This window comes from Salipiger mangrovisoli (genome assembly GCF_015223355.1).
GTDB lineage: Bacteria > Pseudomonadota > Alphaproteobacteria > Rhodobacterales > Rhodobacteraceae > Salipiger > Salipiger mangrovisoli.
The window spans coordinates 1-57671 of the sequence record NZ_JADFFK010000027.1 but is presented as its reverse complement, the minus strand read 5'-3'; the positions used below and the strand labels follow the sequence as shown (position 1 = coordinate 57671).

Annotated in this window: 50 protein-coding genes (1 of these 50 running past the window's edge); 18 read left to right on the top strand and 32 right to left on the bottom strand. The window is 66.2% G+C overall.

From position 1 onward, the window contains the following. Window positions 1–626, top strand: partial view of a LysR family transcriptional regulator gene (locus tag IQ782_RS25390; RefSeq protein WP_194137468.1) — the 3' portion only. 268 nt of this gene lie to the left of the window's left edge; the window shows 626 of its 894 coding nt (coding positions 269–894); the start codon falls outside the window, past its left edge; its stop codon occupies window positions 624–626. 417 nt (window positions 627–1043) lie between these two features. Here the strand turns inward: IQ782_RS25390 and IQ782_RS25385 are convergent, their stop codons facing one another. The 12 genes from IQ782_RS25385 to IQ782_RS25330 form a co-directional block, all read right to left on the bottom strand. Further along, window positions 1044–2516 carry an NAD-dependent succinate-semialdehyde dehydrogenase gene (locus IQ782_RS25385; protein ID WP_194137467.1) on the bottom strand — a complete coding sequence of 491 codons (1473 nt, stop codon included), beginning with the start codon at window positions 2514–2516 and terminating at the stop codon, window positions 1044–1046. Further along, complete coding sequence (locus IQ782_RS25380) at window positions 2513–3286, bottom strand: shikimate dehydrogenase family protein (protein ID WP_338092649.1); 774 nt, start codon at window positions 3284–3286, stop codon at window positions 2513–2515. Before IQ782_RS25380 ends, IQ782_RS25385 begins: the two co-directional genes overlap by 4 nt. 35 nt (window positions 3287–3321) lie before the next feature. After that, window positions 3322–4551 carry a dihydrolipoamide acetyltransferase family protein gene (locus IQ782_RS25375; RefSeq protein ID WP_194137466.1) on the bottom strand — a complete coding sequence of 410 codons (1230 nt, stop codon included), beginning with the start codon at window positions 4549–4551 and terminating at the stop codon, window positions 3322–3324. Between the two features lie 11 nt (window positions 4552–4562). Further along, window positions 4563–6755, bottom strand: coding sequence for an alpha-ketoacid dehydrogenase subunit alpha/beta (locus tag IQ782_RS25370; RefSeq protein WP_194137465.1), 2193 nt, complete (start codon window positions 6753–6755; stop codon window positions 4563–4565). Between the two features lie 12 nt (window positions 6756–6767). Beyond that, on the bottom strand, window positions 6768–7544 hold the full coding sequence (locus IQ782_RS25365; RefSeq protein ID WP_194137464.1) for an SDR family NAD(P)-dependent oxidoreductase: 777 nt from the start codon (window positions 7542–7544) through the stop codon (window positions 6768–6770). A gap of 77 nt (window positions 7545–7621) precedes the next feature. After that, window positions 7622–8365 (bottom strand): SDR family NAD(P)-dependent oxidoreductase, encoded by a 744-nt coding sequence (locus IQ782_RS25360; RefSeq protein WP_194137463.1) that lies wholly within the window; start codon window positions 8363–8365, stop codon window positions 7622–7624. Continuing rightward, window positions 8362–8844, bottom strand: coding sequence for a VOC family protein (locus tag IQ782_RS25355; protein ID WP_240989571.1), 483 nt, complete (start codon window positions 8842–8844; stop codon window positions 8362–8364). Before IQ782_RS25355 ends, IQ782_RS25360 begins: the two co-directional genes overlap by 4 nt. A gap of 22 nt (window positions 8845–8866) precedes the next feature. After that, entirely contained in the window at window positions 8867–9580 is a 714-nt protein-coding gene (locus IQ782_RS25350; protein ID WP_194137462.1) for an ABC transporter ATP-binding protein, read from the bottom strand. Next, a complete protein-coding gene (locus IQ782_RS25345) occupies window positions 9577–10329 on the bottom strand; it encodes an ABC transporter ATP-binding protein (protein WP_194137461.1) in 753 nt (250 codons plus the stop codon). Before IQ782_RS25345 ends, IQ782_RS25350 begins: the two co-directional genes overlap by 4 nt. Then, window positions 10326–11513 carry a branched-chain amino acid ABC transporter permease gene (locus tag IQ782_RS25340; RefSeq protein ID WP_240989570.1) on the bottom strand — a complete coding sequence of 396 codons (1188 nt, stop codon included), beginning with the start codon at window positions 11511–11513 and terminating at the stop codon, window positions 10326–10328. The genes IQ782_RS25345 and IQ782_RS25340 overlap by 4 nt, the downstream gene beginning before the upstream one ends. Window positions 11514–11556: 43 nt before the next feature. Then, window positions 11557–12498: a branched-chain amino acid ABC transporter permease gene (locus tag IQ782_RS25335; protein ID WP_194137459.1), complete on the bottom strand. Its 942-nt coding sequence runs from the start codon at window positions 12496–12498 to the stop codon at window positions 11557–11559. A 98-nt stretch (window positions 12499–12596) separates the two neighbouring features. After that, on the bottom strand, window positions 12597–13841 hold the full coding sequence (locus IQ782_RS25330) for a branched-chain amino acid ABC transporter substrate-binding protein (RefSeq protein WP_194137458.1): 1245 nt from the start codon (window positions 13839–13841) through the stop codon (window positions 12597–12599). Window positions 13842–14062: 221 nt separating this feature from the next. On the opposite strand from IQ782_RS25330, the gene IQ782_RS25325 reads away from it, so the two are divergent. After that, window positions 14063–14821: a FadR/GntR family transcriptional regulator gene (locus IQ782_RS25325; RefSeq protein WP_240989569.1), complete on the top strand. Its 759-nt coding sequence runs from the start codon at window positions 14063–14065 to the stop codon at window positions 14819–14821. A gap of 824 nt (window positions 14822–15645) precedes the next feature. On the opposite strand, the gene IQ782_RS25320 is transcribed toward IQ782_RS25325, so the two are convergent. Both IQ782_RS25320 and IQ782_RS25315 read right to left on the bottom strand, forming a co-directional pair. Then, the gene (locus IQ782_RS25320; protein WP_194137457.1) at window positions 15646–16881 is read right to left on the bottom strand and encodes a M20 family metallo-hydrolase; all 1236 of its coding nucleotides are present in this window, start codon (window positions 16879–16881) and stop codon (window positions 15646–15648) included. After that, complete coding sequence (locus IQ782_RS25315) at window positions 16881–18071, bottom strand: hypothetical protein (RefSeq protein ID WP_194137456.1); 1191 nt, start codon at window positions 18069–18071, stop codon at window positions 16881–16883. The genes IQ782_RS25320 and IQ782_RS25315 overlap by 1 nt, the downstream gene beginning before the upstream one ends. Window positions 18072–18239: 168 nt before the next feature. Here IQ782_RS25315 and IQ782_RS25310 point away from each other — a divergent pair, with 168 nt between their 5' ends. Further along, on the top strand, window positions 18240–18737 hold the full coding sequence (locus IQ782_RS25310; RefSeq protein ID WP_338092648.1) for a MarR family winged helix-turn-helix transcriptional regulator: 498 nt from the start codon (window positions 18240–18242) through the stop codon (window positions 18735–18737). Window positions 18738–18847: 110 nt separating this feature from the next. Here the strand turns inward: IQ782_RS25310 and IQ782_RS25305 are convergent, their stop codons facing one another. From IQ782_RS25305 to IQ782_RS25290, 4 genes are read right to left on the bottom strand one after another with little or no spacing between them, the layout of a single operon-like run. Then, a complete protein-coding gene (locus tag IQ782_RS25305; protein ID WP_194137455.1) occupies window positions 18848–20431 on the bottom strand; it encodes a tripartite tricarboxylate transporter permease in 1584 nt (527 codons plus the stop codon). A gap of 12 nt (window positions 20432–20443) precedes the next feature. Further along, window positions 20444–21067, bottom strand: coding sequence for a hypothetical protein (locus tag IQ782_RS25300; RefSeq protein WP_194137454.1), 624 nt, complete (start codon window positions 21065–21067; stop codon window positions 20444–20446). Next, window positions 21064–22002 (bottom strand): tripartite tricarboxylate transporter substrate binding protein, encoded by a 939-nt coding sequence (locus IQ782_RS25295; RefSeq protein WP_194137453.1) that lies wholly within the window; start codon window positions 22000–22002, stop codon window positions 21064–21066. Before IQ782_RS25295 ends, IQ782_RS25300 begins: the two co-directional genes overlap by 4 nt. Window positions 22003–22040: 38 nt before the next feature. Further along, window positions 22041–22829 carry a GntR family transcriptional regulator gene (locus IQ782_RS25290; RefSeq protein WP_194137452.1) on the bottom strand — a complete coding sequence of 263 codons (789 nt, stop codon included), beginning with the start codon at window positions 22827–22829 and terminating at the stop codon, window positions 22041–22043. 94 nt (window positions 22830–22923) lie between these two features. On the opposite strand from IQ782_RS25290, the gene IQ782_RS25285 reads away from it, so the two are divergent. Next, window positions 22924–25041, top strand: a complete 2118-nt coding sequence (locus IQ782_RS25285) for a gamma-glutamyltransferase family protein (protein ID WP_194137451.1) — start codon at window positions 22924–22926, stop codon at window positions 25039–25041. A gap of 604 nt (window positions 25042–25645) precedes the next feature. Then, the gene (locus tag IQ782_RS25280; RefSeq protein WP_194137450.1) at window positions 25646–26518 is read left to right on the top strand and encodes a VOC family protein; all 873 of its coding nucleotides are present in this window, start codon (window positions 25646–25648) and stop codon (window positions 26516–26518) included. A 60-nt stretch (window positions 26519–26578) separates the two neighbouring features. Here the strand turns inward: IQ782_RS25280 and IQ782_RS25275 are convergent, their stop codons facing one another. Continuing rightward, window positions 26579–27271, bottom strand: coding sequence for a GntR family transcriptional regulator (locus IQ782_RS25275; RefSeq protein ID WP_240989568.1), 693 nt, complete (start codon window positions 27269–27271; stop codon window positions 26579–26581). A gap of 150 nt (window positions 27272–27421) precedes the next feature. On the opposite strand from IQ782_RS25275, the gene IQ782_RS25270 reads away from it, so the two are divergent. From IQ782_RS25270 to IQ782_RS25255, 4 genes are all read left to right on the top strand, one after another. Next, window positions 27422–29131, top strand: coding sequence for a thiamine pyrophosphate-binding protein (locus tag IQ782_RS25270; RefSeq protein ID WP_194137449.1), 1710 nt, complete (start codon window positions 27422–27424; stop codon window positions 29129–29131). 60 nt (window positions 29132–29191) lie between these two features. Continuing rightward, window positions 29192–30178, top strand: coding sequence for a tripartite tricarboxylate transporter substrate binding protein (locus IQ782_RS25265; protein WP_194137448.1), 987 nt, complete (start codon window positions 29192–29194; stop codon window positions 30176–30178). 123 nt (window positions 30179–30301) lie between these two features. Continuing rightward, window positions 30302–30799: a tripartite tricarboxylate transporter TctB family protein gene (locus IQ782_RS25260; protein WP_194137447.1), complete on the top strand. Its 498-nt coding sequence runs from the start codon at window positions 30302–30304 to the stop codon at window positions 30797–30799. Between the two features lies 1 nt (window position 30800). After that, window positions 30801–32309 (top strand): tripartite tricarboxylate transporter permease, encoded by a 1509-nt coding sequence (locus tag IQ782_RS25255; RefSeq protein WP_194137446.1) that lies wholly within the window; start codon window positions 30801–30803, stop codon window positions 32307–32309. 187 nt (window positions 32310–32496) lie between these two features. On the opposite strand, the gene IQ782_RS25250 is transcribed toward IQ782_RS25255, so the two are convergent. From IQ782_RS25250 to IQ782_RS25235, 4 genes are all read right to left on the bottom strand, one after another. Then, entirely contained in the window at window positions 32497–33534 is a 1038-nt protein-coding gene (locus IQ782_RS25250; protein ID WP_240989567.1) for a LacI family DNA-binding transcriptional regulator, read from the bottom strand. A 39-nt stretch (window positions 33535–33573) separates the two neighbouring features. Further along, entirely contained in the window at window positions 33574–35070 is a 1497-nt protein-coding gene (locus tag IQ782_RS25245) for a tripartite tricarboxylate transporter permease (RefSeq protein WP_194137445.1), read from the bottom strand. A gap of 10 nt (window positions 35071–35080) precedes the next feature. Continuing rightward, entirely contained in the window at window positions 35081–35500 is a 420-nt protein-coding gene (locus tag IQ782_RS25240) for a tripartite tricarboxylate transporter TctB family protein (RefSeq protein WP_194137444.1), read from the bottom strand. A gap of 78 nt (window positions 35501–35578) precedes the next feature. Further along, complete coding sequence (locus IQ782_RS25235) at window positions 35579–36625, bottom strand: type 2 periplasmic-binding domain-containing protein (RefSeq protein ID WP_194137443.1); 1047 nt, start codon at window positions 36623–36625, stop codon at window positions 35579–35581. Window positions 36626–36855: 230 nt separating this feature from the next. Between IQ782_RS25235 and araD (IQ782_RS25230) the strand changes: the two genes are divergently transcribed. The 4 genes from araD (IQ782_RS25230) (at window position 36856) to IQ782_RS25215 (ending at window position 41884) form a co-directional block, all read left to right on the top strand. Further along, on the top strand, window positions 36856–38598 hold the full coding sequence (gene araD, locus IQ782_RS25230) for an L-arabinonate dehydratase (protein ID WP_194137442.1): 1743 nt from the start codon (window positions 36856–36858) through the stop codon (window positions 38596–38598). Window positions 38599–38608: 10 nt separating this feature from the next. Beyond that, entirely contained in the window at window positions 38609–39505 is an 897-nt protein-coding gene (locus IQ782_RS25225) for a dihydrodipicolinate synthase family protein (RefSeq protein ID WP_194137441.1), read from the top strand. Window positions 39506–39570: 65 nt separating this feature from the next. Beyond that, window positions 39571–41100 (top strand): aldehyde dehydrogenase (NADP(+)), encoded by a 1530-nt coding sequence (locus IQ782_RS25220; protein WP_194137440.1) that lies wholly within the window; start codon window positions 39571–39573, stop codon window positions 41098–41100. Between the two features lie 70 nt (window positions 41101–41170). Beyond that, window positions 41171–41884, top strand: coding sequence for a ribonuclease activity regulator RraA (locus IQ782_RS25215; protein ID WP_194137439.1), 714 nt, complete (start codon window positions 41171–41173; stop codon window positions 41882–41884). A gap of 75 nt (window positions 41885–41959) precedes the next feature. On the opposite strand, the gene IQ782_RS25210 is transcribed toward IQ782_RS25215, so the two are convergent. The 6 genes from IQ782_RS25210 to IQ782_RS25185 all read right to left on the bottom strand — a co-directional run bounded on the left by IQ782_RS25210 (window position 41960) and on the right by IQ782_RS25185 (window position 49912). Then, window positions 41960–42868, bottom strand: coding sequence for a 2-hydroxyacid dehydrogenase (locus IQ782_RS25210; protein WP_194137438.1), 909 nt, complete (start codon window positions 42866–42868; stop codon window positions 41960–41962). Between the two features lie 7 nt (window positions 42869–42875). After that, window positions 42876–44615 (bottom strand): L-arabinonate dehydratase, encoded by a 1740-nt coding sequence (araD, locus tag IQ782_RS25205; RefSeq protein WP_194137437.1) that lies wholly within the window; start codon window positions 44613–44615, stop codon window positions 42876–42878. A gap of 11 nt (window positions 44616–44626) precedes the next feature. After that, window positions 44627–46285 carry a thiamine pyrophosphate-dependent enzyme gene (locus tag IQ782_RS25200; protein WP_194137436.1) on the bottom strand — a complete coding sequence of 553 codons (1659 nt, stop codon included), beginning with the start codon at window positions 46283–46285 and terminating at the stop codon, window positions 44627–44629. Between the two features lie 178 nt (window positions 46286–46463). Then, on the bottom strand, window positions 46464–47420 hold the full coding sequence (locus IQ782_RS25195) for a 2-hydroxyacid dehydrogenase (RefSeq protein ID WP_194137435.1): 957 nt from the start codon (window positions 47418–47420) through the stop codon (window positions 46464–46466). Continuing rightward, the gene (locus tag IQ782_RS25190; protein WP_420832692.1) at window positions 47420–48322 is read right to left on the bottom strand and encodes a 5-dehydro-4-deoxyglucarate dehydratase; all 903 of its coding nucleotides are present in this window, start codon (window positions 48320–48322) and stop codon (window positions 47420–47422) included. Before IQ782_RS25190 ends, IQ782_RS25195 begins: the two co-directional genes overlap by 1 nt. Before the next feature lie 63 nt (window positions 48323–48385). Next, complete coding sequence (locus tag IQ782_RS25185; RefSeq protein ID WP_194137433.1) at window positions 48386–49912, bottom strand: aldehyde dehydrogenase (NADP(+)); 1527 nt, start codon at window positions 49910–49912, stop codon at window positions 48386–48388. Between the two features lie 234 nt (window positions 49913–50146). Here IQ782_RS25185 and IQ782_RS25180 point away from each other — a divergent pair, with 234 nt between their 5' ends. Beyond that, complete coding sequence (locus IQ782_RS25180; protein ID WP_194137432.1) at window positions 50147–50863, top strand: GntR family transcriptional regulator; 717 nt, start codon at window positions 50147–50149, stop codon at window positions 50861–50863. Window positions 50864–50940: 77 nt separating this feature from the next. Then, on the top strand, window positions 50941–51846 hold the full coding sequence (locus IQ782_RS25175; RefSeq protein ID WP_194137431.1) for a dihydrodipicolinate synthase family protein: 906 nt from the start codon (window positions 50941–50943) through the stop codon (window positions 51844–51846). Between the two features lie 61 nt (window positions 51847–51907). On the opposite strand, the gene IQ782_RS25170 is transcribed toward IQ782_RS25175, so the two are convergent. Then, a complete protein-coding gene (locus tag IQ782_RS25170; RefSeq protein ID WP_194137430.1) occupies window positions 51908–52234 on the bottom strand; it encodes an NIPSNAP family protein in 327 nt (108 codons plus the stop codon). A gap of 254 nt (window positions 52235–52488) precedes the next feature. Between IQ782_RS25170 and IQ782_RS25165 the strand changes: the two genes are divergently transcribed. The 3 genes from IQ782_RS25165 (at window position 52489) to IQ782_RS25155 (ending at window position 55535) form a co-directional block, all read left to right on the top strand. Next, window positions 52489–53460: a Bug family tripartite tricarboxylate transporter substrate binding protein gene (locus IQ782_RS25165; protein WP_194137429.1), complete on the top strand. Its 972-nt coding sequence runs from the start codon at window positions 52489–52491 to the stop codon at window positions 53458–53460. Between the two features lie 69 nt (window positions 53461–53529). After that, on the top strand, window positions 53530–54003 hold the full coding sequence (locus IQ782_RS25160; RefSeq protein ID WP_194137428.1) for a tripartite tricarboxylate transporter TctB family protein: 474 nt from the start codon (window positions 53530–53532) through the stop codon (window positions 54001–54003). After that, window positions 54003–55535 (top strand): tripartite tricarboxylate transporter permease, encoded by a 1533-nt coding sequence (locus IQ782_RS25155; protein WP_194137427.1) that lies wholly within the window; start codon window positions 54003–54005, stop codon window positions 55533–55535. Before IQ782_RS25160 ends, IQ782_RS25155 begins: the two co-directional genes overlap by 1 nt. 380 nt (window positions 55536–55915) lie before the next feature. On the opposite strand, the gene kdgD is transcribed toward IQ782_RS25155, so the two are convergent. Both kdgD and IQ782_RS25145 read right to left on the bottom strand, forming a co-directional pair. Beyond that, a complete protein-coding gene (kdgD, locus tag IQ782_RS25150; protein ID WP_194137426.1) occupies window positions 55916–56821 on the bottom strand; it encodes a 5-dehydro-4-deoxyglucarate dehydratase in 906 nt (301 codons plus the stop codon). A gap of 79 nt (window positions 56822–56900) precedes the next feature. After that, a partial coding sequence (locus IQ782_RS25145; protein ID WP_476707526.1) for an aldehyde dehydrogenase family protein occupies window positions 56901–57671 on the bottom strand: 771 nt, incomplete at its 5' end.

The following is a 57671-nucleotide window of genomic DNA, read 5'->3' as shown; positions in this document are numbered from 1 at the left end:
GGCGCGGGCATGTCCGGATCGCCTGCTCGCAGGCGCTGCTGCCCTATTTCCTGCCCGAGCAGATCGCCAAATACCGGGCGGAGCATCCGGGCGTCACCTTCACCGTCAAGGTGCGCGACCGGGCGCAGGCCGAGCAGGAACTGGCAAGCTATGCCTCCGACATTGCCCTGGTGTTCGAGCCGGTATACCTCGTCGATTTCGAAGTGCTGGAACTGGTGCCGCAGCAGGTTCATGCCATCCTAAGGAGCGACGACCCCTTGGCGGCACGCAAGGAGTTGCGTCTCTGGGAATGCCTCGACGCGCCGAGCGTGGCGCCTGACGCCAAATACGGGGTGCGGCACCTCCTGGAATTCGCCGCGCGCCGGCTCGGCAGGAGCTTGAGCCCGATCCTCGAGACCGAGAGTTTCGAGCTCATCCGGCACTACGTCCTGCACGAGCGCGCCATCGGCTTCCAGATCCCAATCGGACTTCAGGCGCCGCTGGACGGGCGTCTTGCCTTCCGGCCGATCTCGAAAAAGGATGTCTCCCCCGGCAGCCTCATCCTGGGCCAACTGCGCGGCCGGACGCTGCCGGTCGCCTCGGCCCGCTTTGCGATGCAGCTCGCCGCCGCGCTGCACAGGGAATGACTCAGGTGTCCCGTCGACCGGCCGGCGCATGCGCAGCATGCTGCCGGGAGGGGGCCGTTCTTGATCCGCTCGATGACCTGATCTCGAAGCTGCGGATGCCGGATCAGCTTGCGCTGGCGGGCGCGCTGACTACTGGCATTTCCGATGCACGGCCGCGCCATTAGATAACGATTTTTTCTAATGGGAGTCGCACTTGAGGGTAGCGCGCACCCGCTACATACATTGTTTCGCATAAGGATAATTATGTTATTTATTGCGGTTGCTTATTGCAGTAAGCAGCCCGAGTCCGGGCAAATGCTACCGAGGTGCTCGCGCTCCACGACGCGACGCGTCTAGCAAACTTTACCACACGGATTGCCGTGACCTATCTACCGGGGCTCGCGTCAACCACGATCTCGCCATAGTTTGCCCCGGTCATCACTGGATACCTCCGAGGCAGACGTACTTGAGCTCGAGAAAGTCATCGAGCCCGTGATGCGAGCCCTCACGACCGAGACCGGACATCTTGACCCCGCCGAAAGGTGCCTCCGCAGTCGAGATCAGGCCGGTATTCACCCCTACCATTCCGTATTCCAAGGCCTCAGAGACACGGAATATCCGGGCGACGTCGCGCGCGTAGAAATAGGAGGCGAGCCCGAAGTCGGTGGCATTTGCCGCCGCAATGGCCTCGGCTTCCTCTTTGAAACGGAACAGCGGCGCCAGGGGACCGAAGGTCTCTTCCCGCGCTACCGCCATGTCGGCGGTCGCATTGGCTATGACGGTCGGCTCGTAGAAGGTGCCCCCAAGGGGGTGGCGCGCCCCGCCGGTGAGAACGCGCGCGCCGTGCGCTTTCGCATCGGCTACATGCTGCTCGACCTTCGCCACAGCGGCCGCATCGATCAGCGGGCCAAGCTCGACCCCGGCCTCGAAACCATTGCCGGTGCGAAGACCGGCCACCGCCTTGGCAAGCTTCTTCGCGAAGTCCTCGTAGACCGCCTCCTGAACGTAAATCCGGTTGGCGCACACGCAGGTCTGGCCGTTGTTGCGGAACTTCGCGATCAGCGCGCCCTCAACAGCGGCGTCTAGATCGGCGTCATCGAAAACGATGAAAGGCGCATTGCCGCCAAGTTCGAGGCCCAGTTTCTTGATCGACGGGGCGGATTGCGCGTAAAGCTGCGCGCCAACCTCGGTGGAACCGGTGAAGGTGATCTTGCGCACGAACGGGTTGGAGGTGAGTTCGACGCCGATCTGCGAAGCGGATCCGGTAATGACGCTAAACAGGCCCGATGGCAGCCCCGCCCGCTCCGCTAGGACCGCAAGCGCAATGGCGGAGTAAGGCGTCTGTGACGCCGGCTTGAGGACCATGGCGCAGCCTGCGGCAAAAGCCGGCCCGGCCTTACGGGTGATCATCGCGTTCGGGAAGTTCCACGGGGTAATCGCGCCGACCACGCCGATGGGCTGCTTCATGACCATCAGGCGCTTGTCTGGCTGGTGCCCCGGAATGGTCTCGCCGTAGATGCGGCGCGCCTCCTCGGCGAACCATTCGATGAAGCTCGCGCCGTATGTGATCTCTCCCGCCGCCTCGGGCAGCGGCTTGCCCTGTTCAAGCGTCAGGATGTTGGCGAGCGTCTCGCGATGCTCCAGCATCAGCTCGAACCACACCCGGAGCAGGGTCGAACGGTCCTTAGCGGTGCGCCGGGCCCAGTCCTTCTGCGCCGCCTCCGCGGCAGAGATTGCCCGCTGCGTGTCGGTCCGCCCAAGGTTGGGAACATAGCCGATCAGCGCACCGTCGGCGGGATCGTGAACGGCAATGCCGTTCGCAGGATCGGTCTCGATCCACTCCCCGGCCACGAGGTTGGCGTCGCGAAGGAGTCCGGAGGCGCGCAGGCTCGCAAGGCAAATCCGTTTCATATCTGGGGGTCTCCGGAGGTCAGAAGAAAGTCCATCATCTCGGCGAGCTGGCCGTCGAGCATATGTCGTCCGGCGTGCGTCCCGAGGCCGAGTTCCTGCGCGCGGTCAAGCAGCGCAGTCGTTTCGGGCTGCATGATCACCTCGGCAACGGTCGCCCCTGCGAGCAGCTCTGCGGGCTCGAACGGCAACGGGTCCTCGGGCTTCAGCCCAAGCGACGTGCCGTTAATCGCCAAGTCGTGGCCGGTCGGTCCGTCGCCGACAGCAGCCTCGAGGCCGGGGAAGGCGCGCGTGAGGCGGGTCACCAGGTCCTGCGCCTTGGCGCGGGAACGGTTGGCGACGGTGAGACAGGCCGGTCCGCGCGCCGCGAGCGAAAAGGCGATGGCGCTTGCCGCCCCACCGGCGCCGGCAAGAAAGATCCGCTTTCCAGAAATCTCGGTCCCTGTTGAGGAGAGCCCGCGCATGAAGCCTTCGCCGTCCAGCAGGTCCCCGTGCAATCGCCCGTCAGCACCGCGCCGCACGACATTCACGCTCGACGCAATTTCTGCCCTCTGGGACAGGCTGTCGCAGAGGGCAGGCATCGCCGTCTTGTGCGGCACGGTGACCACCAGTCCGGCCAGATTGCGGATCGAGCGGAGTCCCTCCACGGTCGCCGCAAGGTCGCCGGGCGCGACCTCTGCCGGCACCATCACGGCGTCAATGCCCGCCTCCGACATGCGCGCGTTCAGCGCCTCCGGCGTGCGGACATGAGCCACCGGATCAGCAAGGATCACCAAGGTTTTTGTATGTCCTGAAATCATTCCCGACCTCACACCAGCAGCGACATCGGCGCTTCGATCGCCGACTTGAAAGCGGCGAGCCATTCGGCCCCGAGCGCGCCGTCCACGCTTCGGTGATCCACCGAAAGTGTTACGCTCATCACCGGCGCCAACACGATCTGATCGCCGCGACCGACTGGACGCCGTTCCGCCGCACCGACAGCGAGAATGCAGCTTTGCGGAGGGTTGATGATCGCCGAGAACTTCTTGACGCCGAACATTCCAAGGTTGGAAATCGAGAAGCCACCGCCCTGATACTCTTCTGGCTTCAGCTTGCCATCTCGCGCTTTTGCGACAAGGGCCTTCATCTCCGACGACACGGAGCCAAGGCTCAGCCGGTCCGCCCCGCGCACCACCGGGGTGATCAACCCGCCCTCCGTCGCGACGGCAACCGAAATGTCGATGGAATTGAGCTTCAGTACTGCCTCTTCCGTCCAGATGGCGTTGACGCCCGGCACCTTCGCCATCGCATGGGCAACCGCCTTGATGATGAAGTCGTTAACCGAGATCCTGTCTTCCCGCGCTCGATCGGCGTTCACTTGTTCCCTGAGAGTCAGCAACGCCTCGAGATCGCAATCCGCCTCTAGATAGAAGTGCGGGACGGTGGTCTTCGATTCCACGAGCCGTCTTGCGATTGTGCGCCGCATGCCGCTGTGCGGTATTTCCTCGTAGGTGCCGATACCCGGGGGGATGGCCGGTGCCGGGGATTCAAGCACACCCGGAACAGCCGCCGCAGCCGGCACCGGCTGCTCCGCCGCTCGCAGCACATCGACCCGGACGATCCGACCCTGCGGACCCGAGCCAGCAAGGCCTTCCAGCGGGATGCCCTTCATGTCCGCCAGACGGCGGGCGAGCGGTGAGGCCTTGATCTTGCTGCCGTTCTTCGCAGGCGGCGCCGGGTCCACCGCAGCGGGCACATCAGGGGCCGGTTGTGCGGACGCCTCTACGGTCGTCTGGGTCACAATCGACGCGGCATCCTCACCCTCACCGAGAAGCACTAGGATCACCTGGTTCACATCAGCCCGGTCACCCTCTCCGACGAGGATCTTGCCGACCCTGCCTTCGCCATCGGCTTCGAGTTCCATCGTCGCCTTGTCGGTCTCGATCTCGGCGAGCAGGTCGCCCTTCGCGACCACGTCCCCTTCGTTGACCAGCCAGCGGGCGATCAGCCCGTCTTCCATGCCGGCCGACAAGGACGGCAGCGTGATATCCTTGGGCATTTCTATCCTCCTTATTCGGCCGCCAGCGGCAGGCCCTGATCGGCCATCAGTTCGCGCAGCGCGGCTTCGATATCTTGCGGCCGGGCACAGGCCGCTGCTTCGAGAACTTTGGAGATGCTGGGCGAGGCCTCTGCGCCGTGGACCCGCTTCACCGGTTGATCGAGCGCGTCGAAGCACCGGCGCTGGATTTCATCGGCCAGCCAGCCGCCATAGGATGTGCCTGACGCCCCCTGCTCGACGATGAGCGCGTTCCCGGTTTTCTCGATGGATGCCTCGATCATCTCCCAGTCGATGCCCGCGCGGTCGAGGCTGCGCAGGTCGATCACCTCGGCGTCGATTTCCAACCGTTCGACTGCCTCGCGGGTCTTTTCGACCATGGCCAGATAGGTCAAGATAGTCGCCCGTTGGCCCTCCCGCACCAGCCGCGCCTTCCCCAGCGGGATGCAGTAATCGAGATCCTCTGCCGGGGCCGTGCCCTTGGAGGCATAGAGGTCGACATGTTCGATCACCAGAACCGGGTCGTCGCACAACAGGGCCGAGTTCATCAAGCCGATGTAGTCGAAGGGGGTCGAGGGCGCGACGATGCGCCATCCCGGGGCCGTCGCGAAAAGACCCGCGGGATCCATCGAGTGCTGCGAGCCGTAGCCCGTTCCCATAGCGATCTTGGTACGCAGGACGACCGGCATCGAGCTGTCGCCGCCGAACATGTGGCGGGCCTTGCCGATCTGGTTGAACACCTGGTCCGCGGCAACCCACATGAAATCGGGATACATGAACTCGATGACCGGGCGCACGCGGCCATCGGCGGCCATACCCCCGGCGATCCCGGTGAAGGCATTCTCGGAGATCGGCGTACCGAGGCAGCGGTCGGGGAACTGGCTCGACAGCCCGCGGGTCGCGCCGTTGGTGCCGCCCTTCAGGCGGTGTACGTCTTCCCCCATGACCACGACACGTTCATCTTCCGACATCCTGCGGGCCATGACGTCGGCCACGACATCGATGAATTTCACATTGTCCTTTAGCACCCCGTCGAAGCTTTGCTCTTCCTCGAAACGCACGCCCTCGAACTCGGAAAGATCGCCGCGCAGCCCGAAGTCCCGGAAATCCTCCTCGGGCCAGAGAGCGGGAATGATGCGCCGCTTGCCATCGACTTCCTCGATGAGTTCGCCGGCGATGCTCTCCATCATCTCGACCGAACGCGCCCGCAGTTCCTCGACCGCCTGCGACCCGATCACCTGCCGTTCTTCGAGACCCTGCGCAAGCGCGTCGAGCGGATCTCGCCCGCGCCATTCCTGCTCCTCCTCCTTGGAACGGTACCCAAAGGCCGATCCCGGCATCGCGCCGTTCTGGTGGAAGTAGCGGTAGACATCCGCCTCGATGATCACCGGCCCGTCGCCGCGGCGCATGATTTCGTTCGCCTCCTGCGCCGCAAGATAGACCGACACCGTATCCATGCCATCGACCTTGAGAGAGGGTATTCCGAACGCCAGTCCACGCGCAGACAGGCGCACCTCGGCGGTCACCTCCTCGATGTTCGTAGACACCGCATACCGGTTGTTCTCGACAAAGAAGCACAGCGGGAGTTTCCATGCCGCCGCGATGTTCATCGTCTCGAGGACAGAACCTATGTTGATCGCCCCGTCTCCGAAGTAGGTGTAGACCACGTCGCCTGTTCCGGCCTTCTTGTGCGCCCATGCCGCTCCTGCAGCCATGGGGACGCCGCCGCCGACAATGGCGTTAGTTCCAAGGTTGCCCGACTCCGCCCAGCGAAGGTGCATCGAGCCGCCCCTCCCTTTGCAGAAGCCATCTGACAGTCCGAGGATCTCCGAGAGCGTGCGCTTCGAGAGGCGTCGAATCTGGTCACCGAAGGCCGCTTCGGGATTGATCCCGTCGGGCGCCACGTAGGACAGGGTCTTGGCGAGGAACTGGTGATGGGCCCGGTGCGAGCCGTTGACCTGGTCCGAGCCCCTCATCGCCAGCACAGAGCCGACGGCGCCACCCTCCTGCCCGATCGCGGAATGCGCCGGCCCGTGCACCAGCCCCTGCCCCGCCAAATCGAGGACCTTCTCCTCGAAAGCGCGCACAAGGTGGAGCTGCGCGAGCATGGTTCGGCCGAGCGTCGGATCAAGCGCGGAACGCTCATCTGGGGTCGCCGCGATCTCTTTCCAGAACGCTTTCGGCGTAAGATCGGAGTAATTCGGCATGAAAGACGTCCTTTACAGATAGGTGTAGGAAGACCAGCCGCCATCGGCGACGAGCGTCTGGCCGGTGACGTAGCCGGAGGCCGGCGAGGCAAGGAAAAGGGCCGCGCTGGCGATCTCCTCGGGTCGGCCCAACCGGCCGGAGGGCACGCGATTGAGAATTGCATCGAGATCGAGGCGGCCTTCCGCCGCCAGGCTTTCGGTCAGCGCTGTCCGCACATAGCCAGGCCCGATCGCATTGACGCGGATGCCCAGAGAGGCCCATTCGATAGCGAGCACCTTGGTCAGCGCTACGACTCCCGCCTTGGAGGCGCAGTAGGCGGCCCGTGCCGGGGCCGCCACGACACCGTACATGGAAGCGGTGTTCACGATGCTGCCGCCGCCCGTTTCGGCCATGACCCGCCCGGCGGCCTGTGCCACCAGGAAAGCACCGGTGAGGTTGATGTCGAGCGTACGGCGCCACTTGTCCTCGGTCAGATCAAGGCTTGGCGAGTTTCCCGACACGCCAGCGTTGTTCATGACCACGTCGAGCCGGCCGGTAAGGCCGCAGGCGAGCTCACAGACCTCGGCTACAGCGTCAGCATCGGTGATCGACCCCTGCACCGGCACAGCACTTTCCGCGTGCAGGACATTCAGTCGCGCGGTCGCGGTGTCGAGCCCCGACCGGTCGAGGTCGAACAGCACGACCCGCGCCCCGGCCGCGGCAAGCGCCTCGGCCATCGCAAGGCCGAGCCCGGCGGCGGCGCCGGTGACCAGGGCCGTCTGGCCGGTGAAATCGAAGTGAGGTTGCATTCTGGGCTCCTCGAAAGGTCCCGCTACGTTGCCGCGCGGGTCGGAAATAGGGGGGTGTGAATTAAGGCGGCGGGCCGTCAGGCCATGTGGACCCCGCCATTCACCTGGATCGTTTCGCCAGTCACGAAACTGGCCGCAGGGCTACAGAGAAAACCGATGACCGATGCGATCTCCGAGGCTTTCCCAAGCCGCGCCAGCGGTGTCTGGCGCAGGGTCTCGTCGCCGCGCGTTGCAATTAGTTGCTGGGTCATCGGAGTATCGATGACGCCGGGCGCCACCGTGTTCACGCGGGTGTCCGGGGCCAACTCCTTCGCAAGCGACCGGCCCATCGAGATCATCGCCCCCTTTGTTGCGGCATAATGCGCGTTGGCCACCGCCCCGCGCATAGCCGCAAGCGACCCGAGAAAGACGACCGAGGAGTCCGGCCTGAAGAAGGGCACGGCCCGGCGGGTAAGGTAGAAGACACCATCGAGGTTGATCGAAAGTGTGCGCCGCCACTGCGCATCGCTCATCTCGGCGAAGGGCTCGGCTAGGTAAATTCCGGCGGACGGCACGAGGAAATCGATGCCACCGATATCTGCTGCGGTCTGAACGATGCGGTCGGCGTCCTCGGGATTTGCCGTGTCCACCGCGAGGCTGGCGATCCTGCCCGACCGACCCCGCGCACGCAGGTCTTCCGCAAAGGCGTCTAGAGCCGCACCATCTAGATCCGCCAGCACGAGGTCAGCCCCAGCATCGCAAAACAGGTCGGCCACCGCTCGCCCAATGCCGCCGTTGGCGCCGGTGAGGACAATGCAGCGGCCAGAGAAGTCGAAGATCATTGCAGCGACTCCGCCAGATCGTCGCGATAGGCCGCGATATGCGCGTATTGCACGACCTCGACGATGTGGCCCTCGGGATCGCGCAGGAACGACAGATAGGTGCCCGGACGTACTTCGATGCGCCCGGGTCCGGTCATCTCCTGCGCGCCATGTGCAATCGCACTGGCGACCACCGCCTCGAAGTCATCGACGATGAAGGTGATGTAGCTGGCATCGTGACGGTCCAGGATATGGTCGCTTTGCGCGGGCCATGGCTCGGGCGGTCGCTCCGGCGCAAGCAACTTCAGGCGCTCGCCCCAGGGCGTCTGCATGCGGACAACTCGGTAGGCCTGCGCACTGAGCGCCGCCTCGTTGGCCTTGCCCGCCGGCACCGTCACATCGGCGACCAGCGACAGCCCGAACGCCGCTTCATAGAATGCCATCATCAATGGCAAGTCTCGAACAACGAGGCCCACTTCCAGGGGTGCTGTCATCTTCATTTCTTTCTCCTCCCTGACTGCGTCAGACTGCGAGCCATTCCTCGGTGACGTCCGGGCGCTCGTTCAGTGCCTGCGGCGTGCCGGCAAAAACCACTTGGCCATGCCCCATGACGCAGATCCGGTGTGATACAGTCATCGCGATGGTGAGCTTCTGCTCGACCAGCACGACCGAGACGCCCTTTTCGTTGATGTCCCGGATCACCTCGCCCACCACCGCGACGATCTTGGGTGCAAGGCCCTCCGTCGGCTCGTCAATCAGCATGACCAGCGGGTTGCCGAGCAGCGACCGGCACATGGTGAGCATCTGCTGCTCGCCCCCGGAAAGGCTGCCGGCGCGGGTGTTGCGGCGCTCCTTGAGGCGCGGGAAATAGGTGAACATCTGGTCCACGGCCCACTTCGTCGCGCCTGCCGGTCCCGCCTGACGGCCCATCTCAAGGTTCTCGTCCACCGACAGGTTGAGGAAAATCTCACGCTCCTCAGGGACATAGCTAAGCCCGCGGCGGCAGATGTGAAAGCTCCGCTCACCGGCGATCTCTGCTCCGTCCAGCTGCACCCGCCCTGCTGAGGGCGGCACCAATCCCATGATGGATTTCAGCGTCGTCGACCGGCCCGATCCGTTGCGCCCCAGCAGGCTCACCACCTCGCCTCTGGCAACGTTGAAACTCACTCCATGCAGGATATGGCTCTTGCCGTAGTGTGCATTGAGGTTTTCAACCTTGAGAATGGGATTGCTCATGCCGCCTCCTCGCCGAGATAGGCTTCCTTGACGCGGGCGTTGCCGCGGATTTCGTCCGGTGTCCCGGTCGCGATGATCTCGCCGTAGACGAGCACGCTGATGCGGTGGGCCAGCGAGAACACCACGCTCATGTCGTGCTCGACGATCAGCAGCGTCCGGCCCTGGGTAATCTCCCGGATGAGCCCGGAGGTATAGTCCGTCTCTTCGTGGGACATGCCTGCCATGGGCTCATCCAGAAGGATCACCTTCGGGTCCGAGGCCAGGGTCATCCCGATCTCGAGCGATCGCTGCTCGGAGTAGGACAGCTGGCTCGCAAGATCGCTTCCCCGTGCGGAAAGGCGGATCTTCTCGAGCAGTTCATCGACCTCTTCGTTCACGACGCGCAGACGCGCAGCGGAACGCCAAAAGACGAACTGGAGGTTGTGCTTGCGCATCACCGCCAGGCGCAGGTTCTCGCGGACCGAGACACCGGGAAAAATGTTGGTGATCTGGAAGGATCTGGCGAGACCTCGGCGGTTAACCTCTGCAGGTTTCAGGCCGCCGATGCTGTTGCCCTGCAGCAGAATCTTTCCCTTGCTCGGAGCAAACTGCCCAGAACACAGGTGAAAAAGTGTCGACTTGCCGGCACCGTTGGGCCCGATGACCGCGTGTCGCTCGCCCGCCATGACATTCAGCGTGGCGCCACGGATGATATGCGCTTCGCCAAAGGACTTGTGAACGTCCTGAAGGGACAGGATCGGATCGCTCATGCCTCAGCCTCCTTGCGCGCCGCAAGGCGGCGGTTGATGGTAACAACAAGCGCGATGCCGACCGCCATCAGTCCCAGGCCAAAGCCCCAAGGCTGGATGGAGAGTGGCGACCAGTCCATCGAGAACAAGGTGATGTCGGGCCAGCCAGCGGCCGCTACGTTTGCCCGGTACTCGTTCGAAAGAAGCCGCTGCAGGAACTCGATCAGGAAGATTGCGCCGATCGCGGCCACTGCGACGGCCCCGAGCCGCAGGCAGATGTCCCCCAGAAGCCGCAGGATGCCAGCGCGTGTTGGTGCCGAAAACCGGTCGACGATCTCGCCGACGATGCCGCGCGGCATGAACATCATGACCAGTACGAAGATGATGCCCTGATACAGCAGCCAGACCCGCGTCAGATCAGATGTGACATGGCCGAAGAAGGTCATCACCGCCCCGCCGATGGCTGGTCCGAGGAACACCCGTACACCGCCGATGAAGCTGTTCAGCACGACCGCGGTGGAGATGTGCGACTCCAGCACGACGTAGTTGGCGGCCTCGATGTTCAGCGACTGCAGCGCCCCCGCGATACCGGCGAACATGGCCGACACCGCGAAGATCAGTGTGCCGAGCGCGTGGGTGTTGTAGCCTAGGAAGCGCAGACGGTGGGCATTCTCCCGAAGCCCAAGCGCGAGGCTTCCCAGCGGCGTCTTCGAAAAGAGGTAGAGCGCGGCGATCGACAGCAGGGTCCATGCTAGGGTCAGGAAATAGACCTCGGTGATTGACCCGAAGGAGAAACCCCATGCCGGCATGCGGAAGGACGACACGCCAGCCTCACCGCCGAACATCGCCTTCATGTGCGGTGCGAGTGCATGGAGCAACTCTGCCAGCGCTAGGGTGATCATGGCGAAGTAGACGCCGGTCCGCTTGGTGGAGAAATAGCCCGCGACAAGACCGCTGACCAGGCCGGTCCCGGCACCGACGAGCGGCAGCAGCGGTGTTGGCAGCAGCCCTTCGCCACCGAAGGCATTCATCGCATGCACGGCGGCAAATGCACCGACGCCGAAGTAGGCGGCATGGCCGAAGCTCAACATGCCCGCGCGACCGCAGAGAAGGCCGAACGCCATGGCAAACAACGCGGCGATTAGCATCTGAATGGCGGCGTTCAGGAAAGAGCCGGAAACCAGCCAAGGCATCGCCAGCAGCAAACAGACGACGACGGCGAGAGAGATTGGTCCGAGTTTCATCGAGTTATTCCTTTTCACCCATCAGACCCGAGGGTCGGACAACCAGCACCAGTAGCATGATGAAGAAGGGGATCGTGGCGGCGAGGCTCGACAACCGGGTGGTCAGGAGTCCACCAATGTCCTGCGCCCAAGCCCCGAGGCCGACGAGGGCAAGCGCATCCGCCAGCATGAAGTTGCTCCCGACCGCGAGCGAGTTGGTGATGCCGATGAGCAGGGATGCCGCCATGGCGCCGCCCATCGAGCCGAGCCCGCCGACAACGACCACTACGAAGACCATCACGCCAAGTTCGAGGGCCATGTTAGGGTTCGTCGTGTAGAAGGCCCCTGCGACTGCCCCGGCCAGGCCCGCGAGCGCGGCGCCGAAGCCGAAAACTCCCATGAAGACCAAGGGCACATTGTGGCCGAGGGCCTCGACCATCTGCGGGCGGTAGATGGCGGAGCGCACTACGATCCCCACCCGAGTGCGGGTCAGGAGGAGGTAAATCGCGATGAACATCGCGAGCGCGATGCCGCCCATGAAGAGCCGGTAGAACGGGTAGTCGATGCCGCTCAGGGAGAAGGCGGCGAAATTGAGTTCGACGGGCACACGATAGTCGATCGCGAACTTGCCGTAGGCCATCTTGATGATCTCGGCGATCACAACGGACAAACCAAAGGTCACCAGCAACTCGTGGGCGTGGCCGTGCGCATGCACGTGGCGCAAGATGTAGCGCTCGACCAGGATACCGATGCCGGCCACCAGGAGCGGAGACAGGATGATGGCGATCCAGAAGCCGGTCAGGGGCTCCAGCGTGTAGGCAAAATAGGCACCCAGCATGTAAAACGAGGCATGCGCGAAGTTCAGTACGCCCATCATGCCGAAGATCAGCGTCAGGCCCGCCGACACCATGAAGAGCAGAAGGCCGTAGATCGTGCCATTCAGCAAAGCGAAGATTATCTGGTCCAAAACGAGCCCCATTCCTTTTTTAATGGCAGGCGGGCTCATGGCCGGGGCTTGAGCCCCGCCCATGATCAGGTTTCAGTTCATGATGTGGAGAGGTCCGGTCAGCCCGGACGTTTCATCTCGCAGCTGTCCTGCAGCGGCTGCTCGGCGTCCTGCGCTGAAATGACCTTGACCGGCGAGAAGCCGAACTCGGTGCCATCGGCCTTGTAGACCGCGTCGCGGGTCACTTCCTGGACCACCATCGGAAGGCTAGCCTGGTGGTCACCCGCACGCATGGAAACCACGCCCATCGGGGTTTCCACGGTGGCTTGCTCGAGCGCCAGCGCGAGGGCCGTCGCATCCACCCCATCCTCGGTCGGCTCGACCTGGGCCAGCGCTTCGCCGAGCAGCTGGATACCGAAGACCGCTGCGGGCTCGACGTAGGAAGGATAGTGCCCCGTCTTGGACTTGTAGTCCTCCATGAAGGCGCTGCTGGCCTCGGCGTTCACCTCGGCGTTGAAAGGCGTTGAGACAAAGTGCCCCTCGGCCACCGCGCCAGCATTTCCGATATTGCCCGGCTGATCGAGGAAGGCCGTTCCGAAGCGTGCGTCGAGACCCGCGCCGCTGGCGGCCTTCATGAGCAGTAGCAGGTCGTTCGACCAGTTTCCGGTGATCACCGTGTCGGCACCGCTCTGCTGGATCCGCGCGACGTAGGGCGCGAAATCCTGAATCTTGTTCACCTCGTGCAGGGTCTCTTCGACGACCTCGAAGCCGAGTGCGCTTGCCGCTGCGACTGTGTTGTCCTGAACATCGATGCCCCAGGAGTAGTTCTGGTTGATGGCGTAGACATTTGTGCCGAGCGCACCGGCTTCCTTCATGCCGTCGAGAACCGTGTTGACGCGGATCGCGGCGTTCGGGCTCATGCGGAAATGATAGAAGTGGCACTTGGAACCGGTGAGCTCCATCGCTTCGGCTCCGAGGTTGATATAAAGGACCTCATCGCCAGCGTTGCGCAGATTGTTCTTGCGGACGTCTTCGGTGATCTGTCCAGCCACGGCCGAGGACGAGCCTTGGATGATAATGTCCGCGCCATCTGCGATTGCGGCGCGCACGCGGTCGGCAGCCCCGACCGGGCCACCCTGGTTGTCGTACTCGAGGACCTCGATCGGCGCACCGCCAAAGCCACCCGCTTCGTTGATCTTGGAAATTCCGTAGAGCACCGCATCCCTATAAAGCAGGCCGGTGGACGCCTGCGGCCCCGACAGAGTTTCCACGAGACCGATTTTGAGCGCCTCGGCCTGAGCCGTCCCGGCCGCCATCACGAGCGCGAGCGCGGCGGTGCCGCGGGCATATGAGCGAAATGCCATGCTGTCCTCCCTAGACATCTGTTGAGCCGCGGCAGATGCCTCCCAGCGCCGCGACCCAGCGGTGATCGCACGAATGGCCTTACCAGTCAACAACTGGGCAGACCAATTTCATACTAGCCAGAAAAATTCGGTATCATTTGGCATAAAATCACCACTTTTAACAGAAAAATAATACTTTAACTTGTCAGACCAGATGCCTAGAATGACTTCAGGAGGATCACATGACCGAGTCAGAATCTGCAGCAGTGGCCAGCGCATCGTCGCAATCTGCGCAAAGGAATCGCCATCTCCCGGATGAGATCGCCCGAGGTCTTCAGGCGCAGATTGCAGCGGGTGATCTCAGCGTCGGAGACCGACTACCCTCGGAGCGCGAGCTCTGCAGCATGTATTCGGTCAGTCGCGCCGTGGTACGCGAGGCACTCTCGCAGCTGAAGTCCGAAGGGCTTGTAGCAGCACGCGCGGGCAGCGGCGTCTACGTGACCCAGCAGGACGCAACCAATGCCTTCCGGCTACAGAGCTTCTCTCTCCTGGATGACACAGCCCTCGCCCAGGCAATGGAGCTTCTCATCACCGTCGAAACGGCGGCGACAAGGATCGCGGCACGGCATCGGACCGAAGAGGACCTGAAGTCGATAAAGCGCGCGCTGATCGGCATGGAATATGCAGTGGCAAACGACATGCTGGGCGACGAGGAAGACTACCGCTTCCATCAAGCCATCGTGGAAGCAACCCACAATCCTAATTTTATTTCTCTAAGCAAGCATCTTGAAGCAAGCGCGCGCAGCGTCATCCGGCGCGCCCGTATCAATACTAGAACTAATCGCCCAGATCTTTTGGAAGCAGTTCAGGACGAGCACAAGAAGATTTTCCAGGCAATCGAGCTTGGCGATGAAGCGGCTGCGAGCCTCGCCGCGGAACAACACCTCTCGAATGCCGCGGCGCGAATCCAGATCTACACTGCGTCAGAAAAAGGCACGTAGCCCGCGAGCCTATTTCTAGCCGCCACCTTGAAGATCCTCCGCTGGCGTTCGTCAAGCTGTGCAACTCTAACCTTTGTGTCGGTGTCGATCGTGACGAGTCTGGCCAGGCTCCGACCATGCATACAGGAAAGATCTGAGTCCACCCCCCTATCCTGACCATTTGAGGGCGGTAATGGACGGATAAGGTCGAACTATGTTATATGGCTTGCATTTTTTTGACGGAAGCAGCGCGAGTTCAGGCATATGCCACCGAGGTGCTCGCGCGCCACGACGCGACTCGCTTGGCGAGCGATATAGCCCGGATTGCAATAACATATCCTCCAGGACCTGCGCCGATCATGATAACGTCGCAATCAGCCTCGGGCATCACTGAATACGTCCGCAGCGAACGCAATTGAGCTCGAGAAAGTCATCGAGCCCGTGATGTCACACAGACCAATGGCCCGGATCTTCTGGAAGCGGTTCAGGACGAAAAGTGAAGTTCTTCCAGGCAATCGAGCCTGGTGATGTAGAGGCTGCGGGCTTTCCCGAGAAACAGCACCTCTCGAACGCCGTGGCACGAATCCGGATCTACACCGCGTCAGAAATGGCACGCAGCCGACGGGTCCGTTTCTTGCAGCCACCTTGAAGCACCAGAGGAGCTCGGCGGCGAAGGGCTCTGGCCAGAACGGAAACCCCAGCCAACAACCCTAGGCGTCTGCGACGAAGGTCCACGGTATGCAACCGCGGGCCGTTCTTGTCCCTTCCCGCGTGGCCTGCGCCTCGATGGCACGCGCAGACAGCATCCGCCCCCCGATCGGGGCGCGTGCCGGACCTCTCGGGCTTTAGGCCGTCAGGGCTCTGGTCGTGCGAAAGATCACCTCGACCCCGCGCGCCAGCTGGTCGTAGTCCGTCCATTCCTCGGGGGTGTGCGACACGCCGTTGCGGCTCGGCACGAAAACGAGGCCAACCGGCGCAATCCTCGACAGGACCATGGCGTCGTGCCCTGCCCCGCTCGGCATCGGGCGCCAGGCGAACGCGCAATCTTCGGCCGCGGCTATCATTGCACTGCGGATGTCTTCGGACATCGGCGTCTCGGGAACCGAAAGCAGCTCCGAGACCGTAACGCCGAAGCCGGATGCCTCGAGGGCGGCGAGCCGTTCGCGAACCGCCGTCTTGAGGCCTGCGACCGTCGCGGCCCTGTCCGCGCGCAGGTCGACGCTGAAGGTTGCCGCCTCGGGAATGACATTGGCGCCCCCGGGCTGAATCTCGATCTGGCCCACCGTGATGACCGCTCGCGGATCGATCTTCGAACAGAGGTCCGGCAGCTCTGCGATGACCCCGGCGGCGGCCACCAGCGCATCGCGGCGCCCGGCCATCGGGGTCGTACCGGCGTGCCCGGCGGTGCCGGTGATCGTCACCTCAAGCTGTGACAATGCCACGATCGAGGTGACGACGCCCACGGCATCGCCGGTCTGCTCGAGCACCGGGCCCTGTTCGATGTGCAGCTCGAGGAAGGCATGGATCCCGCCCTCGGGGATCACTGCGTCGGGCGCATTCTCCAGTGCGAGGCCGAAGCCGGACATTGCCTCGTCAAGCGCAACGCCCTTCCCATCGACCATGCCCGCGAGCGCGTCCCCGTCGACCTGCCCGGTGAGGATGCGCGAGCCGAGCAGGCCGCCGCCGAAGCGCGCGCCCTCTTCCTCGATCATCACGATCACCTCGACCGAGCGGCGGGGACGGTGGCCTTGCTCCTGCAGGCAGAACGCGGTTTCGATGCCAGCGACGACCCCAGCGGGTCCGTCGAAGGCCCCGCCGTTCGGAACGCTGTCGATATGGGATCCGACGAGGACCGGAGGCAGCGACGGCTCGCTGCCCTCGAGGCGTCCGATGAGATTGCCGACGCTGTCGATCCGCGTGCTCAGCCCCGCCGCCTGCATCCGGCCGACAAGGTAATCCAGAGCCGCGCGATGCTGCGCGCTGTAGGTTAGCCGGGTCGTGCCCTTGCCGGGGCTGGCAGTAAACGCGGCCAGCGCCTCGATCATCTCGCGGATGCGGGTTTCGCGCGCGTGCATGACCATCACAGGAGCCCCGCGAAGATACCGGCGAGCAGCACCGACACGATCGTCACGGTCACGAAGCCCGCGACGAGCATCGGTGGCAACATGTGCGCCGAGAGCACTTCGCGTTCGTCTTCCTTGTCGGACAGCGCGTTCACCACCTCGTTGGTGATCACGTAGTCAGCCGGAAAGCCGTAGAGCGCCGTGAGCGAGCACGCGAAAGCCATCGCCGGAGTGCTGCCGAGCAGCTTTCCAGCGATGAAGGAGAAAACGTACATGCCCGCCACGCCGATGATGATCGCGCCGAACATCGGGCCCGCAAGGTCAAGGAGCATCTCGGGTGTCGCGCGGTTCAGACCGCCGAGAATGAACAGCATCAGGACCATGATGACGAAGCCGAAGGAGTTCGCGAGTTGCAGCGGCTGCCGCTCCAGAAAGCCCACCGACGAGGCGAGCACACCGGCCACGAGGCACAGCACGAAGGGACTGATGTCGAAATAGGGCTTCACCACCTGTGAGGCCCCCCAGGCGAGGAAGGCCACGAGGCCAAGACGGAACAGCTTGAAATAGACGGTGTTGTACTCCGCCGGAAGCTTGGCGAAGAGGGCAGGCACCGAGGCGGCCTTCGCCGGAGCGACCTGCGCCACCTTGGCCGCGCCGGTCCACTGGCCGCTGCGGTAGAGGCCGAGCACCCGACGTCCCTCGCGCTGCAGCATCCAGGAGGTGAGCGGATAGCCGATGAAGCCCTGCATCACGTAGATCAGGATGGCGAGCACCGCGAGGCTCTCGAAGCCGGCATTGGCCGCGGCTTCGGACATGATCAACGAGGAGACCACCCCGCCGGTCAGTGGCGGCGTCACGACGACGAGGGTCTCGAAGTCGAGGAAGAGCCGGCCGACGGTGAACAGCATCGCGGCGATGCCGGCAATCCCCAGCAGAGCGATGACCACCGTGCGCCATTGCCGCTTGAGCTCGCCGACCGAGAGCAGCGTGCCCATGTTGGTGATGAGCAGATACATCGACAGGTAGACGATCGGAGTGCCGAAACCGGCGACTTGTACGATATCCTGCGGGAAGAAGGTCCAGTACCCGACAAGGAACAGCACGGCGCAGACGAAGATTGACGGCAGTCGCGATCGGGTCCGGGTGGCGGCGACGTCGCCGACGAAGAGTATCAACGTCAGCAATGCAAAGGCGGCGAGTTGGGGCATTCTGGTCTCGATTCAAGTCTGGCAGGTGCAACGATTGACGGATCGTTACATCCAAATGGATGTATTTCGCAAGGAGTGCTATGCTTGCTGCCAAGAAAACGAAAGATTGCAACCATGCCGGGCGCCAAGACCGCAGACGCCTCTCCCTAAAGCCAAGATGGTGAAACCGTGCGATACGAAACTGACGACATCCTGCGCGAGACGTTTGCGTCCGACCTGCGATACCTGATGGTGGTGAGCTACATTGTTCTCTCCAACAACCAGATTTCTAACCGCTTTTTCGAGAAGACCTACCGCATGCCTGTGCATGCTTGGTCGGCGCTTTACGCGGTGGTTCGCTTTCCGGGGCTCCTTGCGAAAGACATTCAGCTGCTCTTCCCCCGCCCGCAGAACTCGGTCAGCCGCGCGGTCTCCCTGCTGCGCGAGCGCGGCTGGATCACCGTCGAAACCAGCGACGAGGACACGCGGGCAAAGCAGCTCTTCCCGACCGAGCAAGGGAGGCGGGTCCTCGAAGAGATCGAGGGGCGGGTCCTGAAACGCCAAGAAGAGATCTTTGGCGCTCTGACGCATCAAGAACGCGACCTGTTCCTGCAGCTTTGCCGCAAGCTGATCCTCGGCGGAGGGCTTGCTGACTCAGCGGCACTCTCTGCCGACGGTGTGCAGTGAACCCGCCCGGGTTCCGAGCGCGTGCGTCGCGGTACCGCATGCGCCCGGTTTTCCGTTCTTCGCGCGGTCGGTAACTGTGCGCAGGATGGCAACCCATGCCGCGGGTTTGGTCATGCACCCCTGGCCTGACGCACCATGCGGACCAGCAGGAAGGCCGAGCAGGCTAGCATCCCCACCGCGATCGGCGATTTGAACAGGAACAGTGCATCCCCACCCGAGGCGGTGAAAGCGCCGCGAACCAGCCCCTCCAGCGTCGGCGCCAGCAGGAAGCCGATCACGAAGGGCAGGATCGAGATCCGCAGCCGCCGCAGCGCGTAGCCGATCAGCGCGAAGGCCCCGGCGGTCAACAGCCCGAGGTAGCCGCCGTCCTGCACGTAGGCCGCGGTGAGCGATACCGACAGGATCACCGGCAGCATGAGCTCCTTGGGGATGCGCACGAGATGGCCGAGAAAGCCCATGAGCACCCCGCCCAACGTCCAGTTAAAGAGGTTCGCCATCACCATCATCGTGAACATGCCGAAGGCCATGACGAGGTTGGTGTTGAGGATCGTGTCAAAGCCCTCGATCTCCTGGATCGGGGTGAACTGGAACACCTGCGGGCCGAAGGAGAAGTCGCCGATCGTCTCCACCGCAAGGATGATGAAGACGGCCGCGAAGTTGCCGGGAATGCCGAGGCTCATCACCGGGATGAGGTTGGCGCCGGAGACGGCGGAATTCGCCGCCTCGGTTGCCACCACCCCATCGGGCGTGCCCTGCCCGAAGGCCTCGGGCGTCTTCGAGCGCCGCTTGGCCGTGTCATAGCTCAGCGTCGCGGCAGTGGTGGTGCCGATCCCGGGCAGCGCGCCGATCACCGTGCCGATTGTTGCAGAGCGCAGAATGCCGGGCAGCATCCGCGCTCGCTCGGCCCATGTGAGCCGAGGGCCCATCTCGGGCCTGGTGGGCGGCGGCGCGTCGACCTTGCGGGCGTCATGCATCTCCTCGATCGAGATCAGCACCTCCGAGATCACCAGCACCCCCAGCACCGCCGAGGTCAGCGGCAGGCCATTGCCAAGCTCGGGAATGCCGAAGGTCAGCCGCGGACCGTTGCCCGACATGGTCGAGCCGACGAGCGAGACGAACATGCCCAGAAGCCCGCCGATCAGCCCCTTCAGCGGCGCCCTGCCGACCACCGCCGCCATGAAGCAGAGCGACAGGATGATCAGCGCCGACTTCTCCGGCAGGCCGAGGATGCGCTCGACCGCCACGGCGATGGCCGGAGCCGCGATGAACAGCACGATGTCCGAAAAGTTGTCGCCCATGACAGAGGCGAAATGCGCGGTCTGGATCGCCTTGCGGCCCTGGCCCTTGCGCGCCATCGGGTAGCCGTCGAGCGTGGTGAGGAAGGCATCAGGCGTGCCCGGCGTCTTGAACAGGATCGCCGGCACCGCGCCGCCCACCGTGGCGCCCTTCATGATGCCTAGCAGACAGCCGAGCACCGGGTAGAGCGCGTCGTTGCCGTAACCGAAGATCGACACGAGGATGGGCAGCGCGATTGCCATGGCGAAGGGTCCCGACATGCCGGGCACCGCGCCGATGAGGATGCCGACCAGAACCCCGACCAGCACCATCAGCGCTGGCAGGCTCTGCAGGGCACCGTCGGCGCCCATGAACACGGAAGTTACGCCGAGGCCGACGTATTGTAGGAAAAGGTCCATGAAGAGGGGTCCTTAGAGGTCGGCGTTCGGGGGCAGCTGGATATTGTCCAGAAGGCCGTCGAAGATCAGGATCATCACCGCGACCGCAGCGGCGGCGATCAGCACGTGACGTTTCCGCAACCGGTGGCAGGTGGTCCGGATGAAGCCGCAGGTCATCAGCGTGCCGCCGACGAAAAATCCCGAGACGTCGAAGGGGAAGCTCGCCGAAGCCGCCCGGTAGCCGCTGAAATCGGTGAGACCCAGAGCGTTGGTCAGCCCGACCAGCGCCGGGCCGGTCCAGTTCATCACGAGCAGGCTCGCGGCGGTCAGCAGCAGTGCGCGTCCGAGAAATCCCAGGTTGCCCAGAGTGACGCGCCCCACCTCCTCGCCGCCCGACCCACGCTTCGCGCCGAGTTGGCTCAGGATCAGCAGCGCTGCGAGCGGCACCATGAGACCCACCAGCAGGATGGGAAAGAAGCTGTCACCGGGCACCGTACGCCCGGTGAGATTGGTCTGCAGAAAGCCACTGCCGATGTCCCGGGGAAACCAGACCAGCAGGCACAGCGCCACAAAAGCCAGCGTGCCGAGACCGATCCAGAGGTTCCAGCGCCCGACAGGGGGCCGGCATTCCGCGGTTTCCCCGGGACGGCCGGTCATTGCGCAAAGGCCTTCATCATCTCGATGTTGGAGGCGTAGGTGGCGAGGATCTGCTCGCGCAGCGCGTCGCCCTGCGTCACGATCGGCGCGGGCGGATACTGCTTTTCGATGAACTGGCGGGTTTCGCTCTCAGGGTCGGCGAGGATCTCGGCCACCACGGCGCCGATCTCGTCCCGGATCTCGTCCGGCAGCCCGTCCGGCGCGGTGATGATGTATTGGTAGCCGAGGTTCAGATCGATCCCCATGTCCTTCAGCGTAGGCTTCGCCGGGTCGAGCGCGACCGGCGTCGCCTCGGCCGAGGCGAGGATCTTCAGCACGCCGGCTTCGACCAGCGGCTTCTGCACGCCGCCGCCCCAGCCCACGTTGGCATCCATCGACACCAGCGCGTTGAGCGCGCCCTTGCCGCCCTGCGTGCGCAGGTGGTTGACGCTGATGTCCAGCCCGCGCGCCACCAGTTCGGCACCGGCCTCGACCTGCGTGCCCCAGTTCGCCCAGACGATCTGCTCACCTCCCGCGGCCGCGGCCTGCAGGTCCTCTAGGGTCTCCCAGCCGCTGTCGGCGCGCGCCAGAACGGCCATTTGCGAGCCCGCGGTGGTGGTGATGTAGGTGAAATCCTCGGGCGAGAGGTTATCGCTGTTCATCGGCGCGAAGTCGTAGGTGGTGGTGATTGCAAAGCCGAGCGTCTGCCCGTCCGGCGCCTCGGACTTGAGCTGCGCCGACATCACCGTGCCGTCCTCGCCAGCCTTGTTTTCGGGCACGACCTTCCAGCCGCGCCGCGCCTCGATTTCCTTCGCGAGCGTGCGGCCCTGCACATCGGTGCCTCCACCGGCGCCGTAGCCGATCCACAGGCGGATCGGCCCGTCGGGTTGCCATTCGGCGAAGGCGGGGCTGGCGAGGGCCAGCATCGAGACGGCGATCAGAAGCGATTTTTTCATGTCTATCTCCACTGTTGTGTTTAGGCTTTTCGTTAGGGTCAGAATCCGGTCTTGCCCTCGACCAGTTCCATCGGCCGGTGGCCGCGCGGCAGCTCGAAGCGCTGCACGATCTGCAACCGGCCGTCGCGGTCGTATTCGCTCGCGTCCCAGATCATCCCGACATGTGGCGCGGCGAGGTCGAGCTGTTCGCAGGCGTGACGCGACAGCAGCTCGGCGCTGGCGCTGTGCCGGACCTGCGCGGTGCGGATGCCAAAGCGTTCCCACAGCAGGCGGTGGTACGAGGCGCCGTGCAGGGTCTCGGACCCCTCGACCGGCTGCTCCACGTGATACTCGCAGCGCATGAAGAAAGAGCTGTAGGCGGGCGAGGCCCCCGACACCCAGACGAGTCGGTCGATGCGCATGACCTCCTCCGCCTCGAAGCCGGTGAGCAGCGCCCCGTATTCGGCCGTCAGCACCCGCTGTACCCGCACGACGCGGGTGAAGGGCATCATCTCTTCGCCCGTCGCGGGATCGCGGAACCGGTAGACGTGGACCTCGGGGACCTGGTGGTCGAGGTCGGCGATGAAACTGCCGAGCTTGCGGCGGCGGATGATCAGCCCCTGCTCGACCAGCTGCGCCAGCGCCTTCTGGACCGTCGACAAGCCGACCGGAAGCGCCTCGCTGATCTCGGTCTCTTTGGGCAGGTGACCGCCCGGCATGTAGGTGCCGGAATGGATGCAGGCGGCGAAGGCCTCGGCCAGGCGCTGGTACTTCACGCCGGTCTCGGGGGTTGCCTCCCACTGCGCCGCCAGGGGCGCCAGGGACAGTTTGCTGATCGGGTCACTCATACAACGACGGTAGTAATGTGCCTTAGGGCTTGTCAACTACGTAGTTAATAACCTAGACTAAAAACCTAGGAAGTTATAGGGAAGGCAGGACGGCATGACGGAAACTTGGGCAATTGCCTCCGGACACCCCACCGCGACCCGCGCCGCCGAGCGCATCCTCCGGGCGGGCGGCAATGCAGTGGACGCCGGGGTCGCCGCGGGGCTGACGCTCGGCGTGGTCCAGCCCGACCTCGTCTCGATTGCCGGTGTCGCGCCCATCGTCATGTTCGACGCCGCAACGGGCCAGGTCACCAGCCAGGACGGCGTCGGAGGCTGGCCCGCCGCCGCCGATGTCGAGGCAATGCACCAGGCACACGGCGTGCACGTGCCCGAGGGCCTCCTGCGCACCGTCATCCCCGCCGCTCCCGCAAGCTGGATCCGCGCACTGTCCGAAAAGGGCACCCTGCGCTTCGCCGACATCGCCGAGGAGGCCCTGAAGGCCGCCCGCGACGGCTTCGAAGTCTACCCGCTCTTTGCCGACTTCGTTGCCTCCAGGCAGGAAAAATACGCCCGCTTCCCCTCCACCGCCGAGATCTTCCTGCCCGGCGGCCGTCCGCCCGTGGTCGGCGAGCGTTTTGTCCAGCGCGACCTTGCCTGGACACTGGAGCAGATGATCGCCGCCGAGGCCGCCTGTCCCGGTGACCGCCGGGCGGGACTGGCCGCCGCGCGTGCCGCCTTCTACGAGGGGCCCATCGCCGAGCGCATCGTCGCTTTCCACCAGGCAAACGGCGGCCTGCTCACTGCGGCCGACCTCGCCGGCTACGAGGTCCGCGAGGAGCCGACGGTGCCCGTGCGGTTCCGGGGCGCCGAGGTGCATTGCTGCGGCGCGTGGTGCCAGGGCATCTCGATGGCCGAGACCCTGGCGATGATCGAGGCCGCCGGCCCCGGCGCGGCCATCCGCGACGGCGCGCTCGACCTGCATTTCCTGATCGAGGTGCTCAAGCGCGTCTTCGCCGACCGCGAGGCTTTCGTTACCGACCCCGATCACATGGCGGTCCGCCCCGACGCGCTGCTCGCCCCCGCGTTCCTCGCCGATCGGCTTTCTGGAATCGGCGCGCACTCCAACCCGCTCCCCGCCCCCGGCATCCCTGCGACCCCAAGCGGCGCTCCCGCGGTCTTCCACGTCGGCTGCGCCGACACCTCGCATGTCAGCGTCATCGACGGCGCGGGAAACATCTTCTCGGCCACGCCGAGCGATCCCAGCTACGACACGCAGGTGATCCCCGGCACCGGTCTTTCGGTGTCCTCGCGCGGGTCGCAGTCGCGATCGATCCCCGGCCACCTCAACGCCCTCGCGCCGGGCAAGCGGCCGCGGCTCACGCCCAACCCGATCCTCGCGCTGAAGGACGGCAAGCCCTGGCTCGCCATGGGCACCCCCGGCGGCGACGTACAGGTCCAGGCCATGACGCAGGTGCTGCTGAACATGCTCGATCTCGGCATGGCGCCCGAAGACGCCGTGCGCGCGCCTCGCGTCGCCACCTATGCTTTCCCCGGCAGCTTCGCGCCGCATGACGTGCACCCCAACAAGGTGCTCTACGAGGCCGATCTCGACGCCGCCCAGATCGACGAATTGACCAAGCGCGGGCACGACCTCGAGGCCTGGCCGCAGGAAACATGGATGGCCGGGGGTATCTGCATCGCCCTGCGCGGCCCCGATGGCCCCCTCGCCATCGCCGACACCCGCCGCGCCGGGACCGCCGCCACCGGCACCGCCCCCGAACCGCGGGCCGACCTCGCCCGCATCGCGGATCCCGCCACACCGCTGGCCGAAGCCTACGCGCTCTGCGATGCCGCCATTCCCAACGGGCTGTTCACCGCGATGCGCTTCCACGCCGAGGCGATGGAGGTCGAGCGGCTCTATTCCACCCTGCCCGAGGTCTATCCGGTGAGCGGCCGCAAACCCAAGCGCGCCACCGCCTGGGGCGAGAAGGTGCTGATGCGCCGCGAGGTCAACACCGGGTTCGGACCCCGGGACATCGCCTGGGCGTTCTCGGACCACGAGACCATCCTCGGCCTCGGGCTGCAGGCGGTGCTAAATGTTCCTGTGGTTGCGGAGGACCGCGTGCTTGGGACGATCAACTACCTGCGCGACGCCCCGGCGTTTTCCGCCGAAGAAATCGCCCGTGGCCGCAGGTGCGCCCAAGCCCTCGCCCGTCGCGGAAAGCTGGAATAGCCTCGCGGGAGACTTTCGCTCGCTTGGCCACAGCGGCACCGACCATTTGAGTCTCTCGCTACAGCTTGGGGTGCGTTTATAACCGGTCGGCTCGACGTACCCGCCGCGGATCGAACAACGCATTCTCTAGGCAGCGACAGGTGTCACCAAGCACCAGGAGGGGAACAGACGTTGATCGGCGGGCCACGACATGGACGTTCTAGACAAACGCCCTGCATTGGGGCGGCAGAATGAATACACCGCGCGGATAAGGCCAAATTATGTAGCTTGTTTTGAGTAAGTAGAGCTGGCAGATCACTTGTTCTCACCCCGAACAGACCGCAAGCTCCCATATCCATGACACTACCCGCGCAGCTCCCTGCGCCCTGCGCCCCATCCGAGAGGCGGTCAGCTTGGACGCGCTTTGGGCGGAGCCTAGACCTTCGGCGAGCTGGACGACAGGCCTCGGCGGCGAACGCCCGGCCTGCCACGGCAGCAGCGACACAGAACACCCCTCTGCGCGGCACACCATCGCCGTTGGAGGAACTCCAAATTGCAGTCCGTGGCAGCAACGTGCATGAGGTAGTGGCCGCGCGCCGCCCAATCCAAATACCGGAGTCACCCCATGCCTCAGGACCTGCCAGCAGCCACCGGCCCGATCGGCCTTGATCACTCGGGGCACTTCGCGGCCGATGCGGATGCGGCGCGCGCCGAACTCGAGGCGCTTGGGTTCACGGTCACACCCTTCTCCGCGCAGGTGCAGCCGGACCCGGTGTCGGGGGCGCAGGCGCTGACCGGGACGGGAAACATCTGCGTGATGCTGCCCGAGGGCTATCTCGAGTTTCTCGTCCACACCGCCGACACGCCGCTCGGGCTGGAATTCCTCGCTGCGCTCGAGCGCCGCGCCGGGCTGCATCTCGCGGCCTTCGCGGTGCCCGATGCCGCTGCGCACCATGCGCATCTGGACGCCCTCGGCGCCCCGATGCGACCACTTGTGCATTTCAAACGCGAGGTCGCCACGCAGAGCGGCCACGAGACCGCGGCCTTTACCGTTGCCCGGCTCGCCGCCGGCACCATGCCCGAGGGGCGGGTGCAGTTCCTGACCCATCACAATGCCCCGGCGCTCTGGCAACCGCGCTGGATGCGCCATGCCAATGGCGCGGCCTCGCTCGAGGCGATCCTCGTCTCGGCCCCGGACCCGGAGGAGACCGCCGCCCGCTTTGTGCGCTGCCTCGGCCGGGCGGCGGAGCCCTTCGGGGCGGGCCTGCGCATCGCGCTCGACCGCGGCGCGCTCGACATCCTGCCCGAGGCCGCGGCGACGGCGCTTGTCGGTTCCGCGGTCGAGCTGGGGCGGTCGGTCTTCGTCGGCCTGCGGATTGCCATGCGCGACCCGGCGGCACTGGCGGACAGGCCCGGTGCGAGATGGGTGGACGGCGCGCTCACCCTGCCCTTCGGGCCCGCTCTTGGGGCCGGTGTCTGGATCTTCGAACCCACCTGACCGCGCCACGCCACCGGCGCGGCGACGCATGCCGCCGCCCGGCCCGGGCCCTGCCGCGCTTCAGGCCGTATAGAGCTGCGCGAAGGCGTTGCGGACGTTCTCGGTCACCGCCTCGAGGCGCCGCTCGATGTGCCCACGCATCTCGGCCTGCGCCGCCTCGGGATCGCGTCGCTTCACCGCCTTCAGGATGCGCATGTGCGGCTCGGTGGTGACCACTTCCGGCCCGGTTCTCTCTGAGAGGGTCTTGAGGTCGATCAGCCGGATGTAGCGGATCCGGCCGTAGATGTTCTCGAGCATCCGGATCATCTCGGCATTGCCCGAGAGCGCGGCCAGCCGCAGGTGGAAGTCCTCGTCCAGTTGCACCAGTTCGACGGCGGACTTGCCGGGCTGGTACTCCGCGCCCGCGCCGAGCAGGTAGCGCTCGAGCGCCTCGACATCGGCGGACTTTGCGCGCAGCGCCGCGAGGCGCGTCGCCTCGCATTCGATCGCCGCCCGCGCCTCGTAGAGATCCATGATCTCGGCCGAGGTCAGCGAGCGGCAGAAGAACCCCTGCCCGCTGCGGAAGGTCAGGAACCCCTCGGCCACGAGCCGGTTCAGCGCCTCGCGCAGCGGCGTGCGGCTGGTTTCCAGACGTTTGGCCAGCTCGGTCTCGTTCAATCTCGAATCGGGTTTGAACTCGTAGCTGGCGGCCATCTCCTTCAGCAGGGTATAGGCGCGCTCAACTGAGCCACTGTTTTTACTTATGTTTTCCAAGTTGTTATTCCTGGACCTTGAGCCTTGCCGTCATCTTAGCAGCCGCCACAAAAAAAACAATTGATTTGCACTCCGATATGCGTGCTAACCTGTATACAGCAAAGAACGCGGATATGAATGCTGAACCGGGAGAGTGTTTTGGGAGATGTGATGAACGGCGCGCAGGTCATCCTGAAGATGTTGGAACTGCATGGGGTGACGCACGTCTTCGGCCTACCGGGCGAGACCACGATCGGCTGGTACAAGGAATGGCAGAGCAGCTCCGACATCGAATACGTGCTGACGCGTGACGAGCGCACCGCCTCCTACGCCGCCGAGGCCTATGCCAAGATCACCGGCCGTCCCGCCGTGCTCGAGGCGCCGAGCCCGGGGGTCACCCATTGCACGCCGGGCATCACCGAGGCCTTCCTGTCCTCGGTGCCGGTGATCTTCTTCAGCTCGGACATCCCGGTGAACCAGGACAAGAAGCACGGGCTGACCGGGGTCGACCAGACCGCGATGTACGAGAGCATCTGCAAGGAATCTTTCTATCTCACCAACGTGAAGGACATCCCCTTCCTGCTGCGCCGGGCCTTCCGCGTCGCCACCTCGGGCCGTCCGGCCCCGGTGCACATCCGCGTGCCGATCAACGTCTTTCACGACGAGGCCGAGATCGCCGATCTTTATGCCGACAGCGACTACAGCCGCTACCCGGCGCACCGCCCGGTCGCCGACCACGGCAAGATCCGCAAGGCGATCGACGTGCTTCTGGCGGCGAAGAAGCCGGCGATCGTCTGCGGTCAGGGCGCGCTCATCTCGCGCGCCGGCGAGGCGGTGCTGGCGCTGGCCGAGTTGCTGCAGATCCCCGTCGGCACCACCACCCCCGGCAAGGGCACGATCCCCGAGACTCACCCGCTGGCCCTGCGCGTCGTCGGGGCGCGCGGCGGAATGGAGTATTCCAACACCTACGTGAAGGAGGCCGACTGCATCTTCTTCGTCGGCTCCAACACCGACTCGAGCGGCACAAACCACTGGAAGCTCTACGGCGATCCGGCCGAGACCACCTTCCTGCAGCTCGACGTCGCCGAGGCGCATGTCGGCAACAACTACCCGCTGAAGGTCGGCATGGTCGGCGATGCCCGCGCGACGCTCGAGTACATGGTCGAGCTCATCCGCGCCGAGCACCCGGGCCTTTCGCGCCCGACGCTCGATCTGACCGAGATGAAGCGCACCGCGCTCGACGCCGTGTTCAACTCCAACATCGAGATGCCCGAGGGCACCGTCTCGCCAGTCAAGCTGACGCAGGCGCTCGACAAGCTGCTGCCGCCGAACGCCATCGTCACCGCCGAGCCGGGCGTCGCCGCGATCTACCCCTCGGCGCTGCTGTCGGTGCGCGAGGCCGGACGGCGCTACATCACCAACTACTCGATGGGCGCGCTCGGCTATTCCGTCCCCGCCGGGATCGGCGCGGCCTTCGCCAATGACGGGCCGGTGATCTCGTTCACCGGCGACGGCTCGCTGGCCTTCGTGCTCGGCGATTTCGAGACCATCAAGCGCAGCGGCAAGAACATCACCGTGATCCTGACCCGCAACGACAATTACGGCTGGATCCGCGGCGAGGCGATCCTGCTCGACGACGTCGACGCGCCCTGGACCACCGACTTCGGCGCGGTGGACTACGTGAAGGTCGCCGAGGGCTTCGGCTTCCGGACCGCGCGCATCACCTCCGAGGACCAGATCGAGGCCACGCTGGCCGAGGCCATCGCCCATCCCGGCGCCAGCTTCATCGAGATGCGGGTGCCCTCGCAGGACAAGATCGTGCCCTTCGTTCCGCCGTGGATCGAGGCCGCGAAGGAAAAGAAGCTCCCCTACTTCTACTGATCCGGCACCCAGCCCCAAGCCACAAGACCGGACTGCCATTCCCCCAACAGGAGACTCCCCATGAAACTACTGGATGTGACGAAGCTCTTCGCCGCGGCCGCGACCCTGACGGCCGCGCTGCATGGCCCTGCCCAGGCGGCCGAGTACCCGAGCAAGGACATCATGCACATCATGCCCTGGAGCGCCGGCGGCGGCACCGACACCGTGATGCGCAGCTTCCTCAGCTTCGCCGAGGAGCCGCTCGGCGTCGGCGTCAACACCCAGAACATCACCGGCGCGCAGAGCGGCGTCGGCACGCTGCGCCTGATGAAGTCGCGCCCCGACGGCTACACCATCGGCTCGCTCACCTGGGACAGCGTGATCACCGTGCCCTACAACGAGCTTGTCCCCGGCTATGACACCGAGCAGCTCGCCTATCTCGGCGCGGTCACCGTCCACCCGACGGCGATCATCGTGCGCGCCGACGCGCCCTTCACCACGCTCGACGAGTTCGTCGCGGCGGCAAAGGCGGCCCCCGGCACTCTGAAGATCTCCAACGTCGGCATCGGCGGCGTCTGGCACCTGCCGGCGCTCGATTTCGCCAAGCAGGCCGAGATCGACGTGCAGCACGTGCCCTATCCCAAGGGCTCGGGCCCGCAGATGGAGGGGCTGCTCTCGGGCGAGACCGACGCCGCCTCGACCAGCATCTCGGCCGCCTATCCCGCGATCCAGTCCGGCCAGGCCCGCGTGCTGGCGGTGATGGCCGACGCGCGTTCGGACGAGTTCCCCGACGTGCCGACCTTCAAGGAAAGCGGCTATGACGTGGTCTGGGGCGGCTTCCGCCTGCTCGCCACGCAGGCCGAGGTGGATGCCGAGCAGCGCGCCGCGCTAGAGGCCGCCTTCGCCAAGGTCTTCGACAATCCCGAGTTCCAGAAGGTCGCCGCGGACACCGGCATGGGCGCGGTCTGGATGAATGCCGAGGACACCGCCGCCTACGTCAAGGCCTCGCAGGAAAAGGCCTTTGCGCTGACCGACGAGCTGGTGGCCGACGGTCTTCTGAGCAAGTAATCCCCCCCCCTCGGGGCCCGCCACCGCGCGGGCCCCGCTTTTTCGTTTCGATGCGCCGCCGCGCGGACCCGGTTCCCTGCGGCACGCGCCTTGCGCCCCCGCGCAAGACAAAGGACCCCTCCGATGTCCACTTCCTCCTCTCCGCGGTCCGCCCGGCAGATCCTCTTTGCGCTGCTGCTGCTCGCCGGGAACACCGTCTACGCCAGCCAGATCCTGCAGATGAGCCGCCCCTTCGCCACCGGCGAGCCCGGGCCGTCCTTCCTGCCCTCGCTGCTCTGCGGCTTCGTCTATGTCGCGGTGGTCTGCATCCTCGGCGCCGAGCTGCGCAAGCCCGCCGCCGCCGCCGAGGGCTCCGACCACGTGCCCCGCGTCGGCCTGCTCGGCCCGGTGCTGGCCATCGCGCTGACCGCCGGCTTCATCCTCGGGTTCTTCTACGTCGGCTACCTGCCCGCGGCCTTCGTCTACACCGCGCTGATCGCCGGCTGCTTCAATTTCGAGGAAAACGGCAAGCTGCGCCGGGCGGCGCTGATCGGCGTCGCGACCGGGCTCTGCGTCACCCTCTTCGGCTGGCTCTTCTTCGTCCAGCTCTTCGACCTCTACCTGCCGCTCTGGGAGTTCTGAGATGGCCGCGCAAATCGTCGACGGTTTCCTCATGCTGTTGCATCCGGTGACCTTCCTTTACCTCATCGGCGGCTTCCTCCTCGGCCTCCTCTTCGGCGCCATCCCCGGGCTGACCGCGACGCTGGCCATCGCGCTGCTGTTGCCCTTCACCTTCAGCATGGACGTCGCCGACGCGCTGGTCATGGTGGCGGGGATCTACATGGCCGGGCTCTACGCGGGCTCGATCACCGGCATCACGCTGAACATCCCCGGCGCCCCCTCGGGCGCGATCACCACGGTCGACGGCCACGCGCTGATGAAGCGCGGCGAGGGCGCGCAGGCCCTCGGCATGAGCGCCTTCGCCTCGACCATCGGCGGGCTGACCGGCGTCGTCATCCTGATCGCGCTCGCCAAGCCGGTGAGCAGCGTGGCGCTGCTCTTCCAGACCCCGGACAAGTTCTCGCTGGTGCTGCTGGCCATCGTCACCGTGACCATCGTCTCGCAGGGCTCGCTGCTGAAATCCGCCACCGCCATGGCGATCGGCCTGATGATCGCCACGGTCGGCATCGACCCGATGCTGCCCGAGGGCCGGTTCGACTTCGGCAGCTACAACCTGATCGAGGGCGTCAACCTCCTGCCCGCCGTCATCGGGCTCTTCGCCGTCTGCGAGCTGATCGCACAGGCCGGGATGCCCGCCCGGCTGAGCCAGGCGCAGGCCGTGGCCGACCTGCCCGCGCCGCGCCGTCGCGACTTCCTGCCGAGCCGCGCGCGGATCCGCGAGGTCGGGCTCTTCGCCATGCTGCGCAGCTCGGTGCTCGGCGTGCTGATCGGCATGCTGCCCGGCGGCGGCGCCTCTATGGCCTCGTTCATCGCCTATGCCGAGGCCAAGCGCAGCGCGAAGAAGCCCGAAGAGTTCGGCAAGGGCTCCTACGAGGGGCTTTCCGCCTCGGAGGCGGCGAACAACGGCGTCTGCGGCGGCGCGATCATTCCGCTGCTGACCATGGGCATTCCCGGCGACGCGGTGACCGCGATCATCTTCGGCGTGCTGCTGCTGCATGGGCTCGTGCCGGGACCGACGCTGCTGTCGGACAACTTCATGGTGGTCTCGCCGATGTTCGCGGCGCTCTTCGTCGCCTCGCTGCTAATCTTCGTGTCGGTTCTGCTTTTCGGCCCGGTCTACCTGCGCCTCTCGCGGATCAACCGCGGCGTGCTCTATGCCTTCATCGGGATGATCTCGATGGTCGGCGTCTACGCTTCGACCTTCTCGATCTTCCAGATGTGGGTGGCGCTGGCCATCGGCGTGCTTGCCATGCTGCTGCGGGTCTGCGGCTACCCGGTGGTCCCGGCGCTGATGGGGGTCATCCTCGGCCCCTACTTCGAGGAGTTCCTGCGCCGGTCGCTGATCGTCTCCAAGGGAGACCCCAGCATCTTCGTGACCAGCCCGATCAGCCTCGTGCTGCTGCTGCTGACGCTCGGCTTCATCTGGATGCTGCGGATAGGTCCGGCGCGGAAGGCTAAGGCTGGGGCGTAGATCTCGCAGCCGTCGACCGATGGCCGTACTTGCGCCCAACGACGGCTCAGAGACATGGTAGACGCAGTATTATCCCGCGATGCCCCGGCCGTTTTTCAGACGACGCCCGAATCTCAGTCAGCGACCGGAGCAGGTCGAGTGAATTTTCTTCAACGTAAGGACCATTCGCGCGACAGAACCATGAAATCTACGCGGACTTCCGCTCGACAATTTCAAAGCCGAGGTCGATGATCGCGGGTCCGCTGCGGTCGCCGCGCAGAGGTCCCAGCATGGCTTGCGCCGCGGCCCGGCCAAAGGCGGCAAGATCGACGCGCACCGTGGTGATCGGCGGCTCGACCGCGTCGGCGAACGGCTGGTCGCCAAAACCGAGCACCGCTATCTGCCCTGGCACGTCGAGCCCGCGTGCCCGCGCCTCGATCATCACTCCATGTGCCAGAAGGTCCGAAGAGCAATGCACCAGGCCGCCAGTAAAACCCTGTTCGAGCAGGCGGAGCAGCCCGGCGCGGCCATTCGCCAGCGTCGCCGTCGCATCGAAGAAGGCGCGGTAGACCCGACCACCGCCGCCACGTTCCCATTCGCGCACAAAGGCGTCACCACGACGCTGCGCCCGCTCGTCGCCGGCAGAGACCACGCCAACCTGCGCAAAGCCTTTTCGACGCGCATATTCGGCGGCGGCACGGCCGGTCTCCGCATGGTTGAAACCGACGCAGAAATCAATCGGGCTATCGGTGATATCCCAGACCTCGACCACCGGGATCTCGGCAGCAAGCAACATCCGGCGTGCCTGCGCGCTGTGGTGGATTCCGGTGAGGAACATCGCGTCGGGGCGGCGTGACAGGTGCGCGGCGATCAGCTTTTCCTCTTCCTCGGCGTTGAACCCCGTCTCGGACAGCAGGATCTCATAGCCCTCGCGGCGCATCTCCTCGGAGAAGGCCTTCACCATCGAGGAATAGACGATGTTGGTGATTGAGGGCACCAACGCCGAGATCAGCATCGACTTGCTGGAGGCCAGCGCCCCGGCCAGCGCGTTTGGCACAAACCCTGTCTGGGCGATCGCCTCCTGGATCTTGGCCAGCGTCGCGGGGGAGACCTTGGAGGGATCCGACAGCGCGCGCGACACCGTCACCTGGCTCACGCCGGCCAACCGTCCCACCGTTTCCATGGTGACGCCGCGGCCCTGCCCTTTCCGGGCCGCCCGCGGCTTTTTCGCTTGATCGTCATTCATCGCGCGCATCTTTGATCCAGCCGGTGGCGGGCGCAAGCCTCAGACGGGCTCTTCCGCGATCTGCCGGTTCTTTCTCGCCATAAGCACCGCCCCTGCCACCGAGCCGATGATCAGCACCCAGAGGATCACCGCGATCCAGCTCTTGGTAAAGAAGATGGTCACATCGCCGAAGCTCTCGAGGCTCTTGACGAAGTAGACCTCCGCCGACGGCCCGAGGATGAAGCCGATGATGAAGGGCGCCACCTCAAGCCGCAGCTTGGTGAAGAGCCAGCCCAGCACCCCGAAGATCAGCAGCGTCCAGACGTCGAACATGATGCCGTAGTTGATCGTGTAGGCTCCGATCACGCACATCATCAGGATCACCGGGAACAGGATGTGCTTAGGGATCGTGACCACAAGGGCGAAGTAGCGGATCGCGAAGTACATCATCGCGAACATGGCGATGTTGGCGATCAGCATGGCGATGATCATCGCGTCCCACGTTCCGGGGTTGTTGCCGATGAACAGCGGGCCGACCTGCACGCCCTGAAGGGTGAAGGCGCCGATCAGCAGAGCGGTGGTGGAATCCCCGGGGATGCCCAGCGACAGCAGCGGCACCAGCGCACCGCCGGTCAGCCCGTTGTTGCCCGCCTCCGAGGCGATGATGCCGCCGGGCTCGCCCTTGCCGAAGCGCTCGGGCGTCTTCGAGAAGGTCTTGGCATTGGTGTAGCTGATGATTGAGGCCGCCGAGCCGCCGACACCCGGCAGGATGCCGATGAAGGTGCCGATCAGCGAGGAGCGCACAAGGTTGATGCTCTGGCCTTTGAAGATGCCGAAGGAGAACCGCGAGTGCTTACCGACGTTGATGTCCTTGGACGAGTGGCCTTTTGGCACGCCGATCTCGGCTTGCTCGAGGATCGCGGCGAAACCGAAAAGACCGATCAGCACCGGCAGCAGCGAGAAGCCGCTCTCCAGCCAGTATTCGGTGCCCGGCGGCACCAGCCGCAGGTTGCCGTTGCCGCCATCCGAAATGTCATAGGTGCCGATCAGTGCCACGAAGATCCCCAGCACGCCCGAGAAGATGCCCAGCAGCATGTCCGAGGACAGCGCCGCCATGACGGTGAGGGCGAAGAAGATGATCAGGAACTTTTCGACGTAGGAGAACTTGATGGCGAAATCGGCCAGCGTCGGCGCGAAGAGATCGAGCACGAGCAGCGAGATGAGACCGCCGACCAGCGAGGCGACGATGCCGATGCGCAGCGCCTTCTCGCCCTCGCCCTTCTGCGCCATGGGATAGCCGTCGAAGGTTGTGGTGATCGAGCTCGGCGTGCCGGGAATGCCCAGCAGGATGGCGGGCACGAGGCCCCCCGAGATGCCGCCGACGTAGAGCCCGAGCAGCAGCGCCAGCCCGTTCTCGAGGCCCAGCGAATAGGTCAGCGGCAGGCAGACGGCGACGGCCATGGTGGCGGTCATGCCGGGGATCGCCCCGAAGATGATGCCGACAAGCGTGCCGCCGACGATCAGCGAGACGAAAAGCGGGGTAAGGATCTCGAACATGGGCCGAACCTCAGGGCAGAGTCAGGAAGAGGGGATAGGTGAACAGCCACCACACGAAGGTGGGGCCCACCACCGCGACGATCAGCAGCGGCAGGATTTGCCGCAGGCTCCGTTCGTGCATGAACAGGATGCCGGTCGCCAGCACGTAGGGGATCGAGCACAGCAGGAAGCCCATGCCCGTGTTGGGCCAGATGTCGCCCACCGGAACCATCAGCGAGAAATACAGCAGCGTCAGCGCCAGCGCGCCGAGGAACCGCGGCTTGTCCATTGCCGACCACGAGGCGCGCCAGTAGCTGCCCGCCGCGGCGATGCGCGCGCGGTCGCGGATCACGATGGCAAGGCCGAGCAGGCCGAGGACGATCGCGATGAGGGTGGGAAAGATCAGGTGTGACGTGTCGAAGTCGATGGTCACACGGGTAAGGTCGCCCATTGGGTCCTCCCTATGGGTGGCAAGCGTCAGAGCGCCCGGCCAGGGCTATGCCCGGCCGGGTCTTCGGGATCCGGCGGATCAGGAGCCCGAGGTGATGTCGTCAATCACCTGCTTGTAGGTGTCGCGCTTCTTGGTCAGGTGCTCGCGCGCCTCCTCCGAAGGCAGGAAGTCGGGAATGAAGAAAGAGGCCTTTTGGCGTTCCTGAATGGCACCCTCGGAATAGATCTCGGTCAGCGCCGTGTCGATGGCGGTGATGATCTCGGGGTCCATGTCCTTGTTGAACAGCAGGAAGAACTCCTTGTCGAAGGTGAAGTCTTCGGACCCGTCCAGCGTCACGCTGGTCTCGGGGCTGGCATAGCTCAGCATGTCGGCGCGAGTGGTCCCGCCCATGCCGGCCTCGGGGGCCTGCTCCAGCGTCTCGGGGCGCGCGGTGATCCAGACGAAGCGCATGGCCTTCTCGTCCGAGGGATCAAGCTGGGTGAACTGTTCGTTGGCCTGGATCGAGCCGTTGATCACATCGGCCAGATCATCCCACATCGCCTGGTTCTTGTCGGACTGCGAGCCGGTGTTGACCGCGACGATGTTCGCCTCGGACCCCGGCGCGCGCACCCGCGCGGCGTTCTTCATCGCGGTGAAGCCGATCTCGGACACGCCGCCCGGCTGGATCGCGACGCGCACCCGCGTGCCCGCCTCGGCAGCGGCAAAGATGTCTTCCATCGACTGGTACGGGCTGTCGGCGGGCACCAGGTAGGCATTGCCCGGGTTGATCGCCACGGTGGGGCCGACGAGGTAGTCGGCGAACGGATCGGCGTAGCCGGTCACGCCATAGAGGTTCCCCAGAAAGCTCTGATCGTGGAACATCATGATGGTGGTGCCGCGCTTATCGCGACCCAGTGCCTTGAAGCCCTCGGAGGCCCCCACCGCATCGACCTTGATATTGATGCCCAGCTTTTCCGCAAGCGCCTCGGCGACGATGGCGGAGTTCTGGTAGGTGTCACCGCCGGTCGAGGTCGATCCGATCACCATGCGCATGTTGCGCGGCAGGTTCTGCGCCTCGGCGGCAAGCGGCGCTGCGACCATGGCCGCCGAGACGGCGGCAAGAAGTGTTCTGCGGGTAAATGTCATCAAGTCCTCCCTGTGGCCGGGTTGCGGCCCTTTGGTTCCCCTTGGGCGTCTCCAATCTCGCCCCGCGCCATGCAAGCGCATACATAAAGAAAGACCACATTCACACCTGACATGTCAAGACCTCGCAATAGCGATGAATACAGGCCGAAACGCCCATAGGATTACTTGACGATGTGAGATGTATTCGCATACATCAATCACAGACCACCGCGATGAACTGGAGGAGAATCATGTCGCAAGGACACCGCAAGACCCCGGCCGATCTGCGCAGCGCGCGCTGGTTCGCGCCTGACGATCTGCGCAGCTTCGGCCACCGCTCGCGGATGATGCAGCTGGGCTATTCCGAAGGCGAGTTCCGCGACAAGCCGATCATCGGCATCCTCAACACCTGGTCCGAGCTGAATTCCTGCCACAGCCACTTCCCCGAGCGCGTCAAGGACGTGAAGCGCGGCGTGCTTCAGGCGGGCGGCTTCCCGGTCGAGATGCCGGCGCTTTCCGTGGATGAGAGCTTCAACAAGCCGACCTCCATGCTCTACCGCAATATGCTGGCGATGGAGACCGAAGAGCAGATCCGCGCCCACCCGCTCGACGGCGTGGTGCTGATGGGCGGCTGCGACAAGACCACACCGGGGCTCGTCATGGGGGCGATCTCGGCAGGCGTGCCGTTCATCTTCCTGCCCGCCGGTCCGATGCTGCGCGGCAATTACGCGGGCAAGATCCTCGGCTCCGGCTCGGATGCCTGGAAATACTGGGACGAGCGCCGCGCCGGCAATATCACCGATGAGGAATGGCTCGGGCTGCAGGGCGGCATCGCGCGCTCGGCGGGCACCTGCATGACCATGGGCACCGCCTCGACGATGACCGCGATCACCGATGCCATGGGCCTCACGCTGCCCGGCGCCTCGTCGATCCCCGCCGCCGACTCCGGCCACCAGCGCATGGGCGCCGACTGCGGCCGCCGGGTGGTGGAAATGGTCTGGGAGGACATGACCCCCGAGACGATCATCACCCCCGCCTCGGTGCAGAACGCCGCCAAGGTCGCCATGGCCACCGGCTGTTCGACCAATGCCGTGGTGCACCTCATCGCCATGGCGCGCCGCGCCGGGGTCGATCTGACGCTCGATCACCTCGACGCGCTTGGCCGTGTCACGCCGCTGATCGCCAATGTCCGCCCCTCGGGCAAGGACTACCTGATGGAGGACTTCTTCTACGCCGGCGGCCTGCGGGCGCTGATGAAGCAGATGCAGGACATGCTCGACCTCAGCTGCGTCACCGTCACCGGCCGCTCGCTGGGCGCGGAGATCGCCAGCGCCGAGGTCTACAATGACGACGTGATCCGCCCGCTGTCGAACCCGGTCTACCACGAGGGCTCGCTGGCGCTGCTGCGCGGCAATCTCTGTCCCGATGGCGCGGTCATCAAGCCCGCCGCCTGCGATCCCAAGTACCACGTTCACGAGGGCCCGGCGCTGGTCTTCGACAGCTACCCCGAGATGAAGAAAGCGGTGGACGACGAGACCCTCGATGTCACCCCCGATCACGTGATGGTGCTGCGCAACGCCGGCCCGCAGGGCGGTCCGGGCTTCCCCGAGTGGGGCATGCTGCCGATCCCCAAGGCGCTGATCAAGCAGGGCCACCGCGACATGCTGCGGATTTCCGACGCGCGCATGTCGGGCACCTCCTACGGCGCCTGCGTGCTGCACGTCGCGCCGGAAAGCTTCGTCGGCGGGCCGCTGGCGCTGCTGAAGACCGGCGACATCGTGCGGCTCGACCTGCCGAACCGCAGCCTCGACATGCTGGTGGACGAGGAAGAGATCGCCCGCCGCAAGGCTGCATGGACGCCGCCGGAGCCGCGCTTCGAACGGGGCTGGGGCTACATGTTCTCGCGCCACGTGACGCAGGCCGACAAGGGCTGCGACTTCGACTACCTCGAGCGCGACTTCGGCCGCGCCGCCGGTGAGCCCGACATTTTCTGAGGAGACCCTGATGCTTGATCTCGATACCGCCCTCGCCGGCATTTCCGGCATCCTCGTCACCCCCTACGACGAGGCGGGCGAGATTGCCCCGGCCAAGCTTTCGCCGATCATCGACCGCGCGCTCGGCGCCGGGCTGCACATGCCCGTGGTCAACGGCAACACCGGCGAGTTCTACGCGCTGACCACCGACGAGGCGATCACCATGGCCCGCGAGGTCTGCGCCATGGTGGACGGCCGCGCCCCGGTGCTGGCCGGCATCGGCCGCGGCATCCGCGATGCCTGCGCGCTGGCACGCGCCAGCGCCGAGGCCGGTGCCACCGCGCTGATGATCCACCAGCCGCCCGATCCCTTCGTCGCGCCGCGCGGCACGGTGGATTACGTCAAGGCGATCGCCGACGCCTCGGGCGGGCTGCCGATGATGCTCTACCTGCGCAACGACGCGATCGGCACCGGCGCCATCGCCGATCTTTGCGCCGTGCCGGGGGTGAAGGGCGTGAAATGGGCCACCCCGAACCCGCAGAAGCTCGCCGCCGCCAAGGCCGCCTGCGATCCCTCGATCACCTGGGTCGGCGGGCTCGCCGAGGTCTGGGCGCCGACCTTCTACGCGGTGGGCGCGCGCGGCTTCACCTCGGGGCTGATCAACGTCTGGCCCGAGCGCTCGCTGGCGATCCATGCCGCGCTCGAGGCGTCGGACTACGTCGAGGCCAACCGCCTGATCGGCGAGATGCAGGCCTTCGAGGACATCCGCGCCGAAGAGCTGAACGGCACCAATGTGACCGGCGTGAAGGCCGCGCTACAGGCCACCGGCCTTGATTGCGGCGCCACGCGCCCGCCCTCGGCCTGGCCGCTGACCCCGGCGCAGCAGGACAAGCTGCAGGTCTTCCTCAAGACCAACGGCCTGATCTGATCCCCGGGGCGCCGCCCGGCGCCCCTCTCCCAAGCTTCCCTCTGCCCCCGAAAGGACCTTTCCCCATGGACGGCACGACCCCGATCTTCACCCCGCACGGCAAGCACCTGATCGCAGGTGAGTGGATCGCCACCGAGGCGGAATTCTCCTCGGAACCCGCGACCGGCCCGGTGCATGCGTTCTCTGTCGGCACCCCCGAGCTGGTCGATCAGGCCTGCAAGGCCGCGGAAGACGCCTTTTGGACCTATGGCTACACCAGCCGCGAGACCCGTGCGAAATTCCTCGAGGCCATCGCCGACGAGATCGAGGCGCGCGGCGAGGCGATCACCGAGATCGGCACGCAGGAAACCGGCCTGCCCGAGGCGCGCCTGCAGGGTGAGCGCGGCCGCACCACCGGCCAGCTTCGCCTCTTCGCCGAGCACATCCGCAAGGGCGACTACCTCGACGTCCGCGTCGATGCCGCCCTGCCCGACCGCCAGCCGCTGCCGCGCCCCGAGCTGCGCATGGTCCAGCGCCCGATCGGTCCGGTTGCGGTGTTCGGCGCCTCGAACTTCCCGCTCGCCTTCTCCACCGCCGGCGGCGACACCGCCGCCGCGCTGGCCGCTGGCTGCCCGGTCGTGGTCAAGGGCCACTCCGCCCACCCCGGCACCGGCGAAATCGTCGCCGAGGCCATCGCCGCCGCCATCGAGAGCTGCGGCATGCCCAAGGGTGTCTTCTCGCTGATCCAGGGCGGCAACCGCCAGGTCGGCCAGGCGCTGGTGCAGCACCCGCTGATCAACGCCGTCGGCTTCACTGGCTCGCTCGGCGGCGGCCGTGCCCTCTTTGATCTCTGCGCGCAGCGCGAGGTGCCGATCCCCTTCTTCGGCGAGCTGGGCTCGGTGAACCCGATGTTCGTGCTGCCCGCGGCCACCAAGGCGCGCGGCGCCGAGATCGGCACCGGCTGGGCCGGCTCGCTGACCATGGGCGCCGGCCAGTTCTGCACCAACCCCGGCATCGCCGTGGTCGGCACCGGCGCCGAGGGCGATGCCTTTGTCGAGGCCGCCCGCGCGGCGCTGGAAAAGGCCGCGCCGCAGACCATGCTCACCGAGGGCATCGCGGGCGCCTACCGCGCGGGCAAGGACCGGTTCGATGGCCGCAACGCGGTGCGCCCGCTGCTGACCACCGAGAGCGGCCCGCGGTCGGCCGCGCCGAACCTCTACGAGACCGACGCCGCGAACTACCTGCAGGATCACGCGCTGGGGGAAGAGGTCTTCGGGCCGCTCGGCCTCGTGGTGCGGGTCTCGGGCCTCGACGAGATGGTCACGCTCGCCAAGGGCTTCGAGGGCCAGCTCACCGCGACCCTGCACATGGACGACGCGGATGCCGAAGCGGCGCGCAGGCTGCTGCCGGTGCTCGAGCGCAAGGCCGGCCGGGTGCTGGCCAACGGCTTCCCCACCGGCGTCGAGGTCTGCGACGCGATGGTGCACGGCGGGCCCTATCCGGCCTCGACCAACTTCGGCGCGACCTCGGTCGGCACGCTGTCGATCCGCCGCTTCCTGCGGCCGGTCTGCTACCAGAACATCCCGGGCGCGGTGCTGCCCGAGGATCTCGCCTGACGCGAACCCCGCCCGGTCCCGGCCCATGCGGCCGCGGACCGGGACCCCGATTGACTTGGAGGAGACCTCGATGAACCCCGAAACCCGTGACATCCTGATGGATGTGTCCGTCGCGACGCTGGCCACCGCGCTCTACAAGCGGGGCCTGCGCAACCAGGTGATCCAGGGCGTGCACCCGCTCGGCTGGAAGGGCAAGAACATGGTTGGCCCTGCCTTCACCCTGCGCTACATGCCCGCCCGCGAGGACCGCAACCAGCTCAGCGAATTCCGCAACCCCGAGCACCCGCAGCGGGTGGCGATCGAGACCTGCCCCGAGGGCCATGTGCTGGTGATGGACAGCCGCAAGCAGGCCAACGCCGCCTCTGCCGGTGACATCCTGATCACCCGGCTCATGGTGCGCGGCGGCGCCGGCGTGGTGACCGACGGCGGCTTCCGCGATGCCGCGGTGATCGCCGGGCTCGACATTCCCGCCTACCACACGCGCCCCTCGAGCCCGACCAACCTGACCAACAACGAAGCCATCGCGATCAACGAGCCGATCGGCTGCGGCGATGCCCCGGTGTTTCCCGGCGACGTCATCGTCGGCGACGCCGACTGCGTCATCGTGATCCCTGCAGAGATCGCCGACGAGGTCGCCGCCGAGGCCCGGGAGATGACCGCCTACGAGGATTTCGTCGTCGAGCAGGTCAAGGCGGGCGAGCCGATCATCGGGCTCTACCCGCGTGTCAACGAAGAGAAATACGGGCCGCTCTTCCAGGACTGGCGCGCAAAGGCGGGTCGCTGAGCCGTCTTCCTGCCCCCGAAGCAGACGCGCCCGGAGCATCGCTGCGGGCGCTTTCGTCTCCGGTGCCCGGATGTCTCAGGCGACCCGATCCGGAACCTTGCCGCTGCCGAACCAGGCATCGAGGTTGTCCAGAACCCGGTCGCCCATCGCCCGGCGGGTGACCTCGGTTGCCGAGCCCACATGCGGCAGCAGCACCGTGTTCGGCAGGTCGATCAGCGCCTGCGGCACCTGCGGCTCGTATTCGAACACATCCAGCCCGGCCGCGCCGAGCTTGCCGGTCGACAGCGCCGCGATGAGCGCGGCCTCGTCCACCACGGTCCCGCGCGCGACGTTGACCAGAATACCCTGCCGCCCCAGCGCCTCGATCACCGCTGCATCGACAAGGCCCGCGGTCTCTGCGCCGCCCGGCACGATCACCACCAGCGCGTCGCAGGCCTCGGCCAGCGCCAGCGCATCGGGATAGTGGGCATAGGGCAGATCGCGCGGCCTGCGGGTGCAATAGGCGACCTCGAGCTTCATCGCGGTGAGCCTCTCGGCAATCGCCTGCCCGATCCGGCCGAGCCCGAGCAGGCCGATCTTCCGCCCCCGCAGCGAGAAGGTCAGCGGATAGGGTTTCTGCGGCCAGTGCCCGGCGCGCAGGTAGGCATCGGCCTGCGGCAGCTGCCGCGACGTGGCGATCAGCAGGCCGAGCGCAAAGTCGGCAACCTCTTCGGTCAGCACGTCGGGCGTGTTGGTCACCACGATCCCGCGCGCCTGCGCCGCGGCCACGTCGATGCTGTCGTAGCCGACGCCGAACTTGGCGATGATTTCCAGCGCGGGGAAGCGATCCATCACCGCGGCATCGACCTTGCCGGTGCCGGCGACGGCCATGGCCCGCACCTCGCCGTCGCGGCCGGTCCGATCGGGTCCGGTGAGCTGGTACCCGTCGAGGCGTCCCTCGCTGGTGGCGAAGGCGCGGGGCATGTAGAGCACGGGTCTGGTCATGGTCACCTCAGAAAATGTCGGGCTCACCGGCGGCGCGGCCGAAGTCGCGCTCGAGGTAGTCGAAGTCGCAGCCCTTGTCGGCTTGCGTCACGTGGCGCGAGAACATGTAGCCCCAGCCCCGTTCGAAGCGCGGCTCCGGCGGCGTCCATGCGGACTTGCGGCGGGCGATCTCTTCCTCGTCCACCAGCATGTCGAGGCTGCGGTTCGGCAGGTCCAGTCGCACGATGTCGCCGGTTTTCAGCAGCGCCAGCGGCCCGCCGACGAAGCTTTCCGGGGCGACGTGCAGCACGCAGGCGCCGTAGGAGGTGCCCGACATCCGCGCGTCGGAGATGCGCAGCATGTCGCGGTGGCCCTGCTTGATCAGCGCCTTGGGGATCGGCAGCATGCCCCATTCCGGCATTCCGGGCCCGCCGAGAGGGCCGGCGTTGCGCAGCACCATCACGTGGTCGGGGGTGACCTCGAGCGTCTCGTCGTCCACCGCCGCCTTCATCTCGGGGTAGCTGTCGAAGACCAGCGCCGGGCCCTCATGGACATGGTACTTGGAATCGCAGGCGGCGGGCTTGATGACCGCGCCATCGGGGCAGAGGTTGCCGCGCAGCAAGGCCAGCGAGCCCTCGTGGTAGACCGGGTTCGACAGCGGGCGGATCACGTCGTCATTGTAGACCTCGGCGGTCTTCAGCGCCTCGGAGAGCGGCTTGCCGGTCACCCCGACCGCCGAGGTGTCGAGCCGTTCCTCGATCTGCTTCATCAGCGCCAGCAGGCCGCCTGCGTAGTAGAAATCCTCCATCAGGTAGTCCTTGCCCGAGGGGCGGACGTTGGCGATCAGCGGTGTCACCCGGCCGAGCGCGTCGAGATCGTCGAGCGTCAGATCGACCCCGGCGCGGCGCGCCATGGCGATGAGGTGCACCACGGCGTTGGTCGAACAGCCGGTGGCCATGGCGACGATGGCGGCGTTGCGCACGGCGGCGGGGGTCACCACCTTGGCGGGGGTCAGGTCTTCCCAGACCATCTCGACGATGCGCCGGCCGCAGCTCGAGCCCATGCGCTGGTGGCCGCTGTCCGCCGCCGGGATCGACGAGGCGCCGGGCAGCGTGAGGCCCATGGCGTCGGCGATCGCGGTCATCGTCGAGGCGGTGCCCATGGTCATGCAGGTGCCGACCGAGCGCGCGATGCCGCCCTGGATCCCGAGCCATTCCTCGTCGGTCACATTGCCCGCCCGGCGCTCGTCCCAGTGTTTCCAGCCGTCCGAGCCCGAGCCCAGAATGCGGCCCTTGTAGTGCCCGCGCAGCATCGGCCCGGCGGGCAGGTAGATCATCGGCACGCCGGCGGTGATCGCGCCCATCACCAACCCCGGCGTGGTCTTGTCGCAGCCGCCCATCAGCACGACGCCGTCCAGCGGGTGGGCGCGGATCTGCTCTTCGGTCTCCATCGCCAGCATATTGCGGTAGAGCATCGAGGTCGGCTTGGTGAAGCTCTCGTCCACCGACAGCGCCGGCATCTCGACCGGGAAGCCCCCGGCGGCGAGGACGCCGCGCTTCACGTCCTTCACCCGCTCGGGGAAGTGGCCGTGGCAGGAGTTCAGCTCGGACCAGGTGTTGAGGATGCCGATGATCGGCTTGCCGCGGAAATCCTCTTCGGCGTAGCCCAGCTGCATCATCCGCGAGCGGTGGCCGAAGCTGCGCAGATCGTCAGGCGCGAACCAGCGCGAGGACCGCAGGGTGTCGGGGGTTTTTACGTGCTTGGTCATGGGGGTCTCGCTTACTGGCCGCGCAGGCGGCTCACCGTCGTGCGGGTGGAAATCTGTTCGGGATCGGTGATCAGTTCGATCACCGTGGGGCCTGCGTGCTCGAAGGCGGCAAGCAGCGCGGGCCGGAACTCTGCGGTCTTGGTCACCCGCGCATGGGCCGCGCCGAGGCCCTCGGCGATCTTGCCGATATCCGAGCTCACGATGTCGGTGCCCGAGATGCGGGAGGGATGTTCGCGCTCCTGATGCATGCGGATCGTGCCGTAGGTGCCGTTGTTGAAGACCAGCACGATGGGCCGGCCGCCGTGCTGCACGGCGGTGGCGATCTCCATGCCCGACATCATGAAGCCGCCGTCGCCGACAAAGGCGATGGCCTGCCGCTGCGGGTCCTCGAGCGAGGCGGCGACGGCGGCGGGCACCGCGTAGCCCATCGAGCCGCAGGTCGAGCCGATCTGCCGCCCCGGTCGGGCGTAGCGCAGGAAGCGCTGCGCCCAGCCGGTGTGGTTGCCCGCGTCGAGCGTGATGACCGCATCCGCCGGGATGAGGTCGCGCACCTCGGCCATGGCCTGCCCCATGTCGAGCGGGAAGTCATGCGGCGGCGGCTCGGAATCCGCGAGGTATTCATCGCGCAGCGCCGCGCGCCAGCCGTCCTCTGCCGGGGTGGCGGGCTGCGCGGTCAGCGCCGCGAGCGCCGCATCGGGGCCCGAGACCGCCGAGAGCGCGGGCGAATAGACCCGGCCGATCTCATTCGCGTCGACATGGATATGCACCAGCGTCTGCGCCGGGGTCGGCACCGAGAGTGTCGCGTAGGTCTTGGTGGTGATCTCTCCGAGCCGCGCGCCGATGACCAGCAGCAGATCGGCCTCGGCGAGCCGCTTGACGAGGCTCGGGGCGACGCCGGTGCCGAAGTCGCCGACATAGACATCCGAGCGGTGGTCGATCAGGTCCTGACGGCGGAAACTGGTCGCCACCGGCAGGCGGTTGGCCGTGGCGAACTCCAGCAGCGCCGCCGCGCCCGCGTCGGTCCAGCCGGGGCCGCCGGCCAGCAGCAGCGGGCGCTTCGCCTGCGCCAGCGCCGCCATTACCGCCGCCGCGTCGTCGGCGGTCAGGGCCGGGACGCTGGGGCGGTAGGGGCGCGCGTCGGCCACGCGCACCACGTCGGTCAGCATGTCCTCGGGCAGCGCCAGCACCACCGGGCCGGGGCGGCCCGAGGTGGCGACGCGGAAGGCCCGCGCCATGTATTCGGGGATGCGCGCCGCGCTGTCGATCTGCGCCGCCCATTTCGCCACCGGGGCGAACATCTGGCGGTAGTCGATTTCCTGAAAGCTCTCGCGGTCCATGGTGTCGCGCCCGACCTGACCGACCAGCAGGATCATCGGGGTCGAGTCCTGATAGGCGATATGCACGCCCACCGCCGCCTGACAGGCGCCTGGCCCGCGGGTCACCATGCAGATGCCGGGCCTGCCGGTGAGCTTGCCATAGGCCTCGGCCATGTCCGCCGCCCCCGCCTCGTGCCGGGCGTTGTAGAGCGTGAAACGCTCGCGCACGTCGTGCAGCGCGTCGAGCACCTCGAGATAGCTCTCTCCCGGCACGCAATAGGCGCAGTCCGCGCCATGGATCAGCAGCTGATCCACCAGCACCTTGCCTCCGGTGCGCGCCTCGATGTCAGACATGGTCTCTCCTCCCAACTACGCGTCTCAGGGCCGTTCACACGGCAGGCCCCTCGCCAGCCCTCGGGCCAACTCTAGGGCCAACTCTCGGGCCGCCCTCAGGGCAGCTCTTCAGCCGCCCTCGGGCAGGATTGCAGGCCAGATTTCAGGCCCGCCCTCTTGGCAACCCTCTGGCCAGCCCTCAGGGCAGCACGATGCAGGCCGGGTCGATCTGACGCCCCTCGTCATGGGCGCGGATGTTCCCGGCCCAATGCCGCACCATGCGGTCGAAATTGTCTAAGGTGCGCCCCGCCACATGCGGCAGCGTCACGGTATTGGGCAGCTCGAGCAGCAGGTTCGGGCCGGTCACCGGCTCGGTCTCGAAAACGTCGAGCCCCGCCGCCCCGAGCTGACCCGACCGCAACGCCGCGACCAGCGCCGCCTCGTCCACCAGCCCGCCGCGCGAGGTGTTGATCAGCACCGCACCGGGCTTCATCGCCGCGAGGGTCTCGGCCCGGATCAGGTGCTTCGACTCCGCGGTCAGCGGCAGGTGGAGCGAGATCACATCGGCCCAGCCAAGCAGCTCGTCCAGCGGCAGGAACTGAGCATCGAGCGCCGCATCGGCCCCCGAGCGCCTGGTATAGGCGATCTCGCAGCCGAAGCCCTTGAGGCGCTTCAGCACCTCCTGCCCGATGGCCCCCATGCCGATCAGCCCGACACGGCAGGCCCCGAGGTCGCGCGCCTCGCGCCAGAGGTCGGGCTGGTCCCAGCTGCCGCCGCGAAACGCCGCCTGCACCTGCGGCAGCCGCCGCAGCGTGGCCAGCATCAGCGCCAGCGTGGCCTCGGCGACCGAAGGCGCATTCATCCCCGGCGAGCGCGCGACGGTGACGCCGCAGGCGCGGGCGGCATCGAGCGGGATACCGTCGATACCCGTGCCCCACTGATGCACCAGCTCCAGCGCCTCCGCCTCGACCAGCAGCTCGGCAGGAAACCGCAGCCCCCGGGTCACCGCGTAGCGCGCGCCGGCGAGCGCCGCGCGCAAGTCGGCGCTCTCGACGCTGCTGACGAAGCGCAGATCGAATCCTTCGCAAAGCTCTTCGATCCGCGCCCGCATGCCGGGGCTGGCTGGCTCAAGAACGGCAACCGGCCCGATGGCCATCAGTTGCGGCCCTTGATGAGTTCGCGCATCATCTCGATCTCTTCGCCGGTGAGATCGGTGAGCGGCGCGCGCACATGGCCGGTCTCGAACCCGCGCAGCGCCACGCCGGCCTTGATCGCCGAGACGGCATAGCCCGACTTGCGGTCGCGGATCTTGGCGAAGGGGTAGTAGAAGTCGCGCAGCAGCTGCTCGCATTTCGCGTCATCGCCTGCCAGGAACGCGCCATGGAATTCCAGAGCGGTCTCGGGGACGAAATTGAACACGGCCGAGGAATAGGTCGGCATGCCCGCGCCGCGATAGGCCTGGGCGAAAAGCTCGTGCGTCGGCATGCCGCCGATGTAGGACAGGCGGTCGCCGAGGCGGACGGTGATGCGGCGCACGGTGTCGATGTCGCCGGTGCCATCCTTGAAGCCGATCAGGTTCGGGCATTCGTCGGCCAGCTGCTCGAGCGTCTCGGCCGAGATCTGCGACTGGCCGCGGTTGTAGACGATCACCGCCATGTTGGTCGCCTTGCAGACCGCGCGGATGCGGTTGGCAACGCCGTCCTGCGGGCCCTCGGTCAGGTAGTGCGGCAGCAGCAGGATGCCGTCGCCGCCCGCCGCCTCGATCTCGCGCGCGAGGTCACAGGCCATGCGCACGCCGTAGCCGCAGCCCGCGATCACCGGCGCATCGCCCGCGACTTCGCGCGCCGCGCGCACCACCTGGACGATCTCTTCGGGGGTCAGCGAGAACATCTCGCCGGTGCCGCCCGCGACGATGAGGCCGGCGACCTTGTGCGGCTTGAGCCACTCGAGATGCGCCTGGAAGGGCTTCGGTGCGAAACGGTCGTCGGCATCGAAGGGGGTGACAGGGAAGGACAGAAGCCCGTGGCGGATGATCTCGCGCAGCGCGTCGGGTGCGATCATTGTGTGTTTCTCCTCACTGGAACGGGGATGGGTGCCGCATCGCGGCACCCGTGTTGGGGATTACTGCCAATCGACGGGCAGCAGCCCGTCCGGCAGGTTCTGGAAGCTCACGGGGCGCAGGAAGCGGCGGATCGCCATCGTGCCCACCGAGGTTGCGCCGAAGTTGGTCGAGGCCGGGTAGGGCCCGCCATGGACCATCGCGTCGGAAACCTCGACGCCCGTGGGGAAGCCGTTGGCCAGCACGCGGCCGGCCTTGCGCTCGAGCACCGGCATCAGGTCTCGGGCCAGCGCGGTGTCACCCTCGTCAAGGTGCAGCGTCACGGTCAGCTGGCCGACGAAGCTTTTCGCGACGGCGATCATCTCGGCCGCGTCCTTCACGGTGACAATCAGGCCGAGCGGGCCGAAGACCTCTTCGGACAGCGCGTGGTTGCCGATCCAGTCGGCGCCGCTGACGATGTAGAGGTAGGGGGTCGCGTCGCGCATGTCGCAGACCGAGGTCAGGATCTCGCGCACACCCGCACCGCTGCCGATCCGCGCCGCGCCGTCACGGTAGGCCTTGGCGATGCCGTCGGTCAGCATGACCTGCGCACCGACCTTTGCCAGCGCCTCCTTGGCGGCATTGGCCAGTGTCTCGGCCTGCTCCTCGAGCACCACGGCGATGCCGGGGTTGGTGCAGAACTGGCCCGCACCCATGGCGAGCGAGCCTGCCCAGCCTGCGCCGATTGCCGCGCCGCGCGCGGACATCGCCTCGGGCAGCAGGAACATCGGGTTGACGCTGCCGAGCTCGCCGAAGAAGGGGATCGGCTCGGGGCGCTGCGCGCAGAGGTCAAAGAGCGCGCGGCCACCGGCGAGCGAGCCGGTGAAGCCCACGGCCTTGATCAGCGGGTGCTGCACCAGCGCCGTGCCGACGTCGCGCTTGCCGCCCTGCACGAGGCTAAAGACGCCACCCGGCAGGCCGCATTTCTCGATCGCCGCCTTGACTGCCTCGGCCACAATCTCGCCGGTGCCGGGGTGGGCGGAGTGACCCTTGACCACGACCGGGCAGCCTGCTGCCAGCGCCGAGGCGGTGTCGCCGCCGGCAGTCGAGAAGGCGAGCGGGAAGTTCGAGGCGCCGAACACGGCCACCGGCCCGATTGGGCGCTGCGTCATCTTGATATCGGGACGCGGCAGCGGCGCGCGGTCGGGCAGCGCCACGTCGTGACGGCGGTCGAGATAGGTGCCCGCGCGGATGTGGCTTGCGAAGAGGCGCAGCTGGCCGGTGGTGCGGCCGCGCTCGCCCTGAAGGCGCGCCTCGGGCAGGCCGGTTTCCTGCGTGCCGATCTGGGTGATCGCGTCGCCGCGGGCCTCGATCTCGTCCGCGATCGTCTCGAGGAAGCGCGCTCGGGTCTCGGCATCGGTGTAGCCGTAGGTCCAGAAGGCCTCTTCCGCGGCCTCGACCGCGGCATTCACCAGCGCCGGGGTGCCGACGCCGAAATCATGCGCCGCGCCATGCGCCGGCTCCGAGCGGAACGTCGTCTCGGCCGTGACCCATTCGCCCGCGATCAGGTGCTTGCCATGCGGGACGAACCCGTTTGCCATGCCGTCCATATCCTTGACCTCCTGTTGCTGGGTGACCGGGCTCCCTGCCCCGCACCGCCTGTTGCTCCCTGTCCCGGAGCGGCGCGAATCGGGCGCCGGCTGCGCAGACACCAACCGGCTAAGGGGCGATGCATCCGCGTCACGAGACTTGTCATGCACTAATATTTTAGTTTATCAGTATGGTCAACCGGTCCGCAAATGCGGTTATCTGACCTGAAGACACGGAAAGATACGGAAGTCTGAATGAAGACCCCTACGATGAGCCTCGCCTTCGACATGATGCGCCATGACAGCTCCATGGGCCGCCAGATGGCGTCCTCGCGGATCTATGACGATCTGCGCCAGCGCATCCTGTCGCTGGACCTCCCGCCGGGCACGGCGCTCACCCGCGCCGACCTTGCCCGGGAATACGAGGTGAGCCAGACGCCGCTGCGCGACGCGATGCAGCGGCTCGACCAGGACGGGCTGATCCGCATCTACCCGCAGTCGAAGACGCTGGTGACCCGCATCAACCTTGCGCAGATCCGCGAGGCGCTGTTCCTGCGCCAGGCGCTCGAGACCGAGGTGACCATCAAGCTCACCTCCGTGCCGGCGCCCGAGACCATGGCGCAGCTGCGCGAGATCATCGCCATGCAGCGCGAGGTCGCCCCGAAGGCGACGATGCTGCGTCGCTTCCAGGAACTCGACGAGTATTTCCACTACGTGATGTTCGAGGGCGCGGGCCATCCGAACCTGCACGGGCTGCTGCGCGCCCAGACCGGCGACCTCGACCGCGTGCGACGTCTGCAGACCCATTCCGCCGAGCGCCTCGCCACGATCATCGACGGGCACGAGCGCATCGTCGCGGCAATCGAATCGGGCGACGTCGACCGGGCGATCCGCGAGATCCGCTTCCACACCCACAAGCCCGACGACTGGGCCGAGGAATACCGCGTCCTGCACAAGGACTACTTCACCTGACCACCCGCCCGACCCGGGCACCCCCACAGCCAGCAGAAAAGGAGCGCGGACCACCCCGGTCCGCGAAGGGAGAGATCATGTCCAACGCACTTGCCGAGACCAGGGGCCTGCACGTCGTCGCGCAGACACCGTTCCTTGACGACGGATCGGTCGACTACGCCAGCATCGACACGCTGTCCGCCTTCTACTACCGCCACGGCGCGCAGGGCCTGACCGTGCTCGGCGTCTCGGGCGAGGCGCAGAAGCTGACCGTGGACGAGACCATCGCCGTCGCCGCGCGCTACGTCGCCGCCGCGGATGGCCACCGGATCATCGCCGGCGTGTCGCACCCGAACCTTGCCACGCTGGTCGAGGTCACCGCGCAGGTGATGGCCGAGGGGGCCGACGCGGTGATGATCTGCCCGCCCACGGGGATCCGCACCGACGAGGACCTGCTGCGCTACTTCGACGCCGTCTACGCGCGGATCGGCGACGTGCCGACCGTGCTGCAGGACTTCCCCGCCGCCTCGGGCGTCGTGATGTCGGTGCCCGCGATGGACCGCCTGCTGCTCGAATTCCCGCAGATCGGCGTCATCAAAGAAGAAGACTTCCCCTCCCCCACCAAGATCACCCGGATGCGCGCCGAGTTCTCGCGCCCGGTGCGGATCCTGACCGGCAACAACGGCCAATTCCTCGTGCAGGAGATGGAGCGCGGCGCCGACGGGCCGATGGCGGGCTTCTCCTATCCCGAGATGCTCTCGGGGGTCTACGACCTGATGACCGAGGGCAAGCGGGCCGAGGCGCATGACCTCTTCAACCGCTTCCTGCCGCTGCTGAAGCACGAGGCGCAGGGGCAATGGGGCATTGCGCTGCGCAAGGAGATGATGCGCCGGCGCGGCGCGCTGACCTCGAGCGCGCTGCGCGGACCGGGGCCGAAGCTGACCGAGGCCGACCTTGCCGAGCTCGATTTCCTGACCAGCCGCATGGACCTGCCGCAGGATTGAGCGCGCCTTGCGAGCAAGACGGGCGCGGCCGCCGGGCCGCGCCCCTCGATCAGGCCCTCGATCAGGACTGCGCCGGCGTGAAGAACGGCACGGGGGTCATCAGCTGGTTGACCTGCGAGACGAGGTACGCCGCCTCGGCGCTCTTCACCAGATAGGCCTGCCACTCGGGATCCGACGCCAGCGCCGCACGCTTCGCGGCCCGGTCTGCAGCATCCGCGTAGTACCAGATATGCACGTAGGAGTTCACGTCGCCGGTCTCGACTGCGGCGTAGACGACCGGGTCGCCGAGGTGCCGGCGCTGGATGTCGTAGCCGTGCTCACCGTAGAGCGCGAGGTGTTTGCGGATCGTTCCGGGACGGCAGGTATAGGTTCGATGGTCGTAAATCATGAGATTTCTTTCATTACTTACAGGGTCTTGCCACGTCATCGCCAGCGCCTTCCGAAGGAGGCTTGCCAGCTTCACGAGTATTCATATAGTAATGTATTAGTTGGTAGCGATGCAAGTTCGCCCGACGATTCCGGCCGTAGGAGGCCCGGGCCCATGGGAGGAAGCACTGAGCGCACCGTGGCGGGGGCCGAAAGGCCGGGACACAACAGTTCGGGACGGCATCCGCCAGTTCCAGGTCTTGGAGGAGACACACTATGAAACGCACTCTCATCGGCGCGGTTGCCGCCATCACCTCGGCCCTCGTGCCGCTTGCCGCCCTGGCGGAATACCCGGAGCGTGACGTGCGCATGGTCGTGCCGTGGGGCGCGGGCGGCGGCACCGATGGCATCGTGCGCAAGGTGACCACACTGGCCGAGGAGTCCTTCGGCGGCACGATCTACGTCGAGAACATCGAGGGCGGCAACTCGGCCACCGGCGTCGGCCAGGTGATGTCCGCGAAGGGCGACGGCTACACGCTCGGCGCACTGACCTACGACAGCATCGTGACCGTTCCGTGGCAGGGCATGCTGCCGAGTTACAAGATGGACAAGCTCGACCTGATCGCCCGCATCACCAGCGAGGCGGATGCGATCATCGTCGACGCCAACTCCGACTACCAGTCGCTCGACGACCTGCTCGCCGCTGCCAAGGAAAACCCGGGCAAGGTGCGCATCGGCGTGCAGAACCTCGGCGGCCGCGTGCACCTGACGCTGCTGCAGCTGCAGAAGCTGACCGACACCGAGTTCAAGATCGTCTCCTACCCGGGCGGCGCAGCCCCCCAGAAGGAAGCGCTGCTGTCCGACGAGGTCGACGTGGTGATGACCTCGCTCGGCGACTTCGCGAACCTGATCGAGGACGGCACCGCGCGTGGCCTGGTGGAATTCTCGGACGCCAAGAACCCGACCTATGACGTCCCGACCGCCCAAGAAGCCGGCGTCGAGCTGCTGAACGGCTCGTTCATCGTCATCGCCGCGCCCGCGGGCACCCCCGAGGACGTCGTGGCCAAGGTCGAGGCCGCCTACGAGCAGGCTTACAACTCGGCCGAATTCCAGGACTGGCTCGCCACCATCGGCGTGACCCCGAACTGGCTTGCCGGTGACGAACTCGACGCCTGGGCCGACGAGACCGCGCAGGGCCTCTTCACCGAGATGGACGCGCTGGTCGAGGCTGGCATCCTGTCGAAGTAACCTTCACACTCAATCATGAATGGCGGCACCGGAGCCTGCTCTGGTGCCGCCCCCTATCCGGAGACCACGATGGCCGACCGCGCGCCCCTTCTCAGGACGGGTGTCCTGCTACCCTTCTTCTTCCTGATCGTCACGACCGTCTACCTGGCCGCGGCCTTCAACATTCACTCGCAATTCGCGGGTGATGGCGAAATGAGCCCGCGTTCCGTGCCGATCCTCGCCGCGTTCGTGATGTATGTCGCGTTGGCCGTGGTCTTCTTCAACGAGTTCCGCAAGCCCACCGCCGACGGTCCCGCGGGCGAGATGCTGCGCCCGCTCCTCGTCATCGTCGCGACCGCCGGCTACATCGCGCTGTTCCGCCCGCTCGGCTACTGGCTCTCGACGCTGGCCTTCAGCTCGGTGCTCTTCGCGATCTTCCACTACCAGATCCGCAAGCCGCATCTCTTCGCCCTCTATGCCATCGGCGTGACGGTCCTGTTCTACGGGCTCTTCGCGGGCGTCTTCGGCGTGCGCCTGCCCACCATCACCGAGGGTTTCTTCTGATGGACATTTTCGTCGACGTTCTAAGCGGGATGACGGCCCTAGCCGATCCCTACGTCCTGCTGTTCATGATCGGGGGCTTCCTAGTCGGCACGTTCTTCGGTGCGATGCCAGGGCTGACCTCAGTGCTGGCCATCGCGCTGCTCCTGCCGATCACCTATACCATCGACGTCGTGCCAGCGCTGGTGATGTGCGCCTCGATCTTCATGGCGGGCATGTACTCGGGCTCGATCACCGCGACCACGATCAACATCCCCGGCGCGCCCTCATCCATGATGACCGCGGTCGAGGGCAACGTGCTGATGAAGAAGGGCTTCGGCGCCAACGCGCTCGGTCACGCCGCGCTCGGCTCGATGATCGGCGGCGCCATTGGGGCCGTGCTTCTGATGGCCTTCATGCCGGTGGCCGCGGAGATCTCGCTGCTGATCCGGACCCCGGGCAAGTTCTCACTGGTGCTCTTCGCGCTGGTGGTGATCGTGATCGTGGACAAGGGCAACATCGCCAAGGGCATCGTCGCCACCGTGCTGGGCGTGATGATCGCCACCGTCGGGATCGACGTGCTGCAACCGATCCCGCGCTTCAACTTCGGCACCGAGTTGTTGGTCGAGGGCATCGACATCATGCCGCTCGTGATCGGCGCCTTCGCGATCTCCGAAGTGCTGATGCAGTCCGAAAGCTGGAAGGACGGGCTCAGCTCGACGCTGGAAAAGGCCAAGAACATCAAGATCCGCCGCCGCGACTTCCTGCCGCCGCGCTCCGAGATCCGCGAGATCGGCCTGATGGCCTACCTGCGCGCGTCGCTGATCGGCTACGGCATCGGCATCCTCCCGGGCGCCGGTGGGTCGATGGCCGCCTTCGTCTCCTACGCGATGGCCCGCTCGTCGTCGAAGAAGCCGCATGAATACGGCAACGGCTCGCGCGAGGGCATCGCCGCAGCCGAGGCCGCCAACAACTCGATGTGCGGCGGGGCCTTCGTGCCAATGCTGATGTTCGGCATCCCCGGCGATCCTACTACCGCGATCGTTCTGGGCGTGCTGGTGATCAACGGCCTCCAGCCGGGACCGCGCCTGCTCGAGAACCAGGCCGAGCTGCTTGGGCCGATGCTGGGCTCGCTGTTCTTCTCAGCGCTGATCCTCATCCCGCTGACCCTCTGGCTCTTCGGCCCGTGGTTCATCAAGATCGTGTCGATCCCCAAGGGCCTGCTCTACACCGGCATCGCCGTGGTGGCTCTGGTGGGCAGCTACGTGGCGACCTACTCGATCTTCCAGATGTCGCTCGCGGTGATCTTCGGCGTGCTGGCGTATTTCATGCGCAAGCAGAACTACTCGACCGTGTCGATGTTGCTGGGATTCATTCTTGGCCCAGACCTTGAGGAATACCTACGCCGCTCGCTGTCGCTGAGCGACGGCAACCCGGTGGTGTTCCTGACCAACCCCGACAGCCTGTTCTTCCTCGCGCTGACCGGGCTCTTCGTCTGGGCCATCCTGATCCGTAAGCCCAAGAAGGGTTTAGCGGAAATGGGCAGCGACATCTAAGCCACCCCCAAATCTGGGATAGTGCCCCACTTCCCGGCCGGGAAGTGGGGCATTTTTCTGTCGTAAGTGAGGAAGACGTGGACCGTCTCTCCGCCAACAGCCAAAGCCGATCTGATGCCCACTGCTCGCCGCGACGGTAAGTCAGGGCTACAACCATGAAATCATGTCCTTGGGCGCCCTCGTCCACAGGTTCATTCGGAACCCCACCCCCACTCGGATAAGACCAAAATGAGTATCCTCGCACTGCGCCGCCTGTCGTGAAAGAGGCTGCTCTCGCGTGTCGTGCAACCAGCTACAAGGCGTCAAGTCGGATCACTATTAGGGGCAGCGCTCCCTGCCTCAAGGAAATGGGCCCCGCACTGCGGGGCCCATCCTCTGTGTCATTCCGCGTGCGCGTCGATCAGGGCCTTGAGGATCTCTTCCTCCTCGCCCGTCAGGTCCGACAGCGGCGCGCGAACCGGGCCTGCGTCGAAGCCGACCAGCCGCACGCCCGCCTTGATCGCCGCGACCGCGTAGCCCTTGCGGCGCGCGCGCAGCTCCATGAACGGGTAGAAGAAGCTGTTGAGGATCGCTTCGCAAGTGGTCCGGTCCCCGGCCCGTAGCGCGGCGTAGAACTTGTTTGCCAGCGCCGGCACGAAGTTGAACACCGCCGAGCTGTAGGTGGTGAAGCCCGCACCGAGGTAGGCCTCGGCAAACAGCTCCGCCGTCGGCATGCCGCCGAGGTAGGTCAGCCGGTCGCCCATCTTGGCGGTGATCTGCCGCACCAGGCCGATGTCGCCGGTGCCGTCCTTGAAGCCGACGAGGTTCGGGCAGGCGTCGCAGAGCTGCGCCAACGTGTCGGCCTGCAGCACCGCGTTGTCGCGGTTGTAGACCATGACCCCCATGCCGGTGGCGTCGCAGACCGCCTTGACGTGGGCGTAGAGCCCTTCCTGCGGCGCGTCGATCAGGTAGTGCGGCAGCAGCAGGATGCCGTCGCCGCCCGCCGCCTCGACCGAGCGCGCGATGCCCTTGGCGATCTCGGTGCCATAGCCACAGCCCGAGACGATCGCGGTCTTGCCGGCGCTTTCCTTGGCGGCCCTGACGATGGCGGGGATCTCGTCCGGGGTCAGCGAGAAGAACTCGCCCGTGCCGCCCGCGGCAAAGAGCACCGGCGCGTCGAAGCCCGACAGCCACTCGACGTGCTTCTGGTAGGGGTCGGCGGCAAACTTGTTGTCGGCGTCGAACGGCGTGACGGGGAACGACAGCAGGCCGGAGCCGAGGGCTTGCTTGATCTGTTTCGGGTCCATTCATAATTCCTTTCAATGGGATGCAAGGATGTATGCGCATGGCTGCGGCCATGCGCTTCAGGGAGTTGCCTTGCCGGGGTCAGCGCAGATCGCCGGGCAGCAGCGCGGCGGGCAGGTTCTGGTAGCTGACCGGGCGCAGGAAGCGGCGGATCGAGAGGGTGCCGACCGAGGTCGCGCCGAAGTTGGTCGAGGCCGGGTAAGGTCCACCGTGCACCATTGCGTCGCAGACCTCGACGCCGGTCGGGAAGCCGTTGACCAGCACCCGGCCGGCCTTGCGCTCGAGCACCGGCATCAGCCGCTGCGCGAGGGCGGTGTCGCCCGCGTCCATGTGGATCGCGGCGGTGAGCTGGCCCTCGAAGCCCTTGGCGAGCGTCTCCATCTCCTCGGCGCCGGAGACCCGCACCACGAGCCCGAGCGGGCCGAAGACCTCCTCGCCAAGCGCATGATCCTGCAGGTAATTCGCCGCATCCGTCTCGAAGAGATTGGGCAGCGCATTGCGGCCCTCGCTGGCGGTGGTCAGCACCGGCTTGACGGCATTGCGGCCGTCAAAGCGCGATTTACCGTCCTTATACGCTTTCGCGATACCCTCGGTGAGCATGCATTGGGCGGACGCGCCCTTAAGCGCATCGGCGGCGGCGGCGACAAAGGCGTCGCCCTCGGGGCCCGTCTCCACCACGGCGATGCCGGGGTTGGTGCAGAACTGGCCGGCGCCCATCGTCAGCGAGCCGGCCCAGCCGGTGCCGATCTCGGCGCCGCGCGCCTTCACGGCCTGAGGAAGGAGGAACATCGGGTTGACCGAGCCCAGCTCGCCGAAGAAGGGGATCGGCACCTCGCGCTGCGCGCAGAGGTC

Bases quoted from the DNA above. Each gene is read 5' to 3' on its own strand.
- IQ782_RS25385 (WP_194137467.1), bottom strand. From the start codon at position 2,516: ATGAAACGGATTTGCCTTGCGAGCCTGCGCGCCTCCGGACTCCTTCGC.
- IQ782_RS25375 (WP_194137466.1), bottom strand. From the start codon at position 4,551: ATGCCCAAGGATATCACGCTGCCGTCCTTGTCGGCCGGCATGGAAGAC.
- IQ782_RS25370 (WP_194137465.1), bottom strand. From the start codon at position 6,755: ATGCCGAATTACTCCGATCTTACGCCGAAAGCGTTCTGGAAAGAGATC.
- IQ782_RS25365 (WP_194137464.1), bottom strand. From the start codon at position 7,544: ATGCAACCTCACTTCGATTTCACCGGCCAGACGGCCCTGGTCACCGGC.
- IQ782_RS25360 (WP_194137463.1), bottom strand. From the start codon at position 8,365: ATGATCTTCGACTTCTCTGGCCGCTGCATTGTCCTCACCGGCGCCAAC.
- IQ782_RS25355 (WP_240989571.1), bottom strand. From the start codon at position 8,844: ATGAAGATGACAGCACCCCTGGAAGTGGGCCTCGTTGTTCGAGACTTG.
- IQ782_RS25350 (WP_194137462.1), bottom strand. From the start codon at position 9,580: ATGAGCAATCCCATTCTCAAGGTTGAAAACCTCAATGCACACTACGGC.
- IQ782_RS25345 (WP_194137461.1), bottom strand. From the start codon at position 10,329: ATGAGCGATCCGATCCTGTCCCTTCAGGACGTTCACAAGTCCTTTGGC.
- IQ782_RS25330 (WP_194137458.1), bottom strand. From the start codon at position 13,841: ATGGCATTTCGCTCATATGCCCGCGGCACCGCCGCGCTCGCGCTCGTG.
- IQ782_RS25325 (WP_240989569.1), top strand. From the start codon at position 14,063: ATGACCGAGTCAGAATCTGCAGCAGTGGCCAGCGCATCGTCGCAATCT.
- IQ782_RS25320 (WP_194137457.1), bottom strand. From the start codon at position 16,881: ATGGTCATGCACGCGCGCGAAACCCGCATCCGCGAGATGATCGAGGCG.
- IQ782_RS25315 (WP_194137456.1), bottom strand. From the start codon at position 18,071: ATGCCCCAACTCGCCGCCTTTGCATTGCTGACGTTGATACTCTTCGTC.
- IQ782_RS25305 (WP_194137455.1), bottom strand. From the start codon at position 20,431: ATGGACCTTTTCCTACAATACGTCGGCCTCGGCGTAACTTCCGTGTTC.
- IQ782_RS25300 (WP_194137454.1), bottom strand. From the start codon at position 21,067: ATGACCGGCCGTCCCGGGGAAACCGCGGAATGCCGGCCCCCTGTCGGG.
- IQ782_RS25295 (WP_194137453.1), bottom strand. From the start codon at position 22,002: ATGAAAAAATCGCTTCTGATCGCCGTCTCGATGCTGGCCCTCGCCAGC.
- IQ782_RS25290 (WP_194137452.1), bottom strand. From the start codon at position 22,829: ATGAGTGACCCGATCAGCAAACTGTCCCTGGCGCCCCTGGCGGCGCAG.
- IQ782_RS25285 (WP_194137451.1), top strand. From the start codon at position 22,924: ATGACGGAAACTTGGGCAATTGCCTCCGGACACCCCACCGCGACCCGC.
- IQ782_RS25280 (WP_194137450.1), top strand. From the start codon at position 25,646: ATGCCTCAGGACCTGCCAGCAGCCACCGGCCCGATCGGCCTTGATCAC.
- IQ782_RS25270 (WP_194137449.1), top strand. From the start codon at position 27,422: ATGAACGGCGCGCAGGTCATCCTGAAGATGTTGGAACTGCATGGGGTG.
- IQ782_RS25265 (WP_194137448.1), top strand. From the start codon at position 29,192: ATGAAACTACTGGATGTGACGAAGCTCTTCGCCGCGGCCGCGACCCTG.
- IQ782_RS25260 (WP_194137447.1), top strand. From the start codon at position 30,302: ATGTCCACTTCCTCCTCTCCGCGGTCCGCCCGGCAGATCCTCTTTGCG.
- IQ782_RS25255 (WP_194137446.1), top strand. From the start codon at position 30,801: ATGGCCGCGCAAATCGTCGACGGTTTCCTCATGCTGTTGCATCCGGTG.
- IQ782_RS25250 (WP_240989567.1), bottom strand. From the start codon at position 33,534: ATGAATGACGATCAAGCGAAAAAGCCGCGGGCGGCCCGGAAAGGGCAG.
- IQ782_RS25245 (WP_194137445.1), bottom strand. From the start codon at position 35,070: ATGTTCGAGATCCTTACCCCGCTTTTCGTCTCGCTGATCGTCGGCGGC.
- IQ782_RS25240 (WP_194137444.1), bottom strand. From the start codon at position 35,500: ATGGGCGACCTTACCCGTGTGACCATCGACTTCGACACGTCACACCTG.
- IQ782_RS25235 (WP_194137443.1), bottom strand. From the start codon at position 36,625: ATGACATTTACCCGCAGAACACTTCTTGCCGCCGTCTCGGCGGCCATG.
- araD (WP_194137442.1), top strand. From the start codon at position 36,856: ATGTCGCAAGGACACCGCAAGACCCCGGCCGATCTGCGCAGCGCGCGC.
- IQ782_RS25225 (WP_194137441.1), top strand. From the start codon at position 38,609: ATGCTTGATCTCGATACCGCCCTCGCCGGCATTTCCGGCATCCTCGTC.
- IQ782_RS25220 (WP_194137440.1), top strand. From the start codon at position 39,571: ATGGACGGCACGACCCCGATCTTCACCCCGCACGGCAAGCACCTGATC.
- IQ782_RS25215 (WP_194137439.1), top strand. From the start codon at position 41,171: ATGAACCCCGAAACCCGTGACATCCTGATGGATGTGTCCGTCGCGACG.
- IQ782_RS25210 (WP_194137438.1), bottom strand. From the start codon at position 42,868: ATGACCAGACCCGTGCTCTACATGCCCCGCGCCTTCGCCACCAGCGAG.
- araD (WP_194137437.1), bottom strand. From the start codon at position 44,615: ATGACCAAGCACGTAAAAACCCCCGACACCCTGCGGTCCTCGCGCTGG.
- IQ782_RS25200 (WP_194137436.1), bottom strand. From the start codon at position 46,285: ATGTCTGACATCGAGGCGCGCACCGGAGGCAAGGTGCTGGTGGATCAG.
- IQ782_RS25195 (WP_194137435.1), bottom strand. From the start codon at position 47,420: ATGGCCATCGGGCCGGTTGCCGTTCTTGAGCCAGCCAGCCCCGGCATG.
- IQ782_RS25185 (WP_194137433.1), bottom strand. From the start codon at position 49,912: ATGGACGGCATGGCAAACGGGTTCGTCCCGCATGGCAAGCACCTGATC.
- IQ782_RS25180 (WP_194137432.1), top strand. From the start codon at position 50,147: ATGAAGACCCCTACGATGAGCCTCGCCTTCGACATGATGCGCCATGAC.
- IQ782_RS25175 (WP_194137431.1), top strand. From the start codon at position 50,941: ATGTCCAACGCACTTGCCGAGACCAGGGGCCTGCACGTCGTCGCGCAG.
- IQ782_RS25170 (WP_194137430.1), bottom strand. From the start codon at position 52,234: ATGATTTACGACCATCGAACCTATACCTGCCGTCCCGGAACGATCCGC.
- IQ782_RS25165 (WP_194137429.1), top strand. From the start codon at position 52,489: ATGAAACGCACTCTCATCGGCGCGGTTGCCGCCATCACCTCGGCCCTC.
- IQ782_RS25160 (WP_194137428.1), top strand. From the start codon at position 53,530: ATGGCCGACCGCGCGCCCCTTCTCAGGACGGGTGTCCTGCTACCCTTC.
- IQ782_RS25155 (WP_194137427.1), top strand. From the start codon at position 54,003: ATGGACATTTTCGTCGACGTTCTAAGCGGGATGACGGCCCTAGCCGAT.
- kdgD (WP_194137426.1), bottom strand. From the start codon at position 56,821: ATGGACCCGAAACAGATCAAGCAAGCCCTCGGCTCCGGCCTGCTGTCG.